General features: G+C 58.8%; 46 protein-coding genes, 1 other RNA gene and 1 pseudogene. 21 read left to right on the plus strand and 27 right to left on the minus strand.

All coding sequences use genetic code 11. From position 1 onward, the window contains the following. Positions 1 to 245: 245 nt before the first annotated feature. From ACO54Z_RS12105 to ffs, 6 genes are all read right to left on the minus strand, one after another. Entirely contained in the window at positions 246 to 782 is a 537-nt protein-coding gene (locus ACO54Z_RS12105; RefSeq protein ID WP_485997247.1) for an NUDIX domain-containing protein, read from the minus strand. 15 nt (positions 783 to 797) lie between these two features. Then, positions 798 to 1,739, minus strand: a complete 942-nt coding sequence (locus ACO54Z_RS12110; protein WP_485997248.1) for a hypothetical protein — start codon at positions 1,737 to 1,739, stop codon at positions 798 to 800. 40 nt (positions 1,740 to 1,779) lie between these two features. Further along, entirely contained in the window at positions 1,780 to 2,385 is a 606-nt protein-coding gene (recR, locus tag ACO54Z_RS12115) for a recombination mediator RecR (protein ID WP_485997249.1), read from the minus strand. After that, complete coding sequence (locus tag ACO54Z_RS12120; RefSeq protein WP_366916292.1) at positions 2,385 to 2,711, minus strand: YbaB/EbfC family nucleoid-associated protein; 327 nt, start codon at positions 2,709 to 2,711, stop codon at positions 2,385 to 2,387. Before ACO54Z_RS12120 ends, recR begins: the two co-directional genes overlap by 1 nt. Before the next feature lie 6 nt (positions 2,712 to 2,717). After that, positions 2,718 to 4,664, minus strand: coding sequence for a DNA polymerase III subunit gamma/tau (dnaX, locus tag ACO54Z_RS12125; RefSeq protein WP_485997250.1), 1,947 nt, complete (start codon positions 4,662 to 4,664; stop codon positions 2,718 to 2,720). Between the two features lie 29 nt (positions 4,665 to 4,693). After that, positions 4,694 to 4,790, minus strand: an RNA gene (ffs, locus tag ACO54Z_RS12130) — signal recognition particle sRNA small type. Positions 4,791 to 4,905: 115 nt separating this feature from the next. Here ffs and ACO54Z_RS12135 point away from each other — a divergent pair. After that, the gene (locus ACO54Z_RS12135) at positions 4,906 to 5,313 is read left to right on the plus strand and encodes an OsmC family protein (RefSeq protein WP_485997251.1); all 408 of its coding nucleotides are present in this window, start codon (positions 4,906 to 4,908) and stop codon (positions 5,311 to 5,313) included. Between the two features lie 339 nt (positions 5,314 to 5,652). Here ACO54Z_RS12135 and ACO54Z_RS12140 read toward each other — a convergent pair whose 3' ends face one another. The 4 genes and pseudogenes from ACO54Z_RS12140 to ACO54Z_RS12155 form a co-directional block, all read right to left on the minus strand. Further along, positions 5,653 to 6,750 (minus strand): hypothetical protein, encoded by a 1,098-nt coding sequence (locus ACO54Z_RS12140; protein WP_485997252.1) that lies wholly within the window; start codon positions 6,748 to 6,750, stop codon positions 5,653 to 5,655. A gap of 29 nt (positions 6,751 to 6,779) precedes the next feature. After that, a pseudogene (locus ACO54Z_RS12145) lies at positions 6,780 to 8,309 on the minus strand (polyamine aminopropyltransferase); the annotation flags it as partial. 618 nt (positions 8,310 to 8,927) lie between these two features. Further along, complete coding sequence (locus ACO54Z_RS12150) at positions 8,928 to 12,191, minus strand: transferrin-binding protein-like solute binding protein (RefSeq protein WP_485997253.1); 3,264 nt, start codon at positions 12,189 to 12,191, stop codon at positions 8,928 to 8,930. A gap of 292 nt (positions 12,192 to 12,483) precedes the next feature. Next, on the minus strand, positions 12,484 to 15,711 hold the full coding sequence (locus tag ACO54Z_RS12155) for a transferrin-binding protein-like solute binding protein (RefSeq protein ID WP_485997254.1): 3,228 nt from the start codon (positions 15,709 to 15,711) through the stop codon (positions 12,484 to 12,486). A 318-nt stretch (positions 15,712 to 16,029) separates the two neighbouring features. Between ACO54Z_RS12155 and ACO54Z_RS12160 the strand changes: the two genes are divergently transcribed. The 15 genes from ACO54Z_RS12160 to ACO54Z_RS12230 all read left to right on the plus strand — a co-directional run bounded on the left by ACO54Z_RS12160 (position 16,030) and on the right by ACO54Z_RS12230 (position 33,711). Next, positions 16,030 to 17,007 carry an ABC transporter substrate-binding protein gene (locus ACO54Z_RS12160; RefSeq protein ID WP_485997255.1) on the plus strand — a complete coding sequence of 326 codons (978 nt, stop codon included), beginning with the start codon at positions 16,030 to 16,032 and terminating at the stop codon, positions 17,005 to 17,007. Continuing rightward, positions 17,007 to 17,771: an ABC transporter ATP-binding protein gene (locus tag ACO54Z_RS12165; RefSeq protein ID WP_485997256.1), complete on the plus strand. Its 765-nt coding sequence runs from the start codon at positions 17,007 to 17,009 to the stop codon at positions 17,769 to 17,771. Before ACO54Z_RS12160 ends, ACO54Z_RS12165 begins: the two co-directional genes overlap by 1 nt. Next, positions 17,768 to 18,562 (plus strand): ABC transporter permease, encoded by a 795-nt coding sequence (locus ACO54Z_RS12170; protein WP_485997257.1) that lies wholly within the window; start codon positions 17,768 to 17,770, stop codon positions 18,560 to 18,562. The genes ACO54Z_RS12165 and ACO54Z_RS12170 overlap by 4 nt, the downstream gene beginning before the upstream one ends. A 116-nt stretch (positions 18,563 to 18,678) precedes the next feature. Then, positions 18,679 to 19,563, plus strand: a complete 885-nt coding sequence (locus ACO54Z_RS12175; protein WP_485997258.1) for a tetratricopeptide repeat protein — start codon at positions 18,679 to 18,681, stop codon at positions 19,561 to 19,563. 20 nt (positions 19,564 to 19,583) lie between these two features. After that, positions 19,584 to 20,678 carry a recombinase RecA gene (gene recA, locus ACO54Z_RS12180; RefSeq protein WP_485997259.1) on the plus strand — a complete coding sequence of 365 codons (1,095 nt, stop codon included), beginning with the start codon at positions 19,584 to 19,586 and terminating at the stop codon, positions 20,676 to 20,678. Beyond that, complete coding sequence (locus ACO54Z_RS12185; protein WP_485997260.1) at positions 20,665 to 21,108, plus strand: regulatory protein RecX; 444 nt, start codon at positions 20,665 to 20,667, stop codon at positions 21,106 to 21,108. The genes recA and ACO54Z_RS12185 overlap by 14 nt, the downstream gene beginning before the upstream one ends. Before the next feature lie 19 nt (positions 21,109 to 21,127). Then, positions 21,128 to 23,788: an alanine--tRNA ligase gene (gene alaS / locus ACO54Z_RS12190; RefSeq protein WP_485997261.1), complete on the plus strand. Its 2,661-nt coding sequence runs from the start codon at positions 21,128 to 21,130 to the stop codon at positions 23,786 to 23,788. Positions 23,789 to 23,798: 10 nt separating this feature from the next. Then, positions 23,799 to 25,016 (plus strand): aspartate kinase, encoded by a 1,218-nt coding sequence (locus ACO54Z_RS12195; protein ID WP_485997262.1) that lies wholly within the window; start codon positions 23,799 to 23,801, stop codon positions 25,014 to 25,016. Between the two features lie 172 nt (positions 25,017 to 25,188). Then, positions 25,189 to 25,563: a holo-ACP synthase gene (gene acpS, locus ACO54Z_RS12200; protein WP_298081293.1), complete on the plus strand. Its 375-nt coding sequence runs from the start codon at positions 25,189 to 25,191 to the stop codon at positions 25,561 to 25,563. 226 nt (positions 25,564 to 25,789) lie between these two features. Beyond that, positions 25,790 to 26,722, plus strand: coding sequence for a porin (locus tag ACO54Z_RS12205; RefSeq protein ID WP_298081292.1), 933 nt, complete (start codon positions 25,790 to 25,792; stop codon positions 26,720 to 26,722). Positions 26,723 to 26,845: 123 nt separating this feature from the next. Further along, positions 26,846 to 27,451 carry a BON domain-containing protein gene (locus tag ACO54Z_RS12210; RefSeq protein ID WP_298081291.1) on the plus strand — a complete coding sequence of 202 codons (606 nt, stop codon included), beginning with the start codon at positions 26,846 to 26,848 and terminating at the stop codon, positions 27,449 to 27,451. Between the two features lie 72 nt (positions 27,452 to 27,523). Beyond that, the gene (gene ilvD / locus ACO54Z_RS12215) at positions 27,524 to 29,368 is read left to right on the plus strand and encodes a dihydroxy-acid dehydratase (protein ID WP_485997263.1); all 1,845 of its coding nucleotides are present in this window, start codon (positions 27,524 to 27,526) and stop codon (positions 29,366 to 29,368) included. Positions 29,369 to 29,599: 231 nt separating this feature from the next. After that, a complete protein-coding gene (locus ACO54Z_RS12220; RefSeq protein ID WP_485997264.1) occupies positions 29,600 to 30,334 on the plus strand; it encodes a phosphoadenylyl-sulfate reductase in 735 nt (244 codons plus the stop codon). 8 nt (positions 30,335 to 30,342) lie between these two features. Further along, positions 30,343 to 31,260 (plus strand): sulfate adenylyltransferase subunit CysD, encoded by a 918-nt coding sequence (gene cysD / locus ACO54Z_RS12225; protein WP_485997265.1) that lies wholly within the window; start codon positions 30,343 to 30,345, stop codon positions 31,258 to 31,260. A gap of 1,167 nt (positions 31,261 to 32,427) precedes the next feature. After that, positions 32,428 to 33,711, plus strand: coding sequence for a sulfate adenylyltransferase subunit 1 (locus tag ACO54Z_RS12230; protein ID WP_485997266.1), 1,284 nt, complete (start codon positions 32,428 to 32,430; stop codon positions 33,709 to 33,711). A 9-nt stretch (positions 33,712 to 33,720) separates the two neighbouring features. On the opposite strand, the gene ACO54Z_RS12235 is transcribed toward ACO54Z_RS12230, so the two are convergent. Together ACO54Z_RS12235 and nfsA are read right to left on the minus strand one after the other, a co-directional pair. Next, a complete protein-coding gene (locus tag ACO54Z_RS12235; protein WP_485997267.1) occupies positions 33,721 to 33,993 on the minus strand; it encodes an alkaline protease in 273 nt (90 codons plus the stop codon). Further along, the gene (gene nfsA / locus ACO54Z_RS12240; protein ID WP_485997268.1) at positions 33,990 to 34,712 is read right to left on the minus strand and encodes an oxygen-insensitive NADPH nitroreductase; all 723 of its coding nucleotides are present in this window, start codon (positions 34,710 to 34,712) and stop codon (positions 33,990 to 33,992) included. Before nfsA ends, ACO54Z_RS12235 begins: the two co-directional genes overlap by 4 nt. A gap of 81 nt (positions 34,713 to 34,793) precedes the next feature. Between nfsA and arsC the strand changes: the two genes are divergently transcribed. Beyond that, positions 34,794 to 35,144, plus strand: coding sequence for an arsenate reductase (glutaredoxin) (gene arsC, locus ACO54Z_RS12245; protein ID WP_485997269.1), 351 nt, complete (start codon positions 34,794 to 34,796; stop codon positions 35,142 to 35,144). Between the two features lie 13 nt (positions 35,145 to 35,157). Beyond that, positions 35,158 to 35,685 (plus strand): restriction endonuclease, encoded by a 528-nt coding sequence (locus ACO54Z_RS12250; RefSeq protein WP_485997270.1) that lies wholly within the window; start codon positions 35,158 to 35,160, stop codon positions 35,683 to 35,685. A gap of 50 nt (positions 35,686 to 35,735) precedes the next feature. Here ACO54Z_RS12250 and ACO54Z_RS12255 read toward each other — a convergent pair whose 3' ends face one another. The 12 genes from ACO54Z_RS12255 to glyA form a co-directional block, all read right to left on the minus strand. After that, complete coding sequence (locus ACO54Z_RS12255; RefSeq protein WP_485997271.1) at positions 35,736 to 36,314, minus strand: DNA-3-methyladenine glycosylase I; 579 nt, start codon at positions 36,312 to 36,314, stop codon at positions 35,736 to 35,738. Next, on the minus strand, positions 36,311 to 36,817 hold the full coding sequence (locus ACO54Z_RS12260; RefSeq protein WP_485997272.1) for an alpha/beta hydrolase: 507 nt from the start codon (positions 36,815 to 36,817) through the stop codon (positions 36,311 to 36,313). Before ACO54Z_RS12260 ends, ACO54Z_RS12255 begins: the two co-directional genes overlap by 4 nt. Positions 36,818 to 36,975: 158 nt before the next feature. Continuing rightward, a complete protein-coding gene (locus tag ACO54Z_RS12265) occupies positions 36,976 to 37,839 on the minus strand; it encodes an acyltransferase family protein (RefSeq protein WP_485997273.1) in 864 nt (287 codons plus the stop codon). Positions 37,840 to 37,843: 4 nt separating this feature from the next. Beyond that, a complete protein-coding gene (locus tag ACO54Z_RS12270) occupies positions 37,844 to 38,119 on the minus strand; it encodes a hypothetical protein (RefSeq protein WP_485997274.1) in 276 nt (91 codons plus the stop codon). A 183-nt stretch (positions 38,120 to 38,302) separates the two neighbouring features. Next, positions 38,303 to 38,521, minus strand: a complete 219-nt coding sequence (locus ACO54Z_RS12275; protein WP_485997275.1) for a hypothetical protein — start codon at positions 38,519 to 38,521, stop codon at positions 38,303 to 38,305. Further along, positions 38,518 to 38,952: a transcription antitermination factor NusB gene (gene nusB, locus ACO54Z_RS12280; RefSeq protein ID WP_485997276.1), complete on the minus strand. Its 435-nt coding sequence runs from the start codon at positions 38,950 to 38,952 to the stop codon at positions 38,518 to 38,520. Before nusB ends, ACO54Z_RS12275 begins: the two co-directional genes overlap by 4 nt. A gap of 414 nt (positions 38,953 to 39,366) precedes the next feature. Beyond that, positions 39,367 to 39,843 carry a 6,7-dimethyl-8-ribityllumazine synthase gene (gene ribH, locus ACO54Z_RS12285; RefSeq protein WP_004142608.1) on the minus strand — a complete coding sequence of 159 codons (477 nt, stop codon included), beginning with the start codon at positions 39,841 to 39,843 and terminating at the stop codon, positions 39,367 to 39,369. Between the two features lie 361 nt (positions 39,844 to 40,204). Continuing rightward, a complete protein-coding gene (ribBA, locus tag ACO54Z_RS12290) occupies positions 40,205 to 41,308 on the minus strand; it encodes a bifunctional 3,4-dihydroxy-2-butanone-4-phosphate synthase/GTP cyclohydrolase II (RefSeq protein ID WP_485997277.1) in 1,104 nt (367 codons plus the stop codon). Between the two features lie 4 nt (positions 41,309 to 41,312). Beyond that, on the minus strand, positions 41,313 to 41,954 hold the full coding sequence (locus ACO54Z_RS12295) for a riboflavin synthase (RefSeq protein ID WP_485997278.1): 642 nt from the start codon (positions 41,952 to 41,954) through the stop codon (positions 41,313 to 41,315). Beyond that, complete coding sequence (gene ribD, locus ACO54Z_RS12300) at positions 41,936 to 43,051, minus strand: bifunctional diaminohydroxyphosphoribosylaminopyrimidine deaminase/5-amino-6-(5-phosphoribosylamino)uracil reductase RibD (protein ID WP_485997279.1); 1,116 nt, start codon at positions 43,049 to 43,051, stop codon at positions 41,936 to 41,938. Before ribD ends, ACO54Z_RS12295 begins: the two co-directional genes overlap by 19 nt. 497 nt (positions 43,052 to 43,548) lie before the next feature. Then, positions 43,549 to 44,007: a transcriptional regulator NrdR gene (nrdR, locus tag ACO54Z_RS12305; RefSeq protein WP_298078822.1), complete on the minus strand. Its 459-nt coding sequence runs from the start codon at positions 44,005 to 44,007 to the stop codon at positions 43,549 to 43,551. An 18-nt stretch (positions 44,008 to 44,025) separates the two neighbouring features. Next, on the minus strand, positions 44,026 to 45,279 hold the full coding sequence (gene glyA, locus ACO54Z_RS12310; protein WP_485997280.1) for a serine hydroxymethyltransferase: 1,254 nt from the start codon (positions 45,277 to 45,279) through the stop codon (positions 44,026 to 44,028). A gap of 164 nt (positions 45,280 to 45,443) precedes the next feature. Here glyA and ACO54Z_RS12315 point away from each other — a divergent pair, with 164 nt between their 5' ends. Further along, positions 45,444 to 45,791, plus strand: coding sequence for a rhodanese-like domain-containing protein (locus ACO54Z_RS12315; protein ID WP_485997281.1), 348 nt, complete (start codon positions 45,444 to 45,446; stop codon positions 45,789 to 45,791). A 71-nt stretch (positions 45,792 to 45,862) separates the two neighbouring features. Here the strand turns inward: ACO54Z_RS12315 and ACO54Z_RS12320 are convergent, their stop codons facing one another. Together ACO54Z_RS12320 and ACO54Z_RS12325 are read right to left on the minus strand one after the other, a co-directional pair. Further along, positions 45,863 to 46,447 (minus strand): hypothetical protein, encoded by a 585-nt coding sequence (locus tag ACO54Z_RS12320; protein ID WP_485997282.1) that lies wholly within the window; start codon positions 46,445 to 46,447, stop codon positions 45,863 to 45,865. A gap of 66 nt (positions 46,448 to 46,513) precedes the next feature. After that, positions 46,514 to 47,452, minus strand: a complete 939-nt coding sequence (locus ACO54Z_RS12325) for a bile acid:sodium symporter family protein (protein ID WP_485997283.1) — start codon at positions 47,450 to 47,452, stop codon at positions 46,514 to 46,516. 70 nt (positions 47,453 to 47,522) lie between these two features. Here ACO54Z_RS12325 and ACO54Z_RS12330 point away from each other — a divergent pair, with 70 nt between their 5' ends. Beyond that, the gene (locus ACO54Z_RS12330; protein WP_485997284.1) at positions 47,523 to 48,155 is read left to right on the plus strand and encodes a trimeric intracellular cation channel family protein; all 633 of its coding nucleotides are present in this window, start codon (positions 47,523 to 47,525) and stop codon (positions 48,153 to 48,155) included. A 52-nt stretch (positions 48,156 to 48,207) separates the two neighbouring features. On the opposite strand, the gene lpxA is transcribed toward ACO54Z_RS12330, so the two are convergent. Continuing rightward, positions 48,208 to 48,981: an acyl-ACP--UDP-N-acetylglucosamine O-acyltransferase gene (gene lpxA, locus ACO54Z_RS12335; RefSeq protein ID WP_485997285.1), complete on the minus strand. Its 774-nt coding sequence runs from the start codon at positions 48,979 to 48,981 to the stop codon at positions 48,208 to 48,210. A 258-nt stretch (positions 48,982 to 49,239) separates the two neighbouring features. Here lpxA and ACO54Z_RS12340 point away from each other — a divergent pair. Then, positions 49,240 to 49,849, plus strand: a 610-nt coding sequence (locus ACO54Z_RS12340) for a hypothetical protein (protein ID WP_485997286.1), incomplete at its 3' end; no start/stop codon positions are given.

Here is a 49,849-nt window from a genome sequence, read left to right on the forward strand (position 1 = left end):
CCGCTGCGGGTTTCGCCCTGCGGGAGAGGGAGGTCTAAATTGTAAACAGCCCTTAGGCGCTGTTTGCAATTCATTTTGGATGCGGTCGCTACGCGGTTTTTTATACCCCCTCCCCGGGTACCCACGAAAAAGGCATCCGCCTTTTTCGTGGGTACCCCCGCCCCTCCCCCGCTTCGCAGGGGAGGGGGATTCAAATTGCAAACACGCTCCTGAATCGTGAAAAACCGCCCCAAAGGGCGGTTTTTTTAGGGGTGCAGCAGCGTGGGTTCGCGGATGAGGGTGGCGACGGCGGCGCGGATGGAGGCGAGGCCGTAATCTTCTGCACGCAGGGCGGCGACGGGGCGGATGTCGAGCGCGGCGGCATCATCAGCGGCGCGGGCGTCGTGGAAATCCGGCACGCGGGCGAGGTAGAACAGGTCGGCGGTGAAGACGTCAATGCCGCTGTAGGGGTAGGTGTTGGGCAGCGAGAACAGGTAGCGCAGCGCGTGTGGCGCGAGGCCGGTTTCTTCGTGCAACTCGCGCCGGGCGGCGGTTTCAACCGTCTCGTGTGCCTCCACGAAGCCGCCGGGCAGGTCAAGCGTGCCCTTTGCCGGTTCGCGTGCGCGGCGCACGGAGAGGATTTGGCCGTGGTCATCAAGAACGATGCAGGCGACGGCGGCGGCAACGTTGTGGTAGTAGGTGAGGTCGCAATGCGGGCAATGCAGCGCGTGGCCGGGCGGGTGTTGCAGGCCGGGCGCGCCGCAGCGCGGGCAGTAGCGGAAGGTGTGCAGCGGGTGGGTCATGGTTTAGGGCGTGGTTTATAGCGGGTAGTCGTCCGGCATTTGGTAGCTGTGTTTCGCTGCGTCGTAGCGGAACAGGTATTTGTCCTGCCAGTATTCTTTGATGGGGGCGATGCGGTAGGCGCCGTTTGTCTCGCGGCCGGTAATTTTGCGGCCTTTAAAACCGCTGACGCTGATTTCCAACGGCCAATGGTTGTCGCTTGGGGCGAGGTCGCGGCGGATGGTGGCGATACCGTGCAGGTCGGCGCTGTTGGCAAGCGTTTCTTCCAAGCGGGTTTTGTCAGCAAATAGGTTGTCGTTGTCGCAGGTTTTTTGTTCGGCAGGTGCGCAAAAGTCTGCGTCCAAGCTGTAGGTGAGCGGGATGTAGCTTTCGGCGAGGCGCTCGCCGTCGTCGTATAGCAGGGTCAGGCCGCCAGTGGTTTCGCCGTTCGCGGTGAAGCTGCTTTGTCCGCTTACGCTCCAGTATCCGGCGCCCAATTCTTGCCATTGCCACGTTTCCGGCGCGCGTCCCCACTCACCGACTTCGCTTTGCACGCGCGCGGTTTCCCGCCATGCGCCGTTTTCGGCGGTAAAGGCATGAAGGACGACCAGCCCGCCGGCGAGGTGCGCACCACTGAGATTGTCGCCGCGAAAGAGCAGGTAGCAGCGTTTGCCCCGTGCGCCATCAACGGTTTTTTCGCTGTGCAGGGTCATGCAGTATTCATCGTTGCCGCTGCGGATGTAGTGGCATTCGCGCGGCGCGCCGTCGCTGATGCGCGCAAGGCGTTCGCTGGCGTCTGCATTGACGGGATAGTGCTGGTTCAGGGTTTGCTTGACGAGCGGGTCTTGTGCCGTACTGGCATCGCCCTGCGGTTGTTTGATTTGGGTGATGTAGTCAGTGCGTTCTGCGGCGGGTGCGGTCAGCGAGACGGTGCTGGTTAGCGCGAGGGCGAGCAGGGTGGCAAGGATGCGGATTGGCATAGGAAAAATTCCCGTTGTGGTGCAGTCGCGCGCTCTGCCGCTATTCGCTGCGGTACGGGCTGCGGGTGTTGAAGGCGAGCGAGAGGGTGCCTTTGTCGAGATAGGAGAGTTCGCCGCCCATCGGCACGCCGTGCGCGAGGCGGGTCGCGGGGACGTTGTGTTTGGCGGCGAGTTCGGCGAGGAAGTAGGCGGTGGTTTCGCCTTCGAGGGTGCTGTTGGTGGCCAGCACCATTTCTTTGATGTCGCCGGTGGCCAGCTGCTCATCGAGGATGTCCATGCCGAGTTCGTAGGGGCCGATGCCGTCCAGCGGCGAGATGAAGCCCATCAGCACGAAGTAGAGGCCACGGTAGTCGGTGGATTGTTCAAGGGCGAGGACGTCGGCAGGGGCTTCGACGACGCAGATGGTGCTGTGGTCGCGTCTGGGGTTGGCGCAGATGAGGCAAAGTTCGGCGTCGCTGATGTTGCGGCATTGTTGGCAACGGGTCGCGGTGTGCAGCGCGTGGTTGAGGGCATCCGCCAGTTGTTGGCCTTTTTGTGGTTGTTCAAGCAAAAGGCGCAATGCCATGCGTTGCGCCGTTTTGTTGCCGACGCCGGGCAGGCAGGTGAGCGCCTGCACCAGTTGGTCGAACGAGGGCGAGAAGCTCATCAGAAGGGCAGTTTGAAGCCGCCGGGCAGTCCCATGCCGCCGGTGAGGTTCGCCATTTCTTCCTGGGTCATGGCATTGACTTTGGCGCTGGCGTCGCTGATGGCGGCGGCGAGCAGCGCTTCGAGCATTTCTTTGTCTTCTTTCAGCGCTTCTTCGGAGAGTTCTACGCGCTGACAGGCGTAGTGGCCGTTCAGGGTGACTTTGACCGCGCCTGCGCCGGCGATGCCGACGATGTGGCGGTTTGCCAGTTCTGCCTGCATTTTTTGCATATTCTCTTGCATTTCCTGCGCTTTTTTCATCATGGTGCCGAGTTTGCCGGGTAGCATCATTTTTTACTCCTGTGTGTTCAAGGGTTGGATGTTGTCCACTTGCAGGGCGGCGCCGAAGGTGGCTTGTGCCGCCCGTACTTGCGGGTGGTTAAGGAATTCTTGTTCGGCGCGCTGTTGCGCGGCGGCATTTTTTTGCCGACGGTATTCGATGGGGGTTTTCAGATCGCCATCGCCGGGGCGGATTTCGAGGGTGCAAGGGACACCGAGCGCGTGGCTGAGGGCGGCGGCGGCCTGTTCGCGGTTTTGTGCCTGGTCGAAGATGATGCCGGTCGGCGCGGTGCAAAGGCTGAGGAGCGGCGCCTGCCAACTGGCGGGGATGCTGTTTTCGAGCAGCAGCAGCGGGTATTCGTGCAGGTCGAGGGTAGTGAGGAAGTCGCTCCAGCGTTCGGGGTTGTCAATCAGGTCGGCGGGGTCGGTGGTTTTGCCCGGAGCGGTTTTTGTCGCGGGTTCGGGGGCGGTTGCCACGGCAGGCGCGGCAACAGCTTCAGGCTTTTTTGCCGCTGTGCTTCCGTTGTCGTCGGGGATGGTTTCGCTGACCCACGGCGAGATGTCGCCGTTGTCCGGGGTATCGGCGGCGGATGGTTCTTCCCACGGCGGCGGTTCGTTGGCGATAGGTGTCGGGGACGGTTCGGCAGGAATGGCGGTCGCGGGTTCTTCCTCGCTCGCAGTAGGTGTTGCGGCGGGTATGGTCGGTGTAACAGGCACCGGGGACGGTTCGGCAGGAGCGGGTTCTGCCTGTGCTGATGCTTCACTCGCGGCGGTTTTCCCGTTTTGCAGGCTGGTCGCCAGTTCGGTGAGTGAAGTAGTGAGGTCTGCGCCCGCCGGGGCAGCTTCGCGTACCGGTCGCGCGTTCGCCGGATCGCTGGTGGGCAGCAGCGGTTGCAGGGCAATCATGCGCAGCAGGCTCATTTCCAGCGCCATGCGCGCATCCGGCTGGTAGGGCAGGTTTTGCCACGCTTCGCTGCCGATTTGATACCACAGTTGCAGCAGTTCGACCGGCAGGCGTTGTGCCAGTGCGTGCAGCGCCGCCGGGATTTCTTCGGGGTAGCGTTCCGCGCCGAGCTGGGCGATGGTGATTTTTTGCATTTGTTGCAGCAGGCGCAGCAGCAGTCCGGCATAATCGGGCGCGTATTCGTCCAGCGATTCGAGGATGTTGCGCAGACCGCCCGCGTCGCCGTCAGCGAGTAGGCGCAGCATATGCAGCAGCTGCGGTTCGGGGACGGCACCGAGCAAGGTGGCGACGTCATGGGTGCGGACGTGTCCCTGGCCGTAGGCCAATGCCTGGTCAAGCAGGCTGAGGCTGTCGCGCATACTGCCGGCGGCGGCATTGGCGAGCAGTTGCAGCGCGTCCGGCTCGTATTCGGCGTGTTCGGCTTGCAGGATGCTGGCGAGGTGTTCGCTGATTTGCCGCTCGCTCATGTTTTTCAGGTGGAATTGCAGGCAGCGCGAGAGGATGGTCGCGGGCAGTTTCTGCGGGTCGGTGGTGGCGAGGATGAATTTGACGTGCGGCGGCGGTTCTTCCAGTGTTTTCAGCAGCGCATTGAAGCTGCTGGCGGAAAACATATGCACTTCGTCAATGAGATAGACTTTGTATTGTCCTTTGACAGGCGCGTAGGGGACGTTGTCGAGCAGTTCGCGCGTTTCTTCAACGCGGGAGCGCGAGGCGGCATCTACTTCGATGAGGTCGGGAAAGCGCCCCTGGTCAATTTCCTTGCAGTGGTCGCATTCGCCGCAGGGATTGGAGCTGACGTGATTTTTCTGGCAGTTGAGCGATTTGGCGAAGATGCGGGCGATGGTGGTTTTGCCGACGCCGCGCGTGCCGGTAAAGAGGTAAGCGTGATGGATGCGGTTATGGTCCAGCGCGTAGGTCAGCGCCTGGGTCACATGCGTCTGGCCGACCAGTTCGTGAAAGTTTTTCGGCCGCCATTTGCGTGCGAGAACCTGATACATGGGGTGCTTGTTTGAGAAAAAGAAAAAGGCCTGCACCAGCTTACTCCGGCACCCGATTTCACCGCTACCGCTGCTTCCTTCCGGACCTGACGGGGTTTGCGGCTGATCGTTGCGAAGCGCCAATGCAGACCAGCGACGTATTCTACGGATTTTTTACCGGGATGCAACCTTTTCGCAAGGAAGCGTGCGCTGCGATAATGCCCGTGCCGGGCTGCCCGGCGCATTCAACCGGAGAGACACCATGACCCAACTGAACGTGATTTATCAGGGACAACTGCACTGCCACGCCGAACACGCCGCGAGTGGCGCGACGCTGTTTACCGACGCGCCTGTTGATAACGGCGGCAAGGGCGAAGGCTTTTCGCCGACCGATCTGGTCGCGACCGCGCTCGCCGCCTGCGTGCTGACGATGATGGCGAAGAAGGCGGAAAGCCTCGGCGTGCCATACCGCGAGCCGCGCATTACCGCCGAAAAACACATGAAAACCGAACCGCGCCGCATCGGCGAAATCGTCCTCGACATTTACTTTCAGGACAGCTACGACGAGAAAACGCGCCGCCTGCTGGAAGCGACCGCGCACGCCTGCCCGGTAGCGCAGAGTCTGCATCCCGATTTGGCGCAAACGCTGCATTTTCATTACCCCGCCTGAATGCAAAAGGCCTTCCGCAGATGGAAGGCCTTTTAAATTTACATACACTTGAGCGCTCGATGTGTATGTATATTTTCAGCGCTGCACTTCTCCCTGCTCTGCTCGATGCTACTGATCCGTTTGGCGCTTGGGCAGGACGCGGCAACGCGGCCCAGCCCGACGAAGGAATTGCGCCAGTATTGGGCGAAGGCGAGAGATTCGGTTTGCATGCTGCTGTCCTTACGGATGGGGATTATACATACAGGGTAAGCGCCACCTTGTAAATATAAATGAGGAAATCCTGTTGTTAGGTTATGTGCTGCACTAAGTCAATCTACTACTATCAGTAATATTTAAGGATTATTTTCCTTTTATCGCATCAATAATAGGCGCTATAGAATCAATCCCATCAAAGGTTCCAGGTATCTTGTTAGGGTTAAGTACTATTCCGCTAAATATTAGATTTTCAAACTTCTCCAAAGCGCCTCTGTCAGTTTCTTTGATTTTTTCGGCAAACTTAACATATTCTTCAATAAACTGGCATATAGATTGCCGTAATTCTAATTGCATTATTTGAGTTTGTAATGAGAGATAATGATTTAATACAACGCGAAATAAGTATATAAGGATCAATTCTAATCCAGCTACAGGTAAAAGATTTTGCCATTTCATATCAATATTACTATTAATAAGATAATAAGCCTCATAAGCGACTGGAGCTAGCAATATTATAGCAAGAACTACTAGTCCCCAAAAAGTCCAACATTTAGAACCATTTTTTTTATCTAAAATGTCTTTAAACCCTTGTGATAAACCAACAAAATTAAAGGCCATCTTGAATTTTCTTAAAGATTTTTCTAATTCATCTATTTTTTCTCTTTCTTTTTTTATTTCTTCTTTTTTTATTTCTACATCTTTAACTAAATTTTTATATTCTACAAATGCCTTAATCTCTTTATTACCTAAATGATAATTTAATATGTCAATTGGTAAGTCATATATTATATAACTAGCCAAATTATTAGGGTATGAAAATGGGCTTCGATGTGAATCAGTAACTATTTTTGATAATTCTTCATAATTTTTAATAAAACAATTCCAAATTTCTTCTTTACTGCTTAAATTTTCTTTAACATCATCTCTTATATAGGTTATGCCCTTAATCTTATCTACTATAATAGCCTCTCTTAGAAAAAATAAACTTATAAATAACAATCTATCATTAAATTGATTATCAATAATTGGGCGGCGAAGATCGCTAACAAATGAGCTCATAGTATCTTCTTCACTATAATTAAAAGGGCAAAGGGATTGCCACATATCAGGCGAATTATTTATTCGCAGTAAAATATTCTTACACAATTCTACTTTGTATTTATTATTATCTACGTTATAGTTTTCTAATTCTTGAATTGCAGTTATCAATAATGTTTGATTTATAGGGTGTTGAACACTCATATCTAACTCCTAAAATTTAAAAATATTTTTCACCTTTGCACCTCCCCCCAATCCTGCTCGAAGTAACTCACCAGTTTTTGCGTATTGAGGTAATTCGGCTCAACGGCGCGGCGTGCCATGTCCGGCGGGAAGCGGAACATTTCTGCTGCCGTTTCGCCGTTTAAGTAGCGGGTGGGGACATCAAAGCGGGTTGGCACGGGAAAAGCGTCCGCGTGCGCGGCGAGGACGTAGCCCCATTCGCCGAAGGATGGCACGTAAACGTGATACGGCGCGGTGTGCAGCCCCGCCGCTTCCAGCGTCGCCACCACCGACCAGTAGGCGTTGGGCGCGAAGTAGGGTGAGGTGGATTGGACGACGATGTAGCCGCCGGGCGCGAGGTGGCGCGCGACGAGGCGGTACATCGGCACCGAGTAGAGTTTGCCGAGGGAGAAGTTGGACGGGTCGGGCAGGTCGATGATGATGACGTCGTATGCGCCACGGTCGGTTTCCAGCCATTGGGCGGCATCGGTGTTGATGACGCGCAGTTTCGGATGGGTGAGCGCGCCGCCGTTGAGTGCGCTCAGGGTGGCGGAGGTGGCGAAGGTGCGGGTCATTTCCGCGTCCAGGTCAACGAGGGTAATGTGTTGGACTTGCGGGTATTTCAGCACTTCGCGCGCAGCGAGGCCATCACCGCCGCCGAGGATGAGGACGCGCGCGGGCGAGCGCGCCATTTGCATCGCCGGCAGTACCAGCGCTTCGTGGTAACGCGCTTCGTCGCGCGAGGAGAATTGCAGGTTGCCGTTCAGATAGAGGCGGGTATCGTCTTTCCAGCGGGTGATGACCAGGCGCTGGTAGGGGGTGTGGCGCTCGTACACGACGGGGTCGCCGTAGTAGCTTTGTTCGGCGAAAGCGGTGATGCGGTTGGCGGCGAGGAAGGCGGCGGCGAGTGCGATGAGAACCAGCCAGCCGCGCAGGCACAATGAGGGGTAACGCGGCAGTTGGTGGCGGAATACGCGGGCGGTGAGCAGGGCGACGGCGGCGTTCAGGATGCCAAAGAGCAGCGCCGAGCGCGCCATGCCGAGGCGCGGCGCGAGCAAGAGCGGGAAGAGGAGCGAGACGGCGAGCGCGCCGAGGTAGTCAAAGGTCAGTACGCGGGCGACGAGGTCGGCAAATGCCGCCTGTTCGCGGTGCAGGACGCGCATCACCAGCGGGATTTCCATGCCGACCACGGTACCGGTAATCAGCACGAAGGCGTAAAGCAGGCTGCGGAAGGGGGCGGCGGCGAGGCCAAAGGCGACGAACAGGGCGAGTGCGGACAGCCCGCCGATGATGCCCACCAGCAGCTCGATTTCGATGAAGCGGGTGAGCGCGTCTTCGTCCTTGATGTAGCGGGTGAGGTGCGCGCCGATGCCCATTGAGAAGAGGTAGAGGCCGATGATGCTGGAGAACTGGAGGATGCTGTCGCCCAAAAGGTAGCTGGCAAGCGCGGCGATGATGAGTTCGTAGGCGAGGCCGCAGCTCGCGACGATGAAGACGGAGATGATGAGGGTGCGGTGGCTGTTCATGTGGCGTTTGGCATCCGGTTGTGTTGTGGCGGCGTGGGTTGCCCCACATTTGGAGGGGGCGGATCAGGCGGCTTTGCCTAACCTTTTTTGGGGCGATGATACGCCGCTTCAGATTTTACTGGCGGAGTGTAGGGGCTGTTTGTAATTGGTCATAACACGATGATTTTGTTCGTGGGTTTGGTTAGTGAGGAACGGACAACTGGAACAGCTCGCGTAGCGACAAGCATTGCTTGCGAAGCAGAGAGGGGTTTGGGGTGAGAACAGCAAAACCATTGAAAAACAGGAATTTCAGTTCATGAACAATATCGCTCACCCCCACCCCGACCCTCCCCCGGGCCCCACGCAAAATGCGGACGCATTTTGCGTGGGTACCCGCCCGCTACGGGCTTCGCCCTGCAGGGGAGGGGGAATTTCACCCGCAGACTCTAAACAGGTTCTAACCGCTTCTATAGGGACGTCGCCACAAATGCCATCAACTCGCGGGGCGTGTGGCGCAGACACGTGTTCTCAATTTTTACTGCGTGCGTGTCGGCTGTACCGCCACACATCCCACGCGGGGGGGGAGGAGGGCGGTGGCCGCCTCCGAAAATAGAAACGGCCTCTTGCGAGGCCGTTTGGTTTGTGGCGACGGGATTATTCGCCGGTGGCTTGGGTGTTGCCATAAACGTTGTTGCTGTCATCACCCTGGAAGGTGTTGCTGCCGCCGGTTTTGGCTGCACCAAAGACGCCGCCCCAGTCGCCCACTTCGTAGGCGGAGCCGTATTTGTCGTCGGGCTTGACCGAGTTGAACGATCCGCCCATTTCTTCTGCCTGTTTGCCAAAGAAGGCAGCGCGGAAATCGGCTTCGTCGTTGCCGGGAATGTAGGCGCGGTCAGCCTTGCCGATGACGGTGTTGCCGGTGATGTCGCCTTCAAATGCCACCAGTTTGTCATGAACGACGGTGGATTTGTTTTCGTTCACCAGCCAGGCGTTATAGACGTCGCCCTTGACCTTGCGCGTGCCGAAATCGACGTTGGCTTCAACGAAGTTGCCGAGGCCGAGCGTTGCCGAGCCGCGTACGCGAGCACCACCGTCAAAGGCGTTCGGCAGGTCTTGTTTCGGCGGGATTACGTTCACGTTGCCGGTCACGCCGTGGAAGTCGTTGTTGATGCCGTACATCAGCGCGTGGCCGTTGTAGATCGCGCTACCGTTTTGTGGCATATCTTCGATGGAGGTCGCATCAATACCGCGGAAGAAGTAGTGATCGACGCTGTCCTGCGAGCCTTTTACCGCAAACGGTGCGCGGAGGAAGCCATCACCATACGGGCCTTCGCCGCTGGCTAGATCAAGCTGGGTAGTCACGCGACCGTACTGCACTTTTTTCAGGGTCATCGGCACGGCGCCAATGCTGTATTTGTCCGCCTTACTGTCCAGATCCGGCACGCCGCCCCACGGTGACTGGAACGGTGCCTTGTCTTCAGGGATGATGCCTTTTACTTTGGCGACAAAGGAACGCGCGCCGGAGTAGCTGTTCATGCTCATGTCCTTGACTTCGCGTTTTTCCTGGTCAGCCCAGGCGAGGTGATAGTGGCCGAAGATGCGGCTGGTGGTTTTGTGGTGATCTTCCCATCTGCCGTCTTTCCAGATCAGCTCCTGGCCGAGCGTTTTCATCTTGCCGGTGCTGTCCAGGCCGCCGATACGAATTAGGCCGTTGGTGATGTCGCCAGTCGGCTGGATTTCGACGTCGCGGTCGCGGGCGTCGGTACCAGTAGCTGTCAGAGCATCGGGCTTGCCCCAAACCAGGTCTTCCGAACCTTCACCGCCCTTACCGCTGACGTTACGATCAACCCGACGGGCGCGCGGGTCTTTGCCGTTGGAAGTGGCGTGGTTTTCAAAGGCGCTGTCCTGGGTACTCCACCAGATGAGATTGGCGCCGTATTTTTTCTCGTATTCCTGCTTGTAACCGGGGGCGCCCGCCTTCCAGATACGCGGGTCGGAGAACTGGACGACGCTGTTGTCCTGATCCCAACCGATATAGTAAGGGCCGCGGAATTCGCCTCTTTGACCGCCACCTTCATTTTTGGGGTCTTTCCAGTATGCCCATTGTAATTGCGGTGTACCTGTTCCGGTATAAGCGCATTCATATTGGGTGGCAGAGCCGCAGGCTTTTGCGGTAGTTCCATTGACTTCGCCTGTGATTTCGCTGGAAACGGCGCCCGTCTTGTTTAGATTATTGACGACTGTATTGTGGTAGTAATCTCCATCTCCTTCATCTTCAAAGGTTACTACCTTGTTGATAGTGTATTCCTTAGGATCCTTGTCTTTTGTATGATTCGGATCGGTAGGAGTAGGATCTGGAACCTGAACACGGTTTCCGGCACCATCCAGTTCATATTCTTTGACTGCTACAGAATGAAGCACACGCCATCCCTGATGCAATGTCCATGTCCATTCATTGGCAATCGGGTTGACCAGCGGGCGAATAGCTTTCGGCTGACGAATGGCGGTGAATTTTTCCCGTTCGAGATAGATATGCTCATGAGATCTGGGATCTTCTGCATTGGTACCGGAATAAAGGGTGCGGTTGTCTTCCTCGTTATATTCCGTATTGGGATAGCCAAACATCTCATAGGAGAAGCGCGGATAGCCGCCATTTGGCCAGCCCTGATTATATGTATATTTTTTGGAGCCACGGGTATCTTTTGTCAGGGAACCGGGCAAAGCGCCAGTACGGGTTACGGCGGTGGTGCGCTCTATGGTTTTGTTAAAGCCGCCCTGACTCCAATCCACAACCCCATTGATCCGGCCAAATTTGCTTTTTCCTTCAGGATCCGGCGTTGCCGACGGAAAAATGGGAGTGCCATCAGCGGTAGTGAACGTTCCCCGGTTGCGCCAGGCGTTCAGATTGGCAACCTGCTCTGGGTCATCTGGGCTGTCATCCTTGCCGGTGGGCATATTGCCATAGAGTTTCTCGTCATTCTGGACGGAGCCATAGGCAGTTTGATACCAGGTGCCGATATTGACCGGGTGGCGGGAGGCATTGTTTTTGCTTGACCAGTCAGTCGCCATCAGTTCTTTTTGTAATTCGTCCGGATTATTGGCTTTACCCGGTAATGGTGGTGCCAACGGCTGGGTTTTTTCGCTGGCAGTAGCCGTAAATTCTTTGTCGTTGGTCGGGTCTTGTGAGTATTTCTCCAAATCGGCAGCTTCCGCATTCGGATAATCGACAAACGGCTGGCGGTATTCAAAACGCGGGGTATAAACATATTCAACCCGCTCACGGGTAAATTCGCCGGTTTTGTCGGTGTTGTTCTGGATGTGGGTATCAATGTTGTGGTCGGCGCCGAGGCGGTTGTCGGCTTTGCTGAAATCGGCAGAGCCGACCTGCTTGAAGGCACCGGCGAGGATGTCCACGTTTTTGAAGTTCTCTACTTGCAGGCTCGGATTTTCGCGGGCATGGCCGTCCGGGGTCAGCGGTTCGTTTTCGGTGCCGCCCGCGAACTGAGCGCGCACGGCCTTGTCCGCCTCGCGTTCGAGGTCGCGGCGGGCGAGAACGATGTTGGTCAGTTTCGGGTTCTGTTCGTTCAGGGTGACGCCGAGCAGCGGGGTGGCGGAGGCGGGCTTGCTCGGGTTGTAGATGCGGTCAAAGTCCGAGCCGTCGCGGCGGATGTATTGCAGGCCGCCCACGGTGCTTTCTTTGCTGAGGTCGCGGCCATCCACGACTTTGGTGCCGGTCGGGTCAACGATTTTGTCGTCGTTTTTCGGCTCCGGCTGCGGCTGCGGCTTGTTGTTGTCTGGCGCGGGTGCGGGAGGCGTGGGCGGATCTACCGGCTTGTTGCTGTTGTTGTCATCGCTGCCACCGCAGGCAACAACACCGAGGGCGACCATAATGGCCACGGAAAGGTTGGTTAGTTTCATGGTTTTGTGTCTCGTGTTTTGTGGGATTTTCCTGTTCGCGCGGGCGTTCAGGACGATGGTCGGAAGGTCGTGTGTTGTTGTCGCGCCCGGTGGTCAGCGCAGGCGATGTTTTTTGTCGGTTTGAACCCGCCCGTATTCATGACGATACGGTCAGGTAATTATAAAGGTTTTTGTTGGGTGTGTTGGTTGTTGTGCGGCGGGCGATGGTCGCGATTGCGGGGAAGGGGAGGGCGGTGGCGCGTCCAAAATGAAAACGGCCTCTTGCGAGGCCGTTTGCTTTGTGGCGGCGGGGTTATTCGCCGGTGGCTTGGGTGTTGCCGTAGGTGTTGGCGCCGTCGTCCCCCTGGAAGGTGTTGCTGGCGCTCTTGACCGCGCCGAAGACGCCGCCCCAGTCGCCCACTTCGTAGGCGGAGGCGTATTTGTCGTCCGGCTTGACTGAGTTGAATGACCCGCCCATTTCTTCTGCCTGTTTGCCGAAGAAGGCGGCGCGGAAGTCCGCTTCGTCATTGCCCGGGATGTAGGCGCGGTCGGCCTTGCCGATGACGGTGTTGCCGGTGATGTCGCCTTCAAATACGACCAGTTTGTCGTGGACAACGCCGGGTTTGGTGACGTCGGTCAGCCAGGCGTTATAGACGTCGCCCTTGACTTTGCGCGTGCCGAAATCGACGTTGGCTTCGACGAAGTTGCCGAGACCGAGTTGGGCTGCGCCGCGGCCGTTCAGGCCGTCAAAGGCGTTCGGCATACTCTTGTAGCCGCCGCCGAGTTTGACGTCCTGGGTCACGCCGTGGAAGTCGTTGTTGATGCCGTACATCAGTGCGTGGCCGTTGTAGGTCGCGCTGCCGTTTTGTGGCATATCTTCCACGGCGGTCGCGTCTATACCGCGGAAGAAGTAGTTATCAACGCTGTCCGAGGTGCCTTTTTTCGCAAACGGCGCGCGAAGGAAGCCGTCGCCAAACGGGCCTTCGCCGTTGGCGAGGTCAAGTTGCGAGGTCACGCGGCCATACTGCACCCGCTTCAGCGTTATCGGTTGCGCGCCAATGCTGTATTCCACCGGGGCGCTGTCCAGATCGGCCTTGTAGCCCTGCGCCGTGGCGGTCGGCAATACGTTTTTGACCTTGGCGACAAAGGAGCGGGCACCAGAGTAGCTGTTCATGCTCATGTCTTTGACTTTGCGGTCTTCCTGATCCGCCCAGGCGAGGTGGTAATGGCCGAAGATGCGGCTGGTGGTCTTGTGGTGGTCTTCCCATCTGCCGTTTTCCCATTTGAGTTCCTGGCCGAGGGTTGGCAGTTTGCCGCCGGTGCGGTCGGTACCGCCGATGCGGATCAGGCCGTTGGTGATGTCGCCGGTGGGCTGGATTTCGATGTCGCGGTCGCGTGCTTTGGTGCCGTCTGCCAGTAGCGTATTTTCCTCATTTGCCCAGACCAAATCTTCCGAGCCTTCGCCGCCGTTAGGGTTGCCATCTTTGTCTTTAGTGGTGTTGATGTCCACGCGGCGGGCGCGCGGATCCCAGCCGTTGGATGTGGCGTGGTTTTCAAAGGCGCTGTCCTGGGTACTCCACCAAATCAGGTTGGCGCCATATTTGCGCTCGTATTCCGGTTTGTAACCGTCCGCGCCCGCTTTCCAGATACGGTTATCGGCATAGCGGATGGTGCCTTCGTCTTCGTGGTAGCCAACGTAAGCCGGGCCGCGAAATTCGCCGCGCTGACCGCCGCCTTTGTTTTGGGGATCTTGCCATTCGGCATGGTTCAAAATAGGGATTCTAGATACAAAAGAGCAGCTATGAAGCTCTGTATTGCAGTCCGAATTCACCTTTTTTTCATCACTAAATTTATCTTGAATATATTCTACTGGTTCTTTGTCTATTCCACTCTTGCTAACATCATACGATACATTTCCATCAAAATAGGTTTCTTTGTATCTTTTTCTTTTTGGATTGCCGTTGTTATCTAAATCATTATAATCCAAATAGTAGTTCCATCGTTGTTTAATTTCATGCATAACAACAGAAGCCGACCAATCTTGGTACAGTGTCCAATCCCATTCATTGGCAACCGGATTAACTAGCGGACGGATGGGTTCTAACTGACGAATGGCGGTAAAGTCTTCCCGTTCGAGATAAATATGCTCGTGGTCTTTAGGATCGCCATCTGTGGAACCACCGTTCAGCGCATTATTATTATCTTGATCATAGGGAATATTGGGATAGGCAAACATCTTTTTCGGATATTTGGGATAAGCCCCTTTCGGCCACGCTTGCTGATAGTTGTATTCACTATCCGGTGAAGGCGTATAGGTTTGACCATTAGGGGTACGAGTAATAGCTTGCGCACGCCCGACATTACCTTTATAGGCGGGAGGGTTGTTTTTGTCGCCTTCCCAGTCCACTACATTGTTTGACCGGGCATCCACATTGTCGGGATCATCAGTTTGGGCGGGACCATAGTAGTTATTTCCATTGGGGTCAGGATCTCTTGATGGCGATACTGTCACTCCGCCTGCTGTTCGTGTTCCCTTGTTACGCCACGCCTTTGCATCGGCGATATTATCCGGATCGGTTGGGCTATCGTCTTGTCCTTTGGGAAAATTGCCATAGCGCTTTTGTACGTTGCTAAAGCTACCGGAAGAACGGTCGGTATTTGTGCCAATATTGACCGGATGGCGAGAATTGTCGTTGTTATTGTCGGTTGACCAAGCGCCGCTTGTACTCCAAAGCCCGTTTTGCAGCGTATTGATGTCGGGGAATCCAGGAGGCGCCGGAGCTTTTGTGACGATAGCGGTCGGGCTATCGCTTTCTTTTTTGTTGTCATCGGGATTTACCGCATTCGGATAATCGACAAACGGCTGACGGTATTCGTAGCGCGGGGTATAAACATGGCTGACCCGGTCGCGGGTAAATTCGCCGCTCTTGTCGGTGTTGTTCTGGATATGGGTGTCAATGTTGTGGTCTTCGCCAAGGCGGTTTTTCGGGTCGCTGAAATCGGCAGAGCCGACCTGTTTGAAGGCACCGGCGAGGATGTCCACGTTTTTGAAGTTTTCCACTTGCAGCGCCGGGTTTTCGCGCGGGTGGCCGTCGGCGGTGAGCGGTTCGTTTTCGGTGGCGCCGGCGAACTGGGCGCGAACGGCCTTGTTTTCTTCGCGTTCCATGTCGCGGCGGGCGAGGACGATGTTGGTCAGTTTCGGGTTTTGTTCGTCAAGGCTGACGCCGAGCAGCGGTGTGGCAGAGGCCAATTTGTCGGGGTTGTAAACGCGGTCGTAGTCCGAGCCATCGCGGCGGATGTATTGCAGGCCGCCCACGGTGCTTTCTTTGCTGAGGTCGCGACCATCCACAACTTTGGTGCCGGTGGGGTCAACGATTTTGTCGTCGTTTCGGGCTTCCGGCTGTGGTTGTGGCTCAGGTTTTTTGAGTTCTGGCTGCGGGGCGGGCGGGTCGGCTGGCGGCGGGGTGTTTTCGTCGCTGCCACCGCAGGCGACAACACCCAGGGCAACCATGATTGAGAGTGAGAGGTTCGTCAGTTTCACTGTATAGCTCCTTCCGTTGAGCCCCGCGCAACTCGGCGCTTTTGGGGCGTGAGTGTGGCGGCAGGATCTTCCTTGTGAGCGGTTTCCTCGCGCAGAATATCCCTGTCCGCACCGTTTGTGAAGAAACGGTCAGGTGATTATAAGATGTTTGTCATGGTTTTGGTATGGTTTTGGTGCAAGCGGCGGTTTATGAGGGATGGCCGCGCTTGTCGTTTCCCGCGTGCGTGTCGGCGACGCCGCCGCTTGAACTGTCATTACCGCTATGTTAAAAAGCGTGTCTGTCGCGCCGTTGCGCGGTTTTTCTTTTTCGGAGGTTTTATGAAGGTTTTGTTGCGTGTCGCGCTGGCGGCGGTTTTGGCGGTCGCGGCGCTGGTGGCGCAGGCGGCGGAGAAGGTGCGTATTGGTTATATCGCGCTGCCGTCGCAGGCGCCAAGTTTTATTGCGAAGGAGCGCGGGTATTTTGCCGCCGAGGGGCTGGATGCCGAGCTGGTCGCGTTTCAGGCGGCGCAGGCGATGGCGGTCGCCATTGCTTCCGGCGATATTGATTTTGGCGTGACGGCGGTGTCCGGCGGGCTTTTGAATCTCGCGGCGCGCGGTGATGCGGTGCGCATTATCGGCGGCGCGCTGGAGGAGGCGGAAGGGGTGCCGGGGCATAAGATTCTCGCCAGCAAGGCGGCGTTTGATGCCGGTTTGCAGTCGCCGATGGATTTGGACGGCAAGTCTTTCGCCATTACCACGCAGGGTTCGTCGTTTGAGTATATGGGGCAGCAGGTCGCGGCGAGAAATGGCGGCGCGGTGAAGACGGTAGCGCTGGCCAATATGCCCGCGATTGCCGCCGCGCTGCAGGCGGGCAAGGTCGATGCCGCCGTCGCCCAGCCGGGGATTGCCGCCGATTTGGTCGCCAAGGGCGCGGCGGTGGAGATTGGCAAGGTGGTGGATTTTCTCCCCGGTTATCAGGTGACGGTGCTCTTTACCGGGGCGAAGCTGGCGCAGGAGAAGCCTGAACAGGTGGCGGCCTTCAAGCGCGCGTTTGCCAAGGGCGCGGCGGACTATAACGCGGCGCTGGTGGAGAAGTCGCCCGATGCGGCGACCGATGCGGTCATCGCCGCGATTCACAAGTATGTCTATACCGACCGCAATGATGCTGACGCCAGCCGCCTTATCCGCGAGGGCGCGATGCGGGTGTCGCCGGATGCGGCACTTAACCGCGCCGATGTTATTAAGCAAATCGGCTGGTTCAAGGCGCAGAAGCTGGTGCCGGAGTCGCTGGACGTGAACGCGCTGCTGGCGGACTGATGCGCCTCGTCGCCGAAGGGATTTGCCACCGTTATCAGGGGCGGCTGGTGTTGCAGGATGTGTCGTTTGCGATTGGCGCGGGCGAGGTGGTCTGTCTCATCGGCCCGTCCGGCTGCGGCAAATCGACGCTGCTGCGGCTGCTCGGCGGGCTGGAGCGCCCGGAGGCGGGGACGGTGTGGCTGGAGGGCGAGGCGCCTGCGTCGTCGCTCAATCCGCTGACGTTTGTTTTTCAGGATTTTGCCCTGCTGCCGTGGCGCACGGTCGCCGACAATATTGCGCTGGTGCTGGAGCATCATCCGCTGTCGGCGGCCGAACGCCGTGAGCGTATCGCGGATGTGCTGGCGCGGACGCAACTTGCGGAGTTTGCGAATGCGTGGATTCGCCAGCTTTCCGGCGGGATGCGGCAGCGGGTGGCGATTGCCCGCGCGCTTGCGGTCAACCCGGCGGTGATGTTGATGGATGAGCCGCTGTCGGCGCTCGATAGTCAAACCAAGGATTTGTTGCTCGATGATTTTGTCCGCCTGTGGGCGGCGGCGCCGTTTTCTGCCGCCTACGTCACCCACAATTTGCGCGAGGCGGTGCGGCTGGGGCACAAGATTGTGGTGTTGTCGCGCCGGCCGGGGCGGGTGCGCGAGGTGGTCGCGCTCGATACGCCGCTGGACGCGCGCGATGAGCATTCGCCGGAATTGCAGGCGGTGGAGCGGCAGTTGTGGCAGTTGATGCGCGACGAGGCACGCGCGGCGGAACGGGAGCTGGAGGCATGAGCGGGAAACGTATTCCGGTGCCGCTGCGGGCGCGCGAGTTTGGCGGCGATGCGCCGCGCTGGATGAGCTGGGCGCTGTTCGCCGTACTGCTCGCTTTTTGGGAAGTAGCGGTGCGCGCGGGCTGGATTAGCCGGGTTTATATGGCCTCTCCGGCGGAAATTGCCGTGCAGTTGCAGAATTTGCTCCTCTCCGGCGAGTTGTGGACGCACCTTTGGGCGAGTGTGCGCCGCCTGCTGCTGGGCTGGAATGTGGGCAGTCTGCTCGGCATTGCCGCCGGGCTGCTCATCGGCCTGTGGCGGGTCGGGCGCGGCACGCTGCTGCCGCTGGTGTCGGCGCTGTTTCCGGTGCCGAAAATCGCGCTGCTGCCGCTGTTCCTCGTCTGGTTCGGCATTGATGAAGGCTCGAAGATTGCGACGATTCTCATCGGTACCTTTTTCCCGACGGTGATTGCCACTTACGCGGCGGTCGATGATGTGGATCGCAACCTCATCCGCATGGGGCAGTCGTTTGGCCTGCCGCCCGTCGCCATCGTCCGCAAAATCATCCTGCCGGGGGCGATGCCGGGCATCCTCGCCGGGTTCCGCATCTCCATTTCCATCGCCATTACCATGCTGGTGGTGGCGGAGATGATGAACGCCAACTACGGCCTCGGTGCCTATATCAGCAACGCCGGGCAACTCTACCGCATGGATCAGCTGCTCGCCGGGGTGACGCTGCTGGCGCTGCTCGGCATCGTGCTGTCGTGGCTGCTCGGCCTCTGCGAGCGGTGGCTGCTGCGCTGGCGAGGATGAAAATCGGGTAGGGGCGGTTGGCGAGGAACGAGCGTAACCGCCCGCCATAAATCATACGGGTGGTTACGGACTTCGTCCTAACCGCCCCTACGTTCACGTTTCGGAGACATATTTATATGACACGCTACATGATCTTCCTTCTCGCCGTGTTGACCGCCCCGCTGTGGGCGCAGGATGAACCGCCGGTGGCGCTGTTGCCGGTGCAGGGCGACACGCTGACGCCGGAAAAGGCGCAGGAAAAGGCAAAGGCGGCCAAAGAAGCACCTGCGGCAGCGGCGCAACCGTCGCCTGCCGCCGATGCTGCCAAAGAAGCAGAACCGCAGCCCGACGACGATCCCGCCATTGAAACCATCAAACTCTCGCCGCCGCCGGAAACCCCGCCACCGGATGCAAAAGCGGCGGAAGCGGACGCGAAAAAGCCCGCCGACAGCGAGAAAACCAACGAACAAAACGAAGGCGACACCACCCAGCCGTTACCGCCGACCGGCGTCGCGGTGACACCACAACCCGCACCCGATGCGGCAACGCCCAAGCCGACCGCTGCCGAAGAAGAAGCGAGTCCGCCGTGGTCGGGCTACGCGCAGGCGCAGTCAATGGCGGAAAACGGCAACCCGCGCGGCGCGCTGAAGCAGTTGGAAACCCGCCTTTCCACCCATCCCGAAGACAGCCGCGCCGCCTATCTCAAGGGCTTGGTGCTGATGCAGCTTGGCCGTGGCGACGAGGCGGAGCGCTGGTACAAAATGATGCAGGCGAACTTCCCCGACCTGCCGCAGCCGGGCAACGCGCTCGCCGTCATCTACGCCGGACGCGGCGATTTGCCCGCTGCCGAAGCCGCCCTGCGCGCGCTCCTGGAAAAGCATCCCGACCACACCTCGGCACGGGTCAATCTCGCCCGCCTGTACGTGCAAATGGCGCAGGCGGAGTACGAAAAGGCGCTGAAAGCCACGCCTGACAATGCTATGATTGCGCGCAAACTTGAGGCTCTCAAAGCCATGCAGTAACACCCAAAAAGCGGAAATTTATGAGCAAAAAACTCTCGGAAGAACAGGAAAAGGCGCTGAAAGCGGTGCTGGCGCAACTGGACAAACAGTTTGGCAAAGGTACGGTGATGCGCCTCGGCGACCAGACCACCGAACACGACATTCAGGCGATTTCCACCGGCTCGCTCGGCCTTGACATCGCCCTCGGCATTGGCGGCCTGCCGCGCGGGCGCATCGTCGAAATCTACGGCCCGGAATCCTCCGGCAAGACGACGCTCACCTTGCACGTCATCGCCGAAGCACAGAAAGCAGGCGGCACGGCCGCCTTTATTGATGCTGAACACGCGCTTGACCCGATTTACGCGCGCAAACTCGGCGTCAATACCGACGACCTCTACATCACCCAGCCCGACACCGGCGAGCAGGCGCTGGAAATCGCCGACGCTCTCGTCCGCTCCGGCGCCTTTAGCGTCATTGTCATTGACTCCGTCGCCGCGCTGACCCCGAAAGCGGAAATCGAAGGCGAAATGGGCGATTCGCACGTCGGCCTGCAAGCGCGACTGATGAGCCAGGCGCTGCGCAAACTCACCGCCAACATCAAGCGCGCCAACACGCTGGTCATCTTCATCAACCAAATCCGCATGAAAATCGGCGTCATGTTCGGCTCGCCGGAAACCACCACCGGTGGTAACGCGCTCAAGTTCTACGCCTCGGTGCGCCTCGACATTCGCCGCGTTGGCTCCATCAAGGACGGCGAAGAAGTGCTGGGCAACCAGACGCGGGTCAAAGTGGTGAAAAACAAAGTCTCGCCGCCGTTCAAACAGGCTGAATTTGAAGTGCTTTACGGTCAGGGCATCTCGCGCATCGGCGAGATCATTGACCTCGGTGTCGCCATTGATGCCATCCAGAAATCCGGCGCGTGGTACAGCTACGGCAGCGAAAAAATCGGTCAGGGCAAAGAAAAAGTCCGCGCCTATCTCACCGAAAAACCGGAACTCGCCGCCGAAATCGAGGCGAAAATCCGCGAGCACTACATTGGTAACAGCGATGCCGAACTGCCGGTAAGCCACGGCGACGACAACGACGAGGCGAACACCAGCGAAGCCCCCGCCACGGACGGCAATGAACTCTTCTGACGACGTCCGGCGCGCGATAGAGGCACGCTGTCTCGCCGCCCTCGCACGGCGCGAATACAGCCGCGCCGAACTCGCCGTCAAACTGGACGGGTTTCCCGCAGAAGACATCGCCGCCGTCCTTGATACCTTGGCAGAACGCGGCTGGCAAAGCGACGCCCGCTTTGCCGCAAGCTATCTGCGCGGCCATCGTGGTTATGGCCGCCTGAAAATGCGGCACGAACTGGAGGCGCGCGGCATCCGTGGCGAGCTGCTGCGCGATACCCTCGACAGCGCCGACTGGTTCGCCGCCGCCCGCGACGTTTACCAAAAAAAATACAGCGCTCCGGCGACCACGCCGCAGGAGCGGGCGAAGCGGCAGCGCTTCATGGCGCAGCGCGGCTTCAGCTACGAAGAAATCCGGCAAGCGATGACATCCGCCACGGATGACTGAGCTGCCACAAGGAACCCCAATGAAACAAAAACCCCAATCCACCGCCGAAATCCGGCGCGCCTTCCTCGACTACTTCGCCGAACACGGCCACAAAATCGTCCACTCCTCCTCGCTGGTGCCGGGCAACGACCCGACCCTGCTCTTTACCAACGCGGGCATGGTGCAATTCAAGGACATCTTCACCGGCAGCGAAACCCGCGACTACAAGCGCGCCACCACCTCGCAGCGCTGCGTTCGCGCCGGCGGCAAACACAACGACCTCGAAAATGTCGGCTACACCGCGCGCCATCACACCTTCTTTGAAATGCTCGGCAACTTCAGCTTTGGCGACTACTTCAAGGCCGACGCCATCCCCTTCGCCTGGAACCTGCTGACGCAAGTCTTTGGTCTGCCGCCGGAAAAACTCTGCGTAACCGTTTACCACGAAGACGACGAAGCCTACGCCATCTGGCGCGACAAAGTCGGCCTGCCAGAGGAAAAAATCATCCGCATCGGCGACAAACCGGGCAAAGCCAAGTACGAATCCGACAACTTCTGGGCGATGGGCGATACCGGCCCCTGCGGTCCCTGCTCGGAAATCTTCTACGACCACGGCCCGGAAGTGTGGGGCGGGCCACCCGGTTCACCGGAAGAAGACGGCGACCGCTTCATCGAAATCTGGAACATCGTCTTCATGCAATTTGAGCGCGACGCCAGCGGCACGATGAAACCGCTGCCGCGCCCCTCCATCGACACCGGCATGGGGCTGGAGCGCATCGCCGCCGTGTTGCAGGGCGTGCATTCCAACTACGAAATCGACTTGTTTAAGCACTTGATTTCTGCAATTGAGAGAGCAGAAGCAGAGAATAGTGATGGTTTTAATCTTTCTACGAGCGGATTGCATAGAGATGATCAAAGTAGAAGGGTTATTGCTGATCATATTCGCGCCACCGTATTTCTGATGGTTGATGGCGTTTTACCGAGTAATGAGGGGCGCGGTTACGTTCTGCGCCGCATCATGCGTCGCGCCATACGCCATTGCCGTAAGTTAGGACAAAATAAGCCATTTTTCTACAAACTGGTCGCGCCGCTGGTTGCCGAGATGGGCGAGGCCTACCCGGAAATCGTCGAAGCCGAAGCGCGCATCACCGATGCGGTTCGCCGCGAAGAAGAGCGCTTCGCGCAGACGCTGGAAGCGGGGTTGGAAGTGCTGGAAAAAGCGCTGGGCGAAATGTGCGGCACAGAAATCCCCGGCGAAACCGTCTTCAAACTCTACGACACCTACGGCTTCCCGGTTGATCTTACCGCCGACATCGCGCGCGAACGCGGCCTGACGCTGGACATGGACGGCTACGACGCGGCGATGGAAACGCAGCGCGAACGCGCCAAGGCAGCGGGCAAATTCGATGCCGCACAGAAATTGGACATCAGCGGCAAAACCGCCTTTGACGGCTACGAACATGAAAGCGGCAGCGCGCAAATCATGCAACTCTTCGCCGATGGCGCGGCGGTTACACATCTCACCGAAGGCGCGCGCGGCGTGGTTATTCTCGACCGCACCCCGTTTTACGGCGAATCCGGCGGTCAAGTCGGAGACAGCGGCACCATCCGCACCACAAGCGGCGTCTTCTGCGTCGAAGACACACAAAAACAGGGCGATGCCTTCCTGCACATTGGTCGTGTCGAAAGCGGCGAAATCAGCGTTGGCGAAAGCGCACAAGCAGAAATCGACCACGCCCGCCGTGCCGCCATCAAGCGCCACCATTCCGCGACCCACCTGCTGCACAAAGCGCTGCGCAGCACCCTCGGCACGCACGTCCAGCAAAAAGGCTCACTCGTTGACGAGCGCCGCACCCGCTTCGACTTCTCGCACGACAAAGCGCTCAACGCCGCCGAAATCGCGCAAGTAGAAGCGATGATGAACGCGCAAATCCTCGGCAACGCGCCAGTCGTCATCGAACAAATGTCGCGCGATGACGCGCAGAAAAAAGGCGCAATGGCGCTCTTTGGCGAAAAATACGGCGACGTGGTGCGTGTGGTCAGCATGGGTGATGACGGCTTCTCTATCGAACTCTGCGGCGGTACGCACGTTGGCCGTCTCGGCGAAATCGGCCTCGCCAAAGTCGTCTCACAAGGCGCCGTTTCCGCCGGTGTGCGCCGCATTGAAGTCGTCTGCGGACTGGCAGCGCTGGAATACCTGGCGCACAGCGAATCGTTGCTTGCCGAAAGTGCGGCGTTGCTGAAAACCGACGGCGAGCACCTGCCAGAACGCATCAGCGCCCTGCAACAACAGCTGAAAACGTTAGAAAAAGACGTGCAGACGCTGAAACGTCAGCTCGCCCAAGGTGGCGATGGTGGCAGCGCCGAAATCCAAACCATCAACGGCTGGAAAACCCTCGCCCTGCAACGCGACGGCCTCGATAACGCCACCCTGCGCGACACCGCCGACCAGCTACGCGACCGCCACGGCGCCGACGTCGTCGTCATCGGTAGCGTCGATGACGACACCGCCCGCCTCATCGTCAGCGTCAGCAAGGCAGCGAACGGCCTGCACGCGGGCAACATCATTCGCGACCTTGCCGCGCATATCGGCGGCAAAGGCGGCGGCCGCCCCGATTTCGCCCAAGCAGGCGGCAAAAACCCCGCAGGACTCCCCGCCGCGCTCGCCGCGCTGGCACAAGTCCTGCCCGAAAAAAACTGAGGAGCATTACATGGCCTTGATCGTACAAAAATACGGCGGCACCTCGATGGGCTCGGTGGAGCGCATCGAAAACGTCGCCGAAAAATGCATCGCCGCACAAAAAGCGGGTAACGACGTCATCGTCACCGTCTCGGCGATGAGCGGCGAAACCAACCGCCTCATCGCACTCGCGCACGACATTCACAAACGTCCCAGCCCGCGCGAAATGGACGTACTGATGTCCACCGGTGAACAAGTCAGTATCGCCCTGCTCGCCATCGCCATCGAAAAACGCGGCGTGCCGGCGGTGTCCTACACCGGCGGCCAGGTAAAAATCCTCACCGACAGCGCCTTCATGAAAGCGCGCATCAAAGGCATCGACAGCGACAACATCCGCCGCGATCTGGATGCGGGCAAAATCGTCATCGTCGCCGGATTTCAGGGCATGGACGAACACGGCAACATCACCACCCTGGGACGTGGCGGTTCCGATACCACCGCCGTCGCCCTTGCCGCCGCCCTGCACGCCGACGAATGCCAAATCTATACCGACGTCGATGGCGTTTACACCACCGACCCGCGCGTCGAACCCAAAGCGCGCAAACTTGACCGCATCACCTTTGAAGAAATGCTGGAAATGGCCAGCCTCGGCTCAAAAGTGCTGCAAATCCGCTCGGTCGAATTCGCCGGCAAATACAAAGTCCCGCTTCGCGTCCTCTCCAGCTTCGAGGACGGCGAAGGCACCCTGATCAGTCTCGAAGAGGAGAACCCCGTGGAATCAGCCATCATCACCGGCATCGCGTTCAGCCGCGACGAAGCCCAAGTTAACGTCGTTGACGTCCCGGACGAGCCGGGCATCGCTTACCAAATCCTCGCCCCCGTCGGCGACGCCAACATCAACGTCGATATGATCATCCAGAACATTGGCGTTGACGGCAAAAACGACTTCACCTTCACCGTGCCGCGCGGCGACTACGACACCACCGTTGAAATCCTGCGCAAAAACTTCCCGCCGGAAAGCGGCGTGGTTATCCACGGTTCAAACATCGCCAAAGTGTCCATCGTCGGCGTCGGTATGCGCTCACACGCGGCAGTCGCCAGCACCATGTTCCAGGCACTCGCCAAAGAAGGCATCAACATCCACATCATCAGCACCTCGGAAATCAAAATCTCCGTCGGTATTGACGAAAAATACCTCGAACTCGCCGTGCGCGCCCTGCACGAAGCGTTCGGGTTGGATAAAGCCTAAATAAAAACGCCTTGCTCCCCCTTCCCTGCGAAGCGGGGGAGGGACGGGGAGGGGGTGTGAAAACACCGCGAGCGACAAAGCCAAACCTCGGCAAACAGCTCAGAACCCATTGCATCTTGACTAAAGGCGGGAACTTCCCCGCCTTTTTCATATTCAAATTCAAACCACAAAAATGATTGGCACCGACATCATCGACAAACGCCGCATCGCCGCGCTCTACCACAAACACGGAAAGCGTCTCGCTGAAAAAATCCTGCACCCGGACGAACGGGCGCAACTGCCCGCACAAAAAGACCCGGTACGCTACCTCGCGCTGCGCTGGGCGGCAAAAGAAGCACTGGGCAAAGCCTTCGGCACCGGACTGCGCGCGCCGCTGGTGATGCCCGCCATCTGTCTCGACAAAACTGCACTCGGTGCCCCCGGCTTCGCCCCAACGAATGTGGTAAAAACCATGCAGCACGCACGCGGCATCACAAAAATCCACTTGAGCCTGAGCGACGAACGCGATTATGCCGTCGCCTTCGTCTGGTGCGAAACAGCGCGATAGCGCACCGGAAAAATCCCGTATCCGCAAAAAAACACGCACAAAAACCGCATACTGCAACGATACCCGCACGAAAAGAACAAGATAGTGAGTTGTAAAATAACTACAAAAAAAACGTTGTTGGTTTCTTGCAACAAAAACGGTTGCACGCCCACCAAAAAGCCAGTATTATTGCCCCCGGATTAGGCGATCCGCGAAATTGAATTTAGCTAATTGCTAGGAGACTATCATGAAAAAATCACTGATTGCTTTGAGCGTTCTGGCCGGTGTGGTTGGCGTTGCACAAGCAGAAAACACGACTACCCTCTATGGGTCAATGGCACACTCCGTTGTCGTTGCCAAAAAAATTGATGGCGACAAAAAAAATAACTGGGATTTGGATCGTAGCGTTGCCCGTTTCGGCATCCGTGGTACCGAAGACCTGAACAGCGGACTGCAAGCATTCTACCGCTTTGAATTCAACGCTTATGACAATGGTCTGAGCGGCAAAGAAGGCACTCGTTACGCTTACCTTGGTCTGCGTGGCGACTTCGGTACCCTGACCTTGGGTCGTCAAGATACCCTGTTCAAACTGGCTACCAGCTTCAACGACAACTTCCAAGACGTTTATCACAGCAACGGTCCGTTCCACCACGGCCCGAACCGTCTGAGCAAAGTCATCAGCTACGTCTCACCGGATATGTCTGGCTTCAAGCTCGGTGCTTCAATGGTACTGGATGGCGATAATACAGTCATCTCTGGTTCTGATTCCAAGGGCATTGACGCATGGGAAGCTGCCGCTTTCTATGATGCCAACGGTATCTTCGCCGGTGGTGCTTACCAGTCTCGTGACGCTGGCAAGAAAACCGACAAGTACTATGGCGGTTCAGTCGGCTACAAAAACGACACATTCAAAGTGGGTGTAGGTTACGAGAAAAAAGACAAGGCTGACAGCTACTACAACCTTGCTGGTGAATACTACCTCGGTAACAACACCTTCCGCGCTGGCTTCGGCTACGACGACAACAAGGGCAAGAACGACTGGTTCGAATATGCTCTCGGTTACCAATACAACCTGAGCGAACGTACCTACACTTGGGTTGAAGGCGCTTACTACGATCCGCGTCAAAAAGGCCAAGAAGAAAGCTACAAAGTCGTTGTTGGTGTTCGCCACGACTTCTAATCGGTATCTACCGCTTGAAAGCGAGCCGCAAGGCTCGCTTTTTTATGCGGTGCGTTCACTTGGCTGCAACAGAATTTGTTTATAATGCCACCTTCGTGTTAATTGACGGGTGCTTGCCTGATTATGAAAAAAATTCTTTCACTATTGATTGTCGCATCATTATTGCAGGGCTGCGGACCATTACTGATTGGTGGGGCAGCAACGACCGCCGGTGTTGTCCACGATCGCCGTTCGGCTGGCACAGTACTGGATGACAACACGCTGGAAGTAAAAGTCAAAGCGACCATTGCCGACAACAAAATCCTCACGGACAACAGCAACGTCAGCGTGACCTGTTACAACGGCATGGTTCTGCTTACCGGCGAAGCCTATGACGAAAATATCCGTCAGCAAATCACTGCCGCTGCGAAATCCGTACAGGGCGTCAAGCGGGTAGAAAACCAGCTCGTGATTGGCCGCCGCAGCACCTTCATGGAACGCACTTATGACTCCAAGCAAACGGCCAAAGTAAAAAGCGCGCTGCTGGACATCAAACTGCCCGGTTTTGATCCGACACGGGTCAAAGTCGTCACCGAACACGGCTACACCTACCTGCTCGGCATCGTCAGTCAGGAAGAAGCGAGCGCCGCAGCGAGTATTGCCAGCCGTGTTTCCGGGGTGAAAGGCATCGTCACCATGTTTGAAATCACCAATAACCCTTCAGCAAGCAACGTCACCGGCACGTTCTGATTCCTCCAAATGCACCAAGTCGGCCCGCGCGGTCGGCTTTTTTGTCTTTATCATAAAAAAAGGAACTTCATCATGACGCAGAAAATCCCTTACCGCTCCCGCACCTCAACCGCCGGGCGCAACATGGCTGGTGCACGCGCCCTGTGGCGCGCCACCGGCGTCAAGGACAGCGATTTTGGCAAACCCATCATCGCCGTGGTCAACAGCTTCACCCAGTTCGTCCCCGGCCACGTCCACCTGAAAGACATGGGACAACTGGTCGCGCGTGAAATCGAAGCAGCGGGCGCGATTGCCAAAGAATTCAATACCATCGCCGTCGATGACGGCATTGCGATGGGGCACGACGGTATGCTCTACTCGCTGCCGAGCCGCGACATCATCGCCGACAGCGTCGAATACATGGTCAATGCCCACTGCGCCGACGCGATGATCTGCATCTCCAACTGCGACAAAATCACCCCCGGCATGCTGATGGCGGCGATGCGGCTCAACATCCCTGCTGTTTTCGTCTCCGGCGGGCCGATGGAAGCGGGCAAAACCGCACTCGCCAAGCACAAACTCGACCTGGTGGATGCCATCGTTTACGCGGTTGACCCCGACGTGGACGACGCCACCGTTGATGACTACGAAAAAAACGCCTGTCCGACCTGCGGCTCCTGCTCCGGGATGTACACCGCCAACTCGATGAACTGCCTCACCGAAGCGCTTGGCTTGTCGTTGCCCGGCAACGGCACCACCCTCGCCACTCACGCCGACCGCAAACAACTCTTCCTCAATGCCGCGCGCACCATCGTTGAAATCACCCGCCGCCACTACGAACAAGGCGACGCCAGCGTCCTGCCGCGCGCCATCGCCACCTTTGACACCTTCCAGAACGCAATGACACTGGACATCGCCATGGGCGGCTCCACCAACACTATCCTCCACCTGCTCGCCACCGCGCAAGAAGCGGGCGTGGACTACACCATGAAAGACATTGACGCCCTCTCGCGCCGCATCCCGCAACTGTGCAAAGTCGCGCCGAACGCGCCGCAATACCACATCGAAGACGTGCACCGCGCGGGCGGCATCATGAACATCCTCGCCGAACTGGCGCGCGCGCGGCTTATCCGTACTGACCTGCCAACCGTGCACAGCCGCACCCTGCAAGAAGCGATTGACCGCTACGACCTGAAAAACCAGCCCGCGCCGGAAATCCTCGAATTTTATAAAGCGGGCCCGGCAGGACTGCGCAGCCAGACCGCCTTCTCGCAAAATTGCCGCTTCGACAGCGTCGATGACGACCGCGCCCACGGCTGCATCCGCGCCATTGACCACGCCTACTCACAAGAAGGCGGCCTCGCCGTCCTCTACGGCAACATCGCCGAAAACGGCTGCGTCGTCAAAACCGCCGGGGTGGACGAAAGCATCCTCAAATTCACTGGCAAAGCCATCGTTTACGAAAGTCAGGACGCCGCCGTGGAAGGCATCCTCAAGCGCAAAGTGAAAGCGGGCGACATTGTCATCATCCGCTACGAAGGGCCCAGGGGCGGCCCCGGAATGCAAGAAATGCTCTACCCGACCAGCTACCTGAAATCGATGGGACTGGGCAAAGCCTGCGCGCTGCTCACCGATGGCCGCTTTTCCGGTGGCACCTCCGGCCTCTCCATCGGCCACGTCTCGCCGGAAGCAGCGGCAGGCGGCGCGATTGGCCTTGTCCGCGACGGCGACACCATCCACATCGATATCCCGGCGCGCAGCATCCGCCTCGACATCAGCGACGAAGAAATGGCCCGCCGCCGCGCCGAACAGGACGCCAAAGGCTGGAAACCCGCCGCACCGCGCGCGCGCAAAGTCTCCGCCGCGCTGAAAGCCTACGGCCTGCTCGCCACCAGTGCCGATCGTGGCGCGGTGCGCGACTTGAGCAAACTGGACTGAAATAACACTGCAATCCGTTGGAAGGGCAGGGCGGTTCACCTGCGGGGCGACGCGTCCCTTCCCTTCTTCCTAAAGGCCGGGCTTTGCCCGGCTTTTTTGTGCCTTATGCCATTTCCTTATAACCCCCAAAAATTTTGCACTTTCCCTTGCGCCCCCCGCCGCGCTTACGATAGCGCGCAGATTTTCAGGGAGAACAACGATGACAATCCTCAGGGGCAAACGATGACGGCAATGGCATTGCAGCGCCCGGCGCTGTGGCAAATCCCGCAGCCGGCGGCGGAGGTGTTCGCGCATCTGCCGGAGAAATCGGCGCAGTTGCATGCGCGGTTGCAGGATATTTGCGCGCGTTTCCGGCGGGTCAAGTTCGCCAGCAGTCTCGCCGTGGAAGACATGGTGATTACCGAGGTGCTGGCGCAGCTCGCCGCGCCGGTGGAAGTATTCATGCTGGAAACGGGGCGGCTCAACCCGGAGACGCTCGCCTATGCCGAGGTGGTGCGCGCGCGTTATCCGGCGCTGGATTTCCGCCTCTATCAGCCGGACGCGGCGGAAGTCGCCGAATATGTGGCGACGCACGGGCTGAACGCCTTTTATCAAAGCGTGGAATTGCGCAAGCGCTGCTGCTTTATCCGCAAGGTGGCGCCGCTCAACCGTGCGCTGGCCGACGCCGACGCCTGGCTCACCGGGCAGCGGCGCGCGCAATCCGTCACCCGCAGCGAACTCGCCTTGCAGGAGGCGGACGAAGCGCGCGGCATCGCCAAATTCAACCCGATTTATGACTGGTCGGAAGATGACGTTTGGGCATTCATCCGGCAAAACGCCATTCCGTTCAACGAACTCTATCACCAGGGCTATCCGAGCATTGGCTGCGAGCCCTGCACGATTCCGGTCAAGGCGGGCGAGGACATCCGCGCCGGCCGCTGGTGGTGGGAAAACAAAGACAGCCGCGAATGCGGACTACACAAATGAGGTGAGATATGAAGAAGTTACACAATGAACATCTGGACTGGCTCGAAGCCGAGTCGGTGTACATCATCCGCGAAGTGGCGGCGGAATGCCGCAACCCGGCGCTGCTCTTTTCCGGCGGCAAAGATTCCGTCGTGCTGCTGGCGCTCGCGCGCAAGGCATTTCAAGTGGCGGGGCGCGACATCCCCCTGCCCTTCCCGCTGCTGCACATCGACACCGGCCACAACTACCCGGAAGTCATCGCCTTCCGCGACGAAACCGTGGCGCGCTACCGGGCGCGGCTAATCGTCGGCAACGTCGAAGACTCCATCGCGCGCGGCACCGTAGTCCTGCGCCGCGAAAACGATTCACGCAACGCCGCGCAGGCGGTAACGCTCTTGGAAGCCATCGAAACCCACGGCTTCGACGCCCTGCTCGGCGGCGCGCGACGCGACGAAGAAAAAGCGCGCGCCAAAGAGCGCATCTTCTCCTTCCGCGACGAATTCGGCCAATGGAACCCGAAAGACCAGCGGCCGGAACTGTGGTCGCTCTACAACGCGCGCCTGCACGCCGGCGAAAACCTGCGCGTCTTCCCCATCTCCAACTGGACAGAGCTGGACATCTGGCAATACATCGCCCGCGAAAAACTCGCCCTGCCGCCGATTTACTACGCCCACCCGCGCGAAGTGGTGGAGCGGCGCGGCCTGCTCGTTCCCGTCACCCCGCTGACGCCCAAACACGACGGCGAAGAAAGCAAAACCGTATCGGTACGCTTCCGCACCGTCGGCGATATTTCCTGCACCTGCCCGGTGGCAAGCAGCGCCGTTGTCCCGGAAGACATCATCGCCGAAACCGCACGCGCGACCATCTCCGAACGCAGCGCCACCCGCCTCGACGACCGCGCCAGCGCCGCCGCAATGGAACAGCGGAAAAAGCAGGGATATTTCTGAAATTCTCCCTCCCCTGCAGGGCGAAGCCCGCAGCGGGGGAGGGCTGGGGAGGGGGTAGCGTTCCCGCCTCTGCCATCGATGTTGATGATTCCCCGTTTACATACACCTTCCCCGCTATCGTGTATGTAAACGCAGGGCGGGGCTTGCCCCACCACGAGCGACACGATTACGGGAACAAACGTACAAAATCCCGCCGTTCTGCCCCCTCCCCCTGTGGGGGAGGGTCGGGGCTCCCCATGAAAAAGGCGTCCGCCTTTTTCATGGGAACCCGGGGTGGGGTTACTGGCGGCACGTCCGGTGTTTATATAAACAACCCTCCTGCCGCGCCAACCCTGCTCTGTTTACATACACCTTCCCCGCTATCGTGTATGTAAACGTAGGGTGGGGTTTGCCCCACCACGAGCGACACGATTACGGGAACAAACGTGCAAAATCCCGCCGTTCTGCCCCCTCCCCCTGTGGGGGAGGGTCGGGGCTCCCCATGAAAAAGGCGTCCGCCTTTTTCATGGGAACCCGGGGTGGGGTTACTGGCGGCACGTCCGGTGTTTATATAAACAACCCTCCTGCCGCGCCAACCCTGCTCTGTTTACATACACCTTCCCCGCTATCGTGTATGTAAACGTAGGGTGGGGTTTGCCCCACCACGAGCGACACGATTACGGGAACAAACGTGCAAAATCCCGCCGTTCTGCCCCCTCCCCCTGTGGGGGAGGGTCGGGGCTCCCCATGAAAAAGGCGTCCGCCTTTTTCATGGGAACCCGGGGTGGGGTTACTGGCGGCACGTCCGGTGTTTATATAAACAACCCTCCTGCCGCGCCAACCCTGCTCTGTTTACATACACCTTCCCCGCTATCGTGTATGTAAACGCAGGGTGGGGTTTGCCCCACCACGCTGACGCAATTGCGGGAACAAGCGTGCAAAATCCCGCCGCTCTGCCCCCTCCCTCGCAGGACGCGTAGCGTCCGCAGCGGGGGAGGGCTGGGGAGGGGGTAGCGTTCCCGCCTCTGCCATCGGTGTTGTTCATTCCCATATGACCCACCGTAAAAAACCTGATGCTTTGTCGTGGTGGGTCAAGACCCACCCGACATCCGTTTACATACACCTTCCCCGCTACCCTGTATGTAAAACGTCACCCTCAAACCCGAAACCCGACAAAAAGGAACCCCCATGCCCAACCTCAACCAGCACGCGCCCCTGCGCTTCATCACCGCCGGCAGCGTCGATGACGGCAAATCCACCCTCATTGGCCGCCTCCTCTACGACAGCAAGGCACTGCTTGGCGACCAGCTCCGCCAAATCGAAGCCGCCGAAGCCGACGGCAACCCCGACTTCTCCGCCCTGACCGACGGCCTTGAAGCCGAACGCGAACAAGGCATAACCATTGACGTCGCTTACCGCTACTTCAGCACCGCACGGCGCAAATACATCATCGCCGACACCCCCGGCCACGAACAATACACGCGCAACATGGTCACCGGCGCCTCCACCGCGCACGCCGCCGTCCTCCTGCTCGACGCCTCGCAACTCGACTACCGCCAAACCCCGCTGCAACTCTTGCCGCAAACCAAACGGCACAGCGCCATTCTCCGCCACCTGCGTTGCCCGCACATCATCGTTGCCATCAACAAAATCGACCTGCTTGACTACGACGAAGGCAAATACCGCGCCATCACCGCCGCCTACGACACGCTCGCCGCGCAGCTTGGACTCAATGACGTCCACTACATTCCCATCTCTGCCCTGCACGGCGACAACATCGTCCACAAAAGCGAACACACCCCGTGGTACACGGGCGACACCCTGCTCGCCACCCTCGAAGCGCTGCCCGCCGGCGAAGGCATCAGCGACGCGCCTGCCGCCTTCCATTTCCCGGTGCAAAACGTGCTGCGTGCCGACGGCGACAAACAGGACGACTTCCGTGGCTACCAGGGGCGGATAGAGGCGGGCAGCGTCCGCGTCGGCGACCGCGTCCGCGTTGAACCGGCCGGACAAGAAAGCAGCGTGCGCGAAATCATCGGTGTCAATGGCACCGTTGAGACCGCCAGCGTCGGCGAAAACATCACCCTGCGCCTCGCCGACGACATCGACATCTCGCGCGGCGACACCCTGCTCGCCGCCACCAACCCGCACAACGGCCAACGCGAACTGCGCGCGACCCTGTGCTGGTTTGACCAGCGCCCGCTCAACCCGGCGCGCAAATACCTGCTCAAACACACCACCCGCACCGTCGCCGCGAAAATCCGCCGTGTCGAACACGTCTGGGACGTGCATACCCTGAGCAACTACGCCGACCGCGACACCCTTGCGATGAACGACCTCGGCGAAGTGAGCCTGGTGCTGCAACAACCCGTCGCCGCCACCGCCTACGCGGAAAACCCGGCCACCGGCGCGTTCATATTGATAGACGACGCCAGCAACCAGACCGTCGCCGCCGGGATGATTGTGGCGTAACCGCTTCCGTTACCGCTCACACGCCCCCCGACGGCGGCTGACAATGAACTCCGGTGCGATGCAGACCGCGCAGTCATTGGCAAATGTCTGCTGCATCCGGCGGCCACCGTTGTCAAAGACGACGCAGACCGGATCCAGCGTCGCCGGACAGGCGCGGCTGGCGCAGCCGCTGTCGCCGATGGGCTTTGGCTGCGCAATGGCGAGCGGCGTATCCAAAAACGGCTTGGGCGCATGGCAGGCGGCGAGCGCTAACGCGAGCGCCGATAAAATCGCGGCTTTCATTGCTTGAGGAACCCCTTGCTTTGCAAAAACGGCAACATGTGCGACCGCACCGGCCCATTTAACGTTTTGCGAATGCTGTAAAGCCAGTCGCGTTCCTCGCCCATGCGGTTTTGATAATAAGCGCGCAATTCGGCGTCATATTGTGCGAGTGCCTGCGCATCCGGCTCGGCATAGCGGTTTTCAAAAAACATCAGCGAATGCGGCAAGCGCGGTTTGGGCGGTGGATTTTGCGCGGGATAACCCAAACACAAACCGAGCAGCGGCGCGCAATAATCCGGCAAGCCAACCAAATGACTGACTGCTTCAATATCATTGCGTAACGCGCCAATAAAAACACCGCCCAAGCCCAATGATTCTGCCGCCAGCAAAATATTCTGCGCCATAATGCCGGTATCCATCGCGCCAATCATTGCAACTTCCGTCCAGTCCAATTGCGCGGCGGGTAATAAAATCTTTGCCTTATGGAAATCCATACAGAACAACAGAAACTCGGCGCAATCGGTGACATAGGCCATATCACTCGCCGCGCGGCGAATCCCGGCGCGAATCTCTGGGTCGGTAATGCGGATAATAGAAACGCATTGCAGATGATTTGAAGTGGAAGCCATCCGCCCGGCATCAATCAATGACGCCAGCATTTCCGGCGCGATTGGCTGCGACGTGAATTTGCGAATGGGACGGTGGGCGAGGGCGGTCGCCAAAGCGGGATTGCTGTTCATAAAAACTCCATGCGGAAGAAAGCGGCAATATACGCGCAAACGCGCGCCGCTGCTATACTGATGCCTTTAACGGAGATTGCCATGAACATCACCCTCTACCACAACCCGCGCTGCTCCACCTCGCGCAACGCCCTCGCCCTCTTGCGCGAACGCGGCATCGAGCCACACATCATTGACTACCTGAAAACCCCGCCGACGCGCGACGCATGGGCGGCACTCATCACCCGCAGCGGCTTGCCGGTACGCGATTTCTTGCGGCAAAAAGAAGCGCTCTACCACGAATTGCAACTGGACAATCCGGCAATGAGCGATGCGGCGCTGCTTGATGCACTCGCCGCCCATCCGCAATTATTCAACCGCCCAGTCGCCAGTAGCGATAACGCGGTGCGTATTGGCCGCCCGGCGGAACGGGTGTTGGAATTGCTGGATTAAGGAGCGTGCCGCCATGTTGCAAATTATTGACGATGCAGAAACACTCGCCGCCGCACAATCCTCGTTCAAAGAAAAAATCATCGCCGCATTGCCGCAAACCATTCGCTGCACCGTTGCCGGAATAGGCGGTGGCTTTGAAACAGAAGTGCATTATTCACCGGAATTGGATTTATGGTACGCGCAGCAAATACAGGAGAAAAAATGCTGGAACGGTTTTGGCATCGGCGCGCCCGTTGTGGGTAAAAAAGTCGCACTCGCCGCAGAAATCAATTTCCCGGCGGACGGCATTAACCGCGCCTTGTCTGGCGCTTTCGCCCGCGATGAAGACGGGCGTATTTTCGTCTTACATCGTGGCAAAATCCGTGGCGGCAAAGCGCTGTTTTTCCGCTATTACTATGGCAAAGTCGCGAGTGCCGATGACGGCGGCAAAACAGATGATTTTGCGCTGATTGCCGCGCTGGATGCGGCGGATTTCGCCGACAAACTCGCTGCCTTTGTGCGGCAAATTCTCGCGATTAAGACGGCGGCGAAAGCGCATTAAGCAGAATGGTGTGCAGTCATAAAAAAATACCGGCATTGCGCCGGTATTTTTTACGCCAAGTGCGCCGTGTCCAGTGCTGGGTCGCTTGCCCGCACCAGCCAACGCGGGCGGGCGGCGAGGATGCGCGGGTAAACGGGGCAATCGGGCTGGTGGGCGCCGGGCAGGTAGCCGCTGCTCATCAGAAACTCGCCGGTGATTTCGCCGCCGGTGAAGGTAAACGTCTTTTTGAACAGCTTGACCCAGGCGGCCTTGTCCGGCGCGGTTTGCGCGTCCAGCCAGGCGCGGAAACTGCCGTGTTCCGCCTGCAACTGCCGGATAATGCGGGCATTTTTGATGGACGCATTGATTTTCAGGCGATTGCGGATGATGCCGGGGTCGGCGAGGAGGCGGGCGGTGTCGGCCTCGCCATAGGCGGCGATGGTGGCGATGTCAAAGCTGTTGTAGGCGCGGTGCAGGTTGTCCGCCTTGCGCAGGATGGTCTCCCAGCTTAGCCCCGCCTGGTTGATTTCCAGCACGAGGCGCTCAAAGAGGCGATTGTCGTCGGCAAGGGGGAAGCCGTATTCGTGGTCGTGGTAGCGGCGGTGCGGGTTGTCCGGCGGCAGGTCGGCACAGTAGGCGCAGTAGTTCATGCGTCAAGGCGGGCGAGGAAGTCGGCGAAATGGCGGCAGAGCAGCGTCAGCTCGTCCGGCTGGTAAAAGAGGTGCCCAGCGGGGACGAGGTGCAGCGTCGCGCCCGCTTCGCGCGCGTAGCGCACGGAATGCTCATACAGCACGATGTCGTCGTCCCAGCCGTGGACGATTTCCGTCGGGCTGACGACCGGATAGGTTTTCACCTGATAGCGCGGCAGATACAGCCCCGGCGCGACGAGAAAGAGGCCGCGCACTTTCTCCGGGTGGGCGGCGGCGGCAAGCAGCGTGGTGTAGCCACCCATGCTGAAGCCCATCAGCACGACGGGTTCTGCTTCGGCGGCAACGAGCGCAGTCAGGCGGGCGCTGCGCAATTCCGGATCTTCGGTATCGGTGTCGTTGATGCAGTGGGTGGTGTGCCCGGCGCGTTTGGCGGTGCGCGCGAGGTGGAAGATTTCTTTGCTGTGCTGCGAGCCGCCACGGCCGTGGGCGAGGTAAATTTTCATGGGAAGTTCTCAAGATGTTTCAGCAACATTTTTGGAAAGCTGCCTGGGGCTGTTTGTCATTCCTTTTGAATAAGTCCGTTGCGCAGTTTTTATACTCCCTCCCCGGTCTTTTCCGCTTCGCAGGGGAGGAAGCTGAATGGCAAACAGGCACTCTGGTGTCATTCGCGCATTGACGCGGGTGGTTCTTTTTCATTCACAATATATTTTACCCTTCTCTCAAAAAATGGTTTTTCTATAGCATAGAAAGTAAGTATCGAGAAGAGAATGACTCCAGGCAAAATGATGGTATTTTGTGCCAGCAGGCTGTTAAAAGTCTCCGGATATGCCATGCTAAAAGTTTTTACAAAAAATGTTGCGACAGATACATGAAAAAGATACATGGAGAAACTCATGCTACCAAGCCAGGATAGAAAGCTGTCCAGCTTTTGGATATCAGGGAAAGGGAATTTTAGATAAACGATTATAATCAGGCTCCATAGTGTACCTTCTGCGGTAAATCTAAAACACGTTCCGAACCAGGTGGCAACGGGGATGGTAAAAACAATTGTAAACAGGATAAAGCACATTGCCACGATGGCAATTTGTTCATGTATTTTGCTCAAAAAGTCCTTCTTTGTCAGATAAATGATTCCGGCTATTATCCCAATAATAAACTGATCCAACCTTCCGATAATAGTATAGTAAATATTAAGATAGAACCAAAAATTTACATTGTTATTATTGCCCGTAATCAAGATTCTGGTAACAATCATCAGCAAAATAACGAGAAGCAACCAGCGAATCCCGTGCTGTTTTGCAAAAGATATAATGACAGGGAAAATGAGGTAGAACTGAAATTCTACGGCAATAGTCCAAATCGGACCGGTAGGGAAATTGTCCGTATGTCCCCATCCTGTTGTCGGGTTCCCGGTATTTAGCTGCAAGGTGAGAAGTCTAAAGATGGCTTCCGGACCAGACTCAACCCTGTTAACTGTAATAATGATAAAAATAAAAAATACAAGAAGCGGGAAAATTCGCAGCATTCTGTTATAAATGAAGGGAAAATACCGGATTTTCTCCCCCCCCCGCAATAAGGCAAAAGAGAAATCCGCTCAAAACCAGAAACAGGCTTACACCCGTCGTACCGTTAGCCACCCATAACTTCAATATCTCCTTGAAATCAAATATATGTCCATTAAAATTCAAATCCTTGATCCGTTCCGTTGGAAACCAAAAGATATGATGCATATAGAACACCATAAAAAAGGCAAAGAAACGCAAATGATCAATGCGTGAAATGTATTGTATATTTTGTGATCGCATGGTTTATTTCCATAAAAATATAAATCAATAGACGACAGTTAGATTGATTGCAGTCCATCCGTGTTTATTTTACCTGATAATGTTGTTGATGTAGGTAGGTATTGCCCAGGCGCCCGTTGTTCGCCGCACAGGGTGCCGCTTTTGGCGTCGTAGTCGTTGTGGTTGATGTCGTAGGTGTGGTTATTAAGCGTTTTCACGTCGCGCGTGATGCGGGCATAGAGCCGCTGTTGTAGGGTGACGACCAGTAACGGTCAGGCGTACGCTACGCAGTTCCGGGTCGTCGGTGTCGATGTCGTTGATGCAGTGGGTTTCGTGGCCGGCGCGCTTGGCGGTGCGCGCGAGGTGGAAGATTTCTTTGCTGTGCTGCGAGCCGCCACGGCCGTGAGCGAGGTAGATTTTCATCCGTTGGGGCGGAGGGCTTTGCCGAGTTTGTCGAGGGTGGCGTTGATGTATTTGTAGCTGTCTGCCGCGCCGAATTGTTTGGCAAGCTCTACCGCTTCGTTGATGGTGACGGTGGGGTGGATGTCGAAGCGTTCGATCAGTTCGTACACGCCAATCCAGAGGATGCCGCGCTCTACCGGGTCGAGGGTGCTGGGGCGGCGGTGGGTGTGTTCGGAGACGCGGGTGTCGTAGAGGTCGCGTTTTTCGGTGATGGTGTCGAAGGCGGCGTTGAAGTAGTCGTCGTCAATGTCGCCCGCTTTGGGGTCCACGAGGCGGTTGCGGCGCACGTTCCAGGGGTCGTTGCCGCTGATTTGCCATTGGTAGAGGGTTTGCAGGAGCTGGCGGCGGGCGCGGCTGCGTTGTTCGATGGCCTGGCGTTTGAGGTTTTTCATGGGTGTTCCGTTGTGTGTGTGTTCGTTTTTAGAGACCGTTTGTTGTTCGTTTGGGGCGTGGGCGCTACGCGATTTTCCGTCCCCGCCTGCTCGCTCCCGCTTCGCAGGAAGGACGGTAGTGGCTTTTATGAAGTCGCCCCCGCAAGCGGGGGCTGGGTTTTGTGTTGTTTATGCGATAGCGGGGTGTGCAGACAAACCCCACCCCCGTCCCCTCCCCCACAGGGGGAGGGGGGAATGGCTGCGGTCGCTGGCGCGGTTGTTTGCTGCCCCACCCCGACCTTTTCCCACAGGGGAGGGGGGCTTGTCGGAGATCAGCTTTGGCGTGTCGTTAATGCGTTTTGTATGTGGTCGCTACGCGATTTTTTACACCCCCTCTCTGACCCTCCCCCGCTGCGCAGGGGAGGGGAATTTTGTTTAGCCGATTTGGCGCAGCAGGCTGACCATTTCGATGGCGACTTGTGCGGCTTCCGCGCCTTTGTTGCCCGCTTTGGTACCGGCGCGTTCTACGGCCTGTTCGATGCTGTTGGTGGTGAGCACGCCGTTGATGACCGGGATGTCGTGGCTGAGCGCAACGTGGCTCAAGGCTTTGGCGCTTTCGCCGATGACGATGTCAAAGTGGGCGGTCGCGCCTTTGATGACGGCGCCGAGGGCGATGATGGCGTCGTAGCGGCCGGTGGCGGCGAGGCGTTGTGCGGCGATGCCGAGTTCGAGTGCGCCGGGGACGTAGGCGACGTCGATGTTGGAGAGGTCGGTGCCGTGGCGTTTTAAGGTGTCGATGGCGCCTGCTTCGAGTTTGTTGACGATGAAGTCGTTAAAGCGCGAGCAGATGATGGCGTAGCGCGCGTTTTCGAGGATATAGTCGCCTTCGAGGCGGTTTACTTGGTGTGTCATGTGGGGTCCTTGTGTTTTGGTAAATGGTTTGTTGGTGATGGTGTCGCTGCGCAGGGTGGTTTGCTGTTCCCTCCCTAACTTTCTCGTCCTTCAGACGAGCTGTTCCAGTCCCCCACGGGGGAAGGGGAACTATTCAACGACTAGCGCGGTTTCTACACCCCCTCCCCTGCAGGGCGAAGCCCGGCGGGGGAGGGCTGGGGAGGGGGTGAGCAATCATTGATGAACCAAAATTCCTGTTTTTCAATTGATTGCTGCCCTCACCCCAACCCCTCTCCCAGAGGGAGAGGGGCTCGTTCGTCGAATTGTCAACAGCCCCTAACTTCTCCCCCACGGGGGAGGGAAACAGGCAGGGAAGGTTCTTTTATTCCGCCAGGTATTCGCTCACTTCCAGCTGGTAGCCGGAGATGCCGGTGAATTTGTACGGCGCGGAGAGCAGGCGCATTTTGCCGACGCCCTGGTCGATGAGGATTTGCGCGCCGATGCCGTAGGTGCGCAGGTCTTGTTCTTGCGGGCGTTTCGGCGGCGGGTTGTTGTGCGAGAAGGCAACCATGCGGCTGATGATGTCGTTGTGGCTTTGCGCGTCATCGAGGACGACGATGATGCCGTCCGGCTCTTGTGCGAGGCGTTGCAACGCTTCTTGCAGGGTATGGGTGCGTTCGTTCAGGTTCGCATGGAAGAGGTCGCCGAGGGTGTTTTGGACGTGGACGCGGACGAAGGTCGGGCGCGCCGCCTGGATGTGGCCTTTTGTGAGCGCGTAGTGCAGGCGGTCTTTGTCATAGATGCTTTGGTAGGCGGTGAGGGTGTAGTTGCCGTAGGCAGTCGGCAGTTCGCATTGGGCGATGCGGGCGATGGTTTGTTCGCGGGCGAGGCGGTAGGCGATGAGGTCGGCGATGGTGCCGATTTTGATGTCGTGTGCGGCGGCGAATTGTTCGAGTTCGGGGCGGCGCGCCATCGAGCCGTCTTCTTTGAGGATTTCGACGATGACGGCGGCGGGCTCAAGCCCGGCGAGGCGGGCGAGGTCGGTGCTGGCTTCGGTGTGTCCGGCGCGGGTGAGGACGCCGCCTTCACGGGCGACGATGGGGAAGATGTGGCCGGGCTGGACGAGGTCTTCTGGGCGCGCATCTTTGGCGGTGGCGGCGAGGATGGTGCGGGCGCGGTCGGCGGCGCTGATGCCGGTGGTGACGCCTTCGGCGGCTTCTATGGAGACGGTGAAGGCGGTGTGATAGGGCGAGTTGTTGCGCCGTGATTGTGGCCAGAGTTTGAGCTGGTCGTTGCGCGCCTGGGTGATAGTGAGGCAGACGAGGCCGCGCCCGTATTTGGTCATGAAGTTGATGGCTTCGGGGGTGATGTGTTCGGCGGCGATGACGAGGTCGCCTTCGTTTTCGCGGTCTTCGTCGTCCATGAGGATGACCATTTTGCCGGCGCGGATGTCGGCGATGATTTCCGGGGTGCTGTTCAGGGGCATGGGTTCAGTATCCGTGTTTTTGCAGGGTTTCGAGGGTGAGGCCACCGCTTTGTTGTGATGCGTTGAGCAGGCGTTCGAGGTAGCGGGCGATGAGGTCCACTTCGAGGTTTACCGCGTCGCCGGGTTGCAGCGCGCCGAGGGTGGTGCGGCTCATGGTGTGCGGCACGATGTTGACGCTGAAGTGGTTGGCATTGACTGCGTTCACGGTGAGGCTGACGCCGTTCACGGTAATCGAGCCTTTGGCGGCGATGTAGCGGGCGAGCGGCGCGGGGGCGGCGAAGGTAAGGCGTTCGCTGCGCGCGTCGGCTTCGCGGGCGAGCAGTTCGCCGACGCCATCGACGTGGCCGCTGACGAGGTGGCCGCCGAGCGGGGTGGCAAGGGTCAGCGCGTATTCGAGGTTGACCGCGTCGCCGGGTTGCAGCGCGCCGAGGGTGGTCAGGCGCAGGGTTTCGTGCGAGACGTCGGCGCTGAAGTGGTCGACGCCGAGGGCGACGGCGGTGAGGCAGACGCCACTGACGGCGATGCTGTCGCCGAGGGCGCAGCGGCTGAAGTCAAAGGAGGGGGAGGCGATGGTGAGGGTGCAGTCGTCGCCGTGGTCGGCGCGGCGTTGCAGGGTGCCGGTGGTTTCTATGATGCCTGTGAACATGGTTTTTCCGGGGTGAGGCGCAGGCGCAGGTCGGCGCCGATGCGGGTGCTGTCGTCAATGTGGACGCGCATTTTATCAGAGAGGTGTTGTAACGGCGGCAGTTGCAGCAGTTCGCGCGCGCCGCTGCCGAGCAGGCAGGGGGCGAGGTAGAGCAGTATTTCGTCGGCGAGGTTTTGCTGGATGAAGGCGCCGGCGAGCGAGGCGCCGGCTTCGACGAAGGCGTTGTTGATGCCGCGTGCGCCCAGTTCGTCCAAAAGTGCGGGCAATGGCACGCGGCCGCCCGCGAGCGGCAGGCGCAGCCACTCGGCGTGGGCGGGGTAGTTCGGCGCGCGCGCGTTCATGCCGCAGGCGATGAGGATGGGGCTCAGGTCGTCAAAGAGGGCGGCGTCGCGCGGGGTGCGCAGGCGGCTGTCGATGATGACGCGCAGCGGCGGTTGGCTCGGCAGTTCGGTCGGGTAGCGCGCGGTGAGGTGGGCGTTGTCGTGGAGGATGCTGCCGGTACCGGCGATGATGGCGTCGGCGGCAAGGCGGTGGTAATGGACGTCGGCGCGTGCCGCTTTGCCGGTGAGCCATTGGCTTTCGCCGTTGGCCAGCGCGGTTTTGCCGTCAAGCGAGGCGGCGAGTTTGAGGGTGACAAATGGCCGCCCCGTGGTGATGCGGCGGAAAAATCCCCGGTTGAGCCGCTGGGCTTCTTCTTCGCAGACGCCTTCGGTGACGGTGATGCCTGCCGCTTGCAGGCGGGCAATGCCCTGCCCGGCAACGAGCGGGTTCGGGTCGCGGCAGGCGACGACGGCACGGGCGATGCCCGCGGCAATCAGCGCGTCGGCGCAGGGCGGGGTGCGTCCCTGGTGCGCGCAGGGCTCAAGGGTGATGTAGGCGGTGGCGCCGCGTGCTTTCTCGCCCGCTTCTCGCAGCGCGTGGGCTTCGGCGTGCGCTTCGCCCGCGCGGACGTGCCAGCCTTCGCCGACGGCTTCGTCGCCTTTGACGAGGACGCAGCCGACGCGCGGGTTCGGCGCGGTGGAGAAGATGCCGCGCTGTGCCAGTTCAAGCGCGCGTTGCATCCAGCGGGTATCTTGTTCGGTGTCGGGGGTGGTCATGGTTGGTGGTTTCCGGCGGGTTTGGGGTTCATGCGGCAGGGCAGGGCAAGCCTCACCCTGCATTTAAGGAAGCGGGATTTATATAGCAATACTCACAAAGTTCTGTACAAGGCGCGCCGCTGAAGACAGTACAGTTTAGTACGGCGAAGCGGCGCAACGCCGTACAGGGCTTTGTGAGGATTGCTATACATACACCTGAGCGCTCAGGGTGTATATAACGGGTTTGGTTTTTTGATGTCGGCCGTGAATGGCCGGTTTGCGGCTATGGCTACAGGGCAGCGAGGTTGGAACGACTTAATCCCACCCCGGGTACCCATGAAAAAGGCGGATGCCTTTTTCATGGGAGCCCCCGACCCTCCCCCGTGGGGGAGGGGCATATCGGCGGTTTTTCAGGCTCCCGCGTTTTGCATCACAGCGGGATGGTTTTACATACACCTGAGCGATTCACCCCCCTGCCCCGGAGGGGAAAGCGGCGCGCCGCAGGGGAATTTTTCCGCTCAATTGCGCCGCAGTTCGGCGATGGTGTTGATGAAGGCTTCCACGTCCTGAAAGCTCAGGTAAACCGAGGCGAAGCGGATGTAGGCGACGTGGTCGATGTCTTTCAGCCCCGCCATCACCCATTCGCCGATGCGGCGCGAGGCGACTTCGCGGTCGCCGCTGATGCGCAGGCGGTTTTCGATGTCTTCGATCAACTGGTTGATTTTGTTGACGCTTACCGGTCGTTTTTCAATCGCCCGCAGCAGGCCGTTGCGCAGTTTCTCCGCCGAGAACGCCTGCCGCTCGCCGTTTTGTTTGATGACCATCGGCAGCGAGATTTCTGCCGTTTCGTAGGTGGTGAAGCGGGTGGCGCAGGCGGGGTTGGTGCATTCGCGACGGCGGCGGATTTTGCTGCCGTCGCTCAAGAGGCGCGAGTCAATGACGCGGGTGTCCGGCCGGTGGCAGATGGGGCAATGCAAGGGTCGCGCTCCGCTCCGTTAGCCGTACACCGGGAATTCGGCGCAGAGTTTGCTCACTTTTTCGCGCACGGCGAGGATGACTTCTTCGTTGTCGATGTCGTCCAGAATGTCGCAAATCCAGGTGGCAACCAGTTTGGCTTCCGCCTGTTTGAAGCCGCGCGTAGTGATGGCGGGCGTGCCGATGCGGATGCCGCTCGCGACCGAGGCCGGTTGCGGGTCGTCCGGCACCGCGTTTTTGTTGACGGTGATGTAGGCGCGGCTGAGTGCGGCGTCGGCGGCGCGGCCAGTGAGGTTTTTGTTGACGAGGTTAATCAGCATCAGGTGGTTCTTGGTGCCGCCGGAGACGAGTTCGTAACCGCGCGCGAGGAAGACTTTCGCCATTGCCTTGGCGTTGTCCAGCACCTGCTCCTGATATTTGGTGAAGGCCGGGTCAAGCGCTTCAAGGAAGGCGACCGCTTTCGCCGCAATCACCTGCATCAGCGGCCCGCCCTGGATGCCGGGGAAGATGGCGGAATTGAATTTTTTGGTAATGGCGTCGTTGGCGCGCGCCAGTATCAGCCCGCCGCGCGGCCCGCGCAGGGTTTTGTGGGTGGTGGAGGTGACGACGTCGGCAATCGGCACCGGGTTCGGCGCAAGCCCCGTGGCGACGAGGCCGGCGATGTGCGCCATATCGACCAGCAGATACGCGCCGACGCTGTCGGCAATGTCGCGGAAGCGCTGCAAATCCAGCACCTGCGAGTAGGCGGAAAATCCGGCAATAATCAGCTTCGGCTTGTGCTCGCTGGCGATGCGCTGCATCGCATCATAATCAATCAGCCCGGTCTTGACGTCAATGCCGTAATGCACCGCGTGGTAAAGGATACCGGACGAGCTCACCGGCGAGCCGTGGGTGAGGTGGCCGCCGTGGCCGAGATCCATGCCCAGAATGGTGTCGCCCGCTTCCAACAGTGCAAGGAAAACGGCGGCGTTGGCCTGCGACCCTGAATGCGGCTGCACGTTGGCATAATCGGCGCCAAAAAGCGTCTTGGCGCGCTCGATGGCGAGCGTTTCCACGACATCAACATGCTCGCAGCCACCGTAATAGCGCTTGCCCGGATAACCTTCAGCGTACTTGTTGGTCAGGCAGGTGCCCTGTGCTTCCATGACGCGCGGACTGGCGTAGTTCTCGGAAGCGATCAGTTCGATGTGGGTTTCCTGACGTTGCGCCTCGTTGCGGATGGCAGCGGCCAGTTCATCATCAAAGCCCGCGATGGTCATATCTTTACTAAACATGGGGATAAATTAAGGTAGGAATTGAGGCGGGCTATGGTATCGCCTTCCGCATAACGGGGCAACTGCGCGACGGCGAAGCAAAATCCTGCGACACCGCGCCATTGCCCGCTTTTCGCCCGCCCCGTAACATTGCCCGCCTTTTCAACAACCCACGGAGACCCTTCATGCTTAAAAAACTCGTCCTCGGCAGCCTGCTCGCCGCCGCCTCCCTCGCCGCCTCCGCTGAGCAATACCTGATTGACGTGCGCAGTCCGGAAGAATTTGCCGAAGCGCACGCCGACGGCGCGGTGAACATCCCGGTCGATGAAGTCTCGCAAAAAATCAGCGAGATCACCCAAGACCACGACGCCGACATTTACGTTTACTGCCGCAGCGGCCGCCGCGCCGGTGTCGCGCAACAGGTGCTGAACGGCATGGGCTACCGCAAAGTCACCAACCTCGGCACCCTCGCCGACGCGCAGGCGTTTGTGGCGAAGGAAAAGGAGGCCAGCGCGAAGGAAGCCGCACAGTAATTCGCCCTTTGTGAAAAAAACCGCCTGCGGGCGGTTTTTTTATGAGCATCACCCGCTGTGGCGGGAGAGCGTCACGGTTGCACCGCGCTGTCTGCTTGCCAGCCTTGTTCAAAGGCGGCAACGGCGGCGGGTGCGGCATCGGGCGGGCTTGCGAATGCGCGCAGGTGGGTGGCGATGTCGCTGTGGTCTGCCGCCTGGGTGCTCGGTGCCAATAGTGCTTCGCTGCGCGCGACGGCATCGTCCGTGTTTTGCAGGGCGTGATTGAGCGCGGCGGTGTAGCAACCGAGGGTGCGTGCGTTGCGGTAGTCGTTGCTGCTGTCGTTGAAGCGGGTGCTGGCGTCGCCTTTGCCGTCTTCGCCGCGGGCGAGTTGGGCGAGGTGTTGTGCCAATGGTGCGATGTTGTTCTGCGCCAGCAGGGTGTGGCTCCAAAGGGCGAGGGTTTGTCGGCCATCTGCGGTTTCGCAGAGGAGGGCGATGACGGCGTTGCCGTTGACCTGCATCGCGGCGGTGATGTGTACCGCCTGCGCGGTGTCGCCCGCAGCGAGTTTGGCGGCGTGTTTGCTGATGAAATCGCGGCGCGATTGGGCATCGGCATCCAGGCTGTCGGTAGCGTGGGCGGTGGCGCAGGCGAGGAGGAGGGCGAGGATTCTTTTCATGTTTTTGGGCGGGTGGTGCGTCATGTGTTCGGCGTTAATGGTGGGGCAAGCCCCACCCTGCACGGGTTATTTGCCGTGGCGTTTGTCCCACCAGGTGCAGAGGTTGGCAACCAGCGCGCCGCTGATATTGTGCCAGACGCTGAAGATGGCGCTCGGCAGTGCCGCTTCCGGGCTGAAGTATTTTGTGCCGAGGGTGGCACCGAGCGCGCTGTTTTGCATGCCGACTTCGATCATGACAGCGCGGCACTGGGCGCTGTTCATTCCGGCGAGGCGGGCGGCGAGCAGGCCAAGCAGGTAGCCGAGGAGGTTGTGCAGGATGACAACGGCGAAGATGATCATGCCGCTTTTTGCAATCGCCCCTTTGCTCAGCGCGACGACGCTGGCGAGAATCAGGACGATGCAGATGACGGAAATGAGCGGCAGGGCGTCGCGCAGCACTTGCAGGTGTTTGTCGAAGTAGCGGTTGATGAAGACACCGGCGACGATCGGCAGCAGGACCATTTCGATGATGGAGAGCATCATCGCGCCGACGGCGATGTCCACGGTTTTGTGCGCGTAGAGTTCGAGCAGGAGCGGCGTCAGGAACGGCGCGAGCAGGGTGGAGCAGGCGGTGATGGTGACGCTCAAGGCGACATCGCCGCGCGCGAGGTAGGTCATGACGTTGCTGGCGGTGCCGCCGGGGCAGCAGCCGACGAGGATGACGCCGAGCGCGACCATCGGGTCAAGGCTGAAGATGTTTACTAAAAGGACGGCGAGCAGCGGCATGATGAGGAACTGGGCGACAACGCCGAGCAGTACCTGCATCGGGCGGCGGAAGATTTCGGCGAAGTCGCGGGCGCGCAGGGTCAGCCCCATGCCGAACATGATGATGCCGAGCGCGTAGGGAATGGCGGGCTTGAAGGGGATGAAGACTGGCGCGGCGGCGTAACCGGCGATGGCGAAGACGATCGCCCAAAGGGCGAATGTCTGGCCGATGAAGGTGGATAGTTGGCGCAAGCGCTGCATGGGAACCTCTCTGTGAATTTTTTGAAAGGGTGCTATCCTAACGGTTTTCCGCCCTGTGATGTTGTCCGCCATGTCCATTGCTCCTGAATCCATTGTTACGTTTCTTGATTTTTTTGGTGTTTTTTCCAGCGCCGTCGCCGCTACCGTACTCGCCAAGCGGCAGCATTTTGATATTTTCGGCGCGGTGATGATTGCCTTTGTCGCCTCCATCGGCGGCGGTACCACCCGCGATTTGTTGTTGAACCGCCATCCGTTGTTCTGGCTGAAGGATTTGGATTATGCTTGGACGATTACCATTACTTCGATTTTTACCCAGGTTTTTTATTATCAGTTTGAGCGGTTGGACAAGCCTTTCCGCTGGTTTGACGCGCTGGCATTGGCGACGTTTACCGTCATTGGCATTGAAGTCGGGCAGATGCGCGGCGCAACCGCGCCGGTATCGGTATTGATGGGCGTGGTGACGGCGATTATGGGCGGGATTCTGCGCGATATTGTCTGCCGCCAGGTGCCGCTATTGCTGCAAAAGGAAGTGTATTTGTCGGCGGCATTGGTCGGCGGCGTGTTTTATTTCATTCTGATGCATTTTGGCGTCGGCTTGTGGACGCGCGATTTGTTGACCTTGTTATTGGTACTCGCCATTCGCGCCTGCGCCATTATTTATAATTGGAATTTGCCGGATATCGCCATTCGGCGACGGCATTAAACGGATGAAAAAAAAGCGGGGTGCAAGCCCCGCTTTTTCTATGGCGTCGTCATTAGCGAATCAGCCCGCGTTTGCCGGTGTGTTCGAGGAATTCGGCGATGCGCCGTGCCGGGGCAGATTCGCTGGCGAGCGCGTTGATTTTGTCGCGTGCTTCGTCCAGCAGCAGGTTTTCGCGGTAAAGGTGGTGATGGCAGCGCTTGATGGCGGCGATGTCTTCCGCGCTGAAATGGTGGCGTTTCAGCCCTTCGAGGTTGATGCCGGCGATGCGCGCGGGCGATTCGACCACGAGCGAGTAGGGCGGCACGTTCTGTTTGACGCCGGCGCAGTAGCCGACCATGGTGTAGGCACCGATGCGTACGAACTGGTACACCATCGCCGCCCCGCCCATGACGACGTGGTCTTCGATGTGGACATGTCCGGCGAGGATGACGTTGTTGGCGAAGGTGGTGTCGTTGCCGATGACGCAGTCATGCGCGAGGTGGACGTAGGCCATAATCCAGTTGCCGTCGCCGAGGACGGTCTTGCCGATGTCCTGCACCGTGCCACGGTTGAAGGTGACGAATTCGCGAATGGTGTTGTTGTCGCCGATTTCGAGGGTGGTGTCTTCGCCGCCGTATTTTTTGTCCTGCGGGATGGCGCCGAGCGAGGCGAAGGGAAAAATATGGTTGTTTTGGCCGATGCGCGTCGGCCCTTCGATGACGACGTGCGGCGCGATGGTGGTGCCGCGCCCGATTTGCACGCCCGCGCCGATGACGCTGTAGGCGCCGACGCTGACGTCGCTATCGAGTTCGGCCTTGGGGTCGATGAGGGCGGTGGGGTGAATCATGATTTTCTCCTGTTGTGTGAGCAGGTTATCCAGCGCGGCGGGAAAAAGCCGCATGAACGGTGCAAAATGTACCGTGTTCATGGCGACATTGCAAGGCGCATTCGTCGCAACAAACTGATTAAAAAGCATTTTATAAAAACAGCCGTGCCAGCATGACGCGGACGAATGCCTGTCAAACATTACAAAAGCCTTACCCTTTCATGATGGCAGGAAAATTGCTAGTCTTGACAACAGAAAAACGCAACCCCGGAACCATCCGTGTCCCCTCAAATCACCCTTGAAATCCGCAACAGCAGCGGCAACGTCCTCGCGCAATACCCGCTGGACAGTGCCAGCAGCCCGCATATCGCCGCCGTTGATGGCGCGTACTACCAGATTGGCGACGCCGCGACCGGCACCGCCCCGGCGAACCTCACCACCGCGCGCGCGGGCGACGACCTCTATCTCTACCTGGACGGCGACAGCCGCCCCGCACTCGTCATTGACCACTACTACAGCCAGGGACAGGGCGCGCTGGTCGGGGTGCAGGCGGACGGCAGTCTCACCAGCTACCCGGTCGCCACCGCTCCCGAACACGCGCTTGCCAGCGAAATCGTCACCGAACAGCCGCTGGGTTCGGACCAGCCCGCGCTGGCACCGCTCGGCGTACTCGGTGCCGTCGGCCTTGTCGCGGGTGCTATCGCCATCAGCCGTGACCACGGTTACAAAGGCGAACAACCGCAGCCGTCGCCGAATCCGAACCCGTCGCCGAATCCGAACCCGTCGCCGAACCCGCAACCGTCGCCGAACCCGCAACCGTCGCCGAACCCGCAACCGTCGCCGAACCCGCAACCGTCGCCGAACCCGCAACCGTCGCCGAACCCGCAAC

The organism is Cardiobacterium sp., assembly GCF_057314735.1.

What these genes read in the sequence shown, in the direction of transcription:
- ACO54Z_RS12105 (WP_485997247.1), bottom strand. Translation starts at nt 782, where the DNA reads ATGACCCACCCGCTGCACACCTTCCGCTACTGCCCGCGCTGCGGCGCG.
- ACO54Z_RS12110 (WP_485997248.1), bottom strand. Translation starts at nt 1,739, where the DNA reads ATGCCAATCCGCATCCTTGCCACCCTGCTCGCCCTCGCGCTAACCAGC.
- recR (WP_485997249.1), bottom strand. Translation starts at nt 2,385, where the DNA reads ATGAGCTTCTCGCCCTCGTTCGACCAACTGGTGCAGGCGCTCACCTGC.
- ACO54Z_RS12120 (WP_366916292.1), bottom strand. Translation starts at nt 2,711, where the DNA reads ATGCTACCCGGCAAACTCGGCACCATGATGAAAAAAGCGCAGGAAATG.
- dnaX (WP_485997250.1), bottom strand. Translation starts at nt 4,664, where the DNA reads ATGTATCAGGTTCTCGCACGCAAATGGCGGCCGAAAAACTTTCACGAA.
- ACO54Z_RS12135 (WP_485997251.1), top strand. Translation starts at nt 4,906, where the DNA reads ATGACCCAACTGAACGTGATTTATCAGGGACAACTGCACTGCCACGCC.
- ACO54Z_RS12140 (WP_485997252.1), bottom strand. Translation starts at nt 6,750, where the DNA reads ATGAGTGTTCAACACCCTATAAATCAAACATTATTGATAACTGCAATT.
- ACO54Z_RS12150 (WP_485997253.1), bottom strand. Translation starts at nt 12,191, where the DNA reads ATGAAACTAACCAACCTTTCCGTGGCCATTATGGTCGCCCTCGGTGTT.
- ACO54Z_RS12160 (WP_485997255.1), top strand. Translation starts at nt 16,030, where the DNA reads ATGAAGGTTTTGTTGCGTGTCGCGCTGGCGGCGGTTTTGGCGGTCGCG.
- ACO54Z_RS12165 (WP_485997256.1), top strand. Translation starts at nt 17,007, where the DNA reads ATGCGCCTCGTCGCCGAAGGGATTTGCCACCGTTATCAGGGGCGGCTG.
- ACO54Z_RS12170 (WP_485997257.1), top strand. Translation starts at nt 17,768, where the DNA reads ATGAGCGGGAAACGTATTCCGGTGCCGCTGCGGGCGCGCGAGTTTGGC.
- ACO54Z_RS12175 (WP_485997258.1), top strand. Translation starts at nt 18,679, where the DNA reads ATGACACGCTACATGATCTTCCTTCTCGCCGTGTTGACCGCCCCGCTG.
- recA (WP_485997259.1), top strand. Translation starts at nt 19,584, where the DNA reads ATGAGCAAAAAACTCTCGGAAGAACAGGAAAAGGCGCTGAAAGCGGTG.
- ACO54Z_RS12185 (WP_485997260.1), top strand. Translation starts at nt 20,665, where the DNA reads ATGAACTCTTCTGACGACGTCCGGCGCGCGATAGAGGCACGCTGTCTC.
- alaS (WP_485997261.1), top strand. Translation starts at nt 21,128, where the DNA reads ATGAAACAAAAACCCCAATCCACCGCCGAAATCCGGCGCGCCTTCCTC.
- ACO54Z_RS12195 (WP_485997262.1), top strand. Translation starts at nt 23,799, where the DNA reads ATGGCCTTGATCGTACAAAAATACGGCGGCACCTCGATGGGCTCGGTG.
- acpS (WP_298081293.1), top strand. Translation starts at nt 25,189, where the DNA reads ATGATTGGCACCGACATCATCGACAAACGCCGCATCGCCGCGCTCTAC.
- ACO54Z_RS12205 (WP_298081292.1), top strand. Translation starts at nt 25,790, where the DNA reads ATGAAAAAATCACTGATTGCTTTGAGCGTTCTGGCCGGTGTGGTTGGC.
- ACO54Z_RS12210 (WP_298081291.1), top strand. Translation starts at nt 26,846, where the DNA reads ATGAAAAAAATTCTTTCACTATTGATTGTCGCATCATTATTGCAGGGC.
- ilvD (WP_485997263.1), top strand. Translation starts at nt 27,524, where the DNA reads ATGACGCAGAAAATCCCTTACCGCTCCCGCACCTCAACCGCCGGGCGC.
- ACO54Z_RS12220 (WP_485997264.1), top strand. Translation starts at nt 29,600, where the DNA reads ATGGCATTGCAGCGCCCGGCGCTGTGGCAAATCCCGCAGCCGGCGGCG.
- cysD (WP_485997265.1), top strand. Translation starts at nt 30,343, where the DNA reads ATGAAGAAGTTACACAATGAACATCTGGACTGGCTCGAAGCCGAGTCG.
- ACO54Z_RS12230 (WP_485997266.1), top strand. Translation starts at nt 32,428, where the DNA reads ATGCCCAACCTCAACCAGCACGCGCCCCTGCGCTTCATCACCGCCGGC.
- ACO54Z_RS12235 (WP_485997267.1), bottom strand. Translation starts at nt 33,993, where the DNA reads ATGAAAGCCGCGATTTTATCGGCGCTCGCGTTAGCGCTCGCCGCCTGC.
- nfsA (WP_485997268.1), bottom strand. Translation starts at nt 34,712, where the DNA reads ATGAACAGCAATCCCGCTTTGGCGACCGCCCTCGCCCACCGTCCCATT.
- arsC (WP_485997269.1), top strand. Translation starts at nt 34,794, where the DNA reads ATGAACATCACCCTCTACCACAACCCGCGCTGCTCCACCTCGCGCAAC.
- ACO54Z_RS12250 (WP_485997270.1), top strand. Translation starts at nt 35,158, where the DNA reads ATGTTGCAAATTATTGACGATGCAGAAACACTCGCCGCCGCACAATCC.
- ACO54Z_RS12255 (WP_485997271.1), bottom strand. Translation starts at nt 36,314, where the DNA reads ATGAACTACTGCGCCTACTGTGCCGACCTGCCGCCGGACAACCCGCAC.
- ACO54Z_RS12260 (WP_485997272.1), bottom strand. Translation starts at nt 36,817, where the DNA reads ATGAAAATTTACCTCGCCCACGGCCGTGGCGGCTCGCAGCACAGCAAA.
- ACO54Z_RS12265 (WP_485997273.1), bottom strand. Translation starts at nt 37,839, where the DNA reads ATGCTGCGAATTTTCCCGCTTCTTGTATTTTTTATTTTTATCATTATT.
- ACO54Z_RS12270 (WP_485997274.1), bottom strand. Translation starts at nt 38,119, where the DNA reads ATGCGATCACAAAATATACAATACATTTCACGCATTGATCATTTGCGT.
- ACO54Z_RS12275 (WP_485997275.1), bottom strand. Translation starts at nt 38,521, where the DNA reads ATGAAAATCTACCTCGCTCACGGCCGTGGCGGCTCGCAGCACAGCAAA.
- nusB (WP_485997276.1), bottom strand. Translation starts at nt 38,952, where the DNA reads ATGAAAAACCTCAAACGCCAGGCCATCGAACAACGCAGCCGCGCCCGC.
- ribH (WP_004142608.1), bottom strand. Translation starts at nt 39,843, where the DNA reads ATGACACACCAAGTAAACCGCCTCGAAGGCGACTATATCCTCGAAAAC.
- ribBA (WP_485997277.1), bottom strand. Translation starts at nt 41,308, where the DNA reads ATGCCCCTGAACAGCACCCCGGAAATCATCGCCGACATCCGCGCCGGC.
- ACO54Z_RS12295 (WP_485997278.1), bottom strand. Translation starts at nt 41,954, where the DNA reads ATGTTCACAGGCATCATAGAAACCACCGGCACCCTGCAACGCCGCGCC.
- ribD (WP_485997279.1), bottom strand. Translation starts at nt 43,051, where the DNA reads ATGACCACCCCCGACACCGAACAAGATACCCGCTGGATGCAACGCGCG.
- glyA (WP_485997280.1), bottom strand. Translation starts at nt 45,279, where the DNA reads ATGTTTAGTAAAGATATGACCATCGCGGGCTTTGATGATGAACTGGCC.
- ACO54Z_RS12315 (WP_485997281.1), top strand. Translation starts at nt 45,444, where the DNA reads ATGCTTAAAAAACTCGTCCTCGGCAGCCTGCTCGCCGCCGCCTCCCTC.
- ACO54Z_RS12320 (WP_485997282.1), bottom strand. Translation starts at nt 46,447, where the DNA reads ATGAAAAGAATCCTCGCCCTCCTCCTCGCCTGCGCCACCGCCCACGCT.
- ACO54Z_RS12325 (WP_485997283.1), bottom strand. Translation starts at nt 47,452, where the DNA reads ATGCAGCGCTTGCGCCAACTATCCACCTTCATCGGCCAGACATTCGCC.
- ACO54Z_RS12330 (WP_485997284.1), top strand. Translation starts at nt 47,523, where the DNA reads ATGTCCATTGCTCCTGAATCCATTGTTACGTTTCTTGATTTTTTTGGT.
- lpxA (WP_485997285.1), bottom strand. Translation starts at nt 48,981, where the DNA reads ATGATTCACCCCACCGCCCTCATCGACCCCAAGGCCGAACTCGATAGC.